Here is a 42,059-nt window from a genome sequence, read left to right on the forward strand (position 1 = left end):
GCCAGATCAAACGAGTTGTCGGTGTTCACCATCCCACCCTGCGAATAGAGCTTTTGGGTGTTAACCGCGCGCACACCGGTCCCGATTGCCAGTGCAGACGTCAGCTGCGTGCCTTCTGACGTCTGATCTCCGCCGGAGCGATGAACCTGATACAGTAGGCTTTCAAAATTAACGCGGTCACTTTTGAAACCGACAGTGTTCAGGTTTGAAAGGTTGTTGGCAATGACCTGCATCCGCGTTTGCTGCGCGTTCAGGCCCGTCTTTGCGACGTGCATGGCGTTGGACGACATTTGCCACTCCGTTGTTTATTTGTTCAGTCTAGGTTTGCAACTGATGTGCCAAACTGAACCGGAGGGGCGAAACTAATCCGTCAACCGTTGGGCAGACGCATCAATTGGCTGGTGCCTTCGTCGAGTTCCTGCGCAACCGAGATGAATTTAACGCTCATCTCAAATTGTCTCTGGTTTTCAATGTTTTCCACCAGTGCGGTGATTGTATTGACGTTGCTGTTTTCCAAGAAACCTTGGGATAGCCGTGCGCGTTGATCTGGTTCTGGCAGGATGTCGGGGGCTGCGGGACGGATGTGTCCATCCACGGATTTGATCAGTTGGGTGTTCTCCGCAACTGTCGTGGCAATGATCGGGCCGGGCACAAATGTGCCTTCGGGCAGGCCCTGAAGCTCTAGCTGAATTTGGCCTGTTTCCTCAATCACGACGCGGCGCGCATCGGGCATTTGGATGGGCTCTAGCTCTGTGTCCAATAGGCGATTGCCCGCGCCATCAATCACAAAGCGCTCCGCATCCAACCCAAAATCACCGCGCCGCGAAAGGGCTGCATCCCCGCCAGCGGTGGGGGCAATATAGAAATACCCGTCACCACGGATCGCGACATCCATCGTTTCACCGGTGCTTTGCAGTTCACCTTGCTCTGAGGAAAACAATGCGCCGTCGCTTTGCTGGCTAAACACCCGCGACCGGAACTGATCAAAGGCTTCGAGGAACTTTGCCTCACGTGTGACGGACAGATCAGCCCTGTAGCCCGGCACGTTCAAGTTCGCCATGTTCTGGGCATTAACGCTCAGTTCAGTCGAGACGTTGCGCATGTTGTTCAGCGCGATGTGGATATTACGGTCCATGTCTGCTCTTCCCTGAAAAAAGGCCCGCGCGGTGCGCGAGCCCTATGATTTACGTCCGGATATTAATGATCGTCTGGGTCAGCTGAGTGGAGGTCTCAATCGCCTTGGAGGACGCTTGGAAGTTCCGCTGTGCCGTGATCAGGTTGACCAGCTCTTCGGTGATATCCACGTTGGACCGTTCCAACGCGCCGGACTGGATGGAACCAAAGCCTTCGGTCCCGGCCTCACCGATCAGCGGCTCACCAGAGGACGCGGTTTCAACGAATGTTGCGTTCCCAACCTGCTTCAAGCCGTTTTGGTTGTTGAAGTTTGCCAGCACCAGCTTGCCCAAGGGTTTGTTTTGACCGTTGGTATAGTTGGCGCGCAAAAGGCCGGTGGCATCAATGCTAAGCCCGTCCAGACGACCGGAGGTGAAACCGTTTTGCTCAAGGTTGTTTACAGCAAACGGCGTCGCGAGCTGTGAGGACGCGCTGTAGTCGATATCCAGCGAAATCGAGAACGTGTCGCTTTGGGATTCGTAGCGCGTTAGGCCCTGTGGGCTGATTAATTTACCGGTTTTGTCGAACGTCAGCTCACCCTCATCAAGGTAAAGCGGATAGTAATCTTCGACCAAGTTATCGGGCTCTGAATCTACGATCTCACCACGTTCGTTGACGAACAGCGGGATGCCATTTTCGTTGGTTGCCTGTACCAAATTAGCAATGGTCGGGACGCTGCCGACACCCAATGGCACGTCATCCAGCCCTAGTTTGACTGGCCCCTTGATCCGAATGGTCGAGGTGTCGCCTGTTGTGCCGGTGGTGAACACAAAGTTGTTCTCGGTCGGTTGGTATTTGACCGTAACACCGCCGATGGTTTGCCCTGTTTCGGGGTCCCGCATTTGGTTGATCCGCTGTTCCAGCAGTTCGGCCAATGTCGTCCCAATGTAATTGCCGCCGGGAATTTCGATGATCGCGTTCACCCCGTTGACCGACACGTTGAATGTTGTCTCGCGGTTTGCGGCGTTTAAGAAAATCGGCTGGCTGTTCAGCGGATCTTTGGCGGGGCCACCAACTGCCATTGCGGGTTCAGACTTGAGGCCTGTTCCTTCGCGGAAGCTGACGTTGCGACCAAAACCAACGCCCATGACATGGCTGTTGCCGTCAGCCAGCACGCGTGAAGTGATATCGACGGTGTTGTCGCCCACAATCGCAAGACCGGTCGCAGAGTCGATTTCATAGCGTCCGACCTGAATGTTGGATGCCTGCTGGTCTGTCTCAACACCCATGGCTTTGTTGGCACGCACTTCTTTGCCGGTCGTACCGCTTTCGAAGGTAAAGGCGCCGGTGTCACGGTCGTAACGCACCTTGGCGCCAAACCGATCCGGACCGCTGCCCACAACGCCGCCGTCAAAGACAAACGGCTCGCCGACGACATTGGTTGCGGCAGTGATGGTTACCTTGCTTGCGTTGGTCGTTCCGGCAAGCCCGACGCCATTGATGCTATCGGCATAGCCTGAGGAAATCTGCAGGGCAGAGACATCGCTGATCGCCCCACCAGGTCCAAGGGCGGTATGGTCCACTTTGAACACAATGCTTTGGGTTGCAGCATCGTACTGCACTTTGACGGGGGGATTACGCTCATCCACCCACTCCATTTCGATGGCCGAGTTGCTAAGCCCGAAGTCAGCGGTGCTAGGATTGTCGGTGCCCGTCAACTGAGCAGAGAATGTGCCAAACACGCTTTTGCCGGAGCCGTCTACATTAACGTCCGTATAGGCGTGGCGGGCGGCATCGGTTTCACGCAGTACGATCCGCTGGTTGTTAAAGCTCAGCGGTGAGCCATCCACCATGAGGTCTTCGCCCTCAAAGAACGCTTCGACGTCTTTTGCTGGATCGGACAACACGATGAACGGGGTGTTTGCATCAACATTCACAGAGATGTTTTCATCTGGAAGGCCCAGATCGCCGGTGGCGACCTGCAACACGTTGCCGACCACGGATGTGATCCGGTAGGTGCGGCCGTTCAGATCAGCGGCCTCAGGATCAGCGCCGAGCAGCATGATCGTATCGCCGGCACTAAAACCCGCAACAGATTCCATCGTGATCGACAGTCGGTCCGCTTCGGCGTCATATTCGATCGATGGGATGTTGTTGTCTTCAGCAACACTGCTTTGACGCCCAAATGTGCTGACGGATGGACGATTGTCGAGGTTGCTGTAGGCAAGGTAGCGTTGCTCACTGACGGCGAACGAAAGGTTCGTACCGCTAATTTCGCTGTTCACCGTTTTGGGGCCTGAAATCATCAGCTTGGTGGCATCGTTAGGATCAGTCCTAACTGAGAGGCCCAGAACACCTGCATCTTGCAGTGCCGTCTTGATCTTGGCCGCAACGTCGGCGTCTGTCTCATTGGCGTCGGCTTCGACCGACAGGGACACGCCGAAGGCATCCAGCGTCAGTGTTTGGGCTTGGGTGGTGTCGGCGCGTGCTACAACAAGCGACCCGTCACTGCTAAACGTCATATCCGCTGAACCAGGCTGCACCGAAATCAGCTTGTTCACTTCAGTCTCGATTAGGGCAAGAACGTCTGCCGATGTGTTCATGCCCGTTGCGGGGATTGTCACGACAACATCGCGGTCATCGATGGCAAAGGTGAGGGTTTTGTCACCAGTCTGCGTCGCATCAGCCACGGCAGTCGCAGTGAACTTCCCTTCGGAGTAGTCAAACTCCCACAATTCAGATGTGTTCGTCAGCCCGGTCACGCCCAAGTCGCGTGTCGTGTATTCAAATTCAAAGGACTGTGGCAGCTCGGGTGGATTGGTCAGCTTGGTCGTGGTGGTGATCTTTGCAAACTGATTGTTGGCGATCCCGGGCACCGCAGGAGAGTTTTCGCCCAACTCTGCATTGAGGGTATCGTTGATACGCGCCTGGGCGTGGGCCAAAAATGTGTCCAACTCAAAGTTGGGCGCAGTCAGGTTTGCAACATCAATTCCAGCTTGGGTCGAAACAAAGCTGGGTTCCAAAAGGTCGATAGACACGCTGGCCGGAACAATCGCGTCGCCTTCATCTGTTGCAGTGAACATCTGAATGTTGATCTGATCCTCCGCGCCTTTGCGGATTTCGACCTTCTTCTCATCGTCGTAGGCTTCGTTGATCGCACGCTCAACTTCGGCGGCGAGCTCTTCTGCGTTGTAGCTGCCGGCACGGATGTCGACGCTGACGGGGCGGGTGCCATCATCGATGTTCACGAGTAGGAAATCATTGCCCCAGTAGACACCCTGATTGGCGGGGTCAGCTTCGTGGGTGGCCCCAAACAGCATCGGGTTCGTGACGATTTCGATCTCACGGGTGCCTTCGTCGCCAAAATCAAAACCGCTGGTTTCACCGGATAAGGCCGCAGGTTGCGACGGCACACGGGTGCGCAGTTCATCCAGTTTATACAGCGGGGCGCTGCGCCCAGTGTCAAAATAGCTAGGGTCGGGCACTGATGTCGTCTGGTTGCCGAACTGGTCGATATAGATTTGGCTGCCCTTGTCGTTCACCGCAGGCACAAGGTCGGGGGCTACGACCTCATCATTGATGACCAGCCGCGTTTCATACTTGTTAGTGGGGTCTTCGGTCGAGGACCCTTGTGTTTTGATGAAGTACACGGTCGCAATGGTTGGGTTGCCGAGATCATCAAAGATTGTGAAGGAAGTCGAGTTTGTGAAGCTTTCGGAATCGTTTGGGTCAAACGTATATCCGTCTGCGAACTTGTCTTTGGTGGTGACGACTTCTGCATTGGCAGGCAGGTTGACAGCCAGATCAACCATCGTCGTCGCCTGTGGATCACCTGATGTGACCGGCAAGCGCAAGGGCACGGCGCTGTCGATGTCTTTGGCGGTGACAGATCCATCTTCGTTCACGGGATAGGTCAGCAAGAATTGGCCCGAGCTGTCCACCACGTTTCGGTTATTGTCCACGTTGAACGAGCCGTTGCGTGTGTAAACCACTTGGGTCGACGTCAGGCTTGGCTTGAGAGCAAAGAAGCCTTGCCCCGAGATCGCCATGTCCAGCGCGTTGAGCGAGGATGCGATGTTCCCTTGGGTGAACTGTTGCTTAACCCCCTTGAGGATTGCACCAGAGCCGATGGACGACGTGCTGTTTTGCAAAGGCGAGGTGGCGAAGATGTCACCGAATTCCGCCCGTGAACGTTTGAAGCCTGTAGTGCCGACGTTTGCAATGTTGTTTGAGGTCGCGGAAATATCGGATTGCGCACCATTCAGGCCGGTCAAAGCGGTATAGAAAGACATGTTTCTCTCCCAAAACTATTTTTTAAAGCAGCGCGGTCGTTACAGACGGAAGCGCAGGATGTCAGCGGTGCTGAGGTTGCCGTAATCCTCGACTTCGAGGGTGCCCGCACCTGTTGCCGAAGCCCCAATGACGTCAGCAAAGACATTCGGCGTCAGGCTTTCAGGCCCGTCGCCGTAGTTAATCGAAACATCCATGCGCACACTGCGCGCGCCGTTGCGATAGGCCTCTGGCAGGTCTTTCCACGCAAAGCCGGACATGCCGCTTGCCTGACTGCCCAGATCAATTGAGTGCAGCATTTCGCCGGTTTCGGCGTCTGCAAAATTGATCTGTGTTGCGAGAGAGGTGCGCTCTAGGTCGATGACGCCATGGATTTCGCCGTTGTCATCAGCGCGGGCAATGTTACCCGGCACCAGTACAGAATGGCCCAGCATATTCACGGATGAAGCTACGCGAAACTGATCCATTTGTTCCGAGATACTGGTCATGGTTTGGTTCATGTCGCTGATCCCGGCGACAGATGAAAACTGCGCCATCTGAGCGATAAAATCACCGTTATCCATGGGGGCGAAGGGGTCTTGGTTCTGGAGCTGCGCCGTCATCAGCTTCAGGAAATCCGCCTGACCCAGCTCATCTTTGGGCTCGGCATTTTTCGCTTCGGTCGTGCTGATCCCCAGCTTGGAAAGCAGTGCGTTCTGCGCGCTTAGGCTGTTGTTGTTCACGTCCATCACTTAATCTCCTACGACTTGCCCATGTTCACGGTGCGCACCATAAGCGTGCGAAGCGTCGTGACCACTTCGAGGTTATTTTGGTACTGGCGGCTGGCCTCCAGCATATCGACCAACTCTTCATTCACATCGACCGGGGCGACGTAGACAAAGCCTTCTTCGTCGGCCAGCGGGTGTCCGGGTTCATGCACGCGTTGTGGGTCGCGGTTGAGGGCGACGACATCGCGAACCTCAACCGAGGCGCGCTGCGCGTTGCGCATGCCATCTTGGAAAACGGTCTGGAACACAGGGCGCAGGGGGCGATACGCACCTTCTGATGATCCTGCGCGGGCGTCGGCGTTCGCGATGTTGGATGCGACTGTATTCAGTCGCACCATCTGAGCGGCCATGGATCGTCCCGCGATGTCGAAAACGTTCTTAAGCTCGGCCATCATTCCCCCTTAATCGCGGTCATGAGACCGGAAATGCGTCTGTTGAGAAACGTGAGCGTGGTCATGTAGCGCAGAGAGTTTTCCGAAAACTCCATCTGCTCAACAGAGATTTCCACCGTGTTACCATCGAGCGATGGGTTCAGCGGCTCACGATATTGGACCATATCGGCGCCAACCCCGACCAAGTTATCGACGTGGCGCGTGTTGGTCTTGCGCACGGGACTTTGGCCCATTTCGCGTGCGATTTCCTGATCGAAATCCAGATCGCGAGCTTTGTAGCCGGGAGTTGCGGCATTCGCGATGTTCGACGCCAGCATCGTGTTGCGCTTGTCGCGCAACGCCAAGGCAGAGGCTTGGAACGAGATATGTTCTTTAAGTGCATTCATGATTTTTCGACCACGGGCATCCTTTTCTGGTCCAAGATTTGCAAGATGAGTGCCAAACCTCCGGTGGAGATGAAAATGTCGAAAAAAACATTGGCGCCCTATCAAGCGCGGCCTCAACCCAGCCCAAAGACGCTTGCGCGACAGGCGGATGCATTGTGCGCTCGGGTGCATACGTTCCTTGCGGATACGCCCGCACTTAAGGCAGCCGGGGTCCTGTCGGGGCTATTAGCAGAAACGACGGATCCAGCGACGCGACTTGCGATTTTGACGACACGGATACAGGTTTTGCGGGCGCGGACGATTGCCTGCCAATCGGGCCGTGCGGTTGATGAAGGGCTGACGCTGGGCGCGATGCTAGAAGAGCAAAACGCTGAGCCAGAGCCACCTGCACCGCCGGAATCAGAGCCGGAGCCAGAGGCCCCTGAGCCCCCAGCCGAGCCAATGGAAGAGCAAGATCAGCCCACCGCGCCCGGTGAGCAATTGGCACAAATCAAGCTGCTGCAAAGCTACGAGCACGAAGGCATTACCCTACCTGAAGGTGCGGTTTTTGCCGTCGCTGGGGAAAAGGCCGATGAGTTGGTTTCCAAAGGGATCAGTGTTCGGATGCCTTCTGTTGGCGAGGAAGGTGTCGAGCAGAAATCGGATGATCTGGGCGATGCGGCGGACGACATCCCCCTTGGCGATACGCGCGAAGCTGATGACGCGACGCCGGCGGACTAGACGCAGAGAGGTATCTGGATGCACTACACCCTTGTTGCCCTGTCGCTTGCGAGTGTCCTGTTGGTAGGGCCGCTACGAGACTGCGCAAGCCTGACCCGGTTCGAGCAGGAATCCTACGATTGTTCAGCCACACAGGCGCCTTTCAACAAGCTGACGTTCCAAGATATCGCGATTGGGGAAGGCGGCGTCGTGGATGGTGCTGATCCGGCAGGCGCAACGATTTCTCAGTATGCGGGGGATCGTTTGATCGTGGACTGGGGGCGCGATCGACTGGTTATTAATCGCAAAACCGGCGGTGTGATGGTGACTCGAAACGGTGTGCTACGCAGCTATGCGTGTAAGCGCGCGCAGTTTCAAATGTAGCAAGAAAACGCGGCCCGTGACTAAACTCTGAACGGTTTGGGACGTTAACATTCGTAGTAAAAAGGTGCGTTATGGCTGAAATTAAACCCGACATTCTGTCCGCACTCAGCCAAAATGGCAGTGGGCTGCAATTGCAAAGCCTCGCCTCTAGCCTTGTTGAAGCGGAAACCAGCGGGGAGCGCGTGCTGACGGAGCGTCGCGTTGAGGATGCAAATACCTCAATCTCTGCTATGGGTCAGCTGTCTTCGCAGATCGGATTGTTTAAGGCCGGGATGACTCGCGCCGCTGAGACCGCTTCGCGCTCGGCCTCTTCGACCACCAGTGCTGTGTCTATCGAAGTCACCCAAGAGGCGATTGCGGCAGATGTGTCCGCTGTGGTTGAGGTCACGACACTGGCGTTGCCACAGGTCACAACATTCCGTTTTGCGCAAGGTACAAACAGCAGTTCTACAATTGAGGTAGGATCGTTTTCGGTATCTGCGCCCGGCTGGGATGATCCTGCCTCTGTCTCGGTCCCGAACGACAATGCGACGTTGAATGGCTTGGCGCGTGAATTGAACGAAGTCGACGGGCTGACTGTATCTTTGATTGATACAGGCGACGGCATGGCGTTGATCGTCAAATCGCAGGACGGGACCCAAAACGCATTGGATACCGCGTCCATTTCAGCCATTGAAACCGCCCTTGGGCTGACCGCAGATGGCACCCAAGGCGTGAGCGATGGGGATGAAAACCCGCTGGGCGTATCAACCGCAACGAGTGTTGCGACGGATGCTAGTTTTACGGTGGACGGGGTGGCTGTCACGCGCGGCTCGAACGTCATGGACGATCTGTTCGTCGGGCACCGTGTGACGATTAATTCATTGGGAACCGCGACGCTGACCTCAAGCGAAAGCAGCAGTTCAGTGCGTGAACGGATCACTTCGTTCCTCGATGAAGTGAATGCGTTGAAGTCCTATCTAAATATGGCCACGCAGCGTGGCTTAAACGGTGCAGAGGCGGGCCCATTGGCGGGGGATATCGCCGCACAGTCAGTGCTTGGCAAAATCCGTGGAATCACGACGCAGCCCATTCCCGGTTTTGGGGCTGAACCGGTGTACCTTGCTGAGCTGGGGATTATGACGGAACGGGACGGCACCCTGAGTTTGGATGAGGACCGGTTTGAGCAGGTGATGGAGCAGAACCCGGATATTGCGCATGCCCTTTTTGCGACGCAGTTCGGGGCGGATCAATCTGGATTGAGCATCACGGGGCTGTCTTTTGCTCCGCCGCAGCCGGGTAATTACGCGCTGGAATATGATCCGTCGACATCCCCTGCGACTGCTACGTTGGACGGTACATCTATGAATGTGAGTGTTGATGCGCAGGGGCGGCCAGTCTTGAGTTCGAGTGAAGGCGATACTTATGGGATACGCATAACACTTGAAAGCACCGCCGCGATATCGACCACGGTCCGGTATGGTATCAGCCTAGCGGATATGATGGCTGAATATAGTGATCAACTGGTTGGTGCCGGCGGTATGCTTGCCCGCCGAGAAACCGAGCTAGCGCAGGACTTAGAGGACTTTGAGGATCAGCTGACGGAGATTGAGGATAAAGCTGCTGCGTTGACAGAGCGGTATAATATTCAGTTTGGCCGCATGGAGGCAGCTATCGCCAGCCTCAATAAGACTGGCGAGTACATGGAGTCGTTGATGGAGGCGTGGAACGCCGACAGATAAAGCCAGTGTTCAGTCGGACATGGTAATTGCCAGCTTTGTGATAAGCTTAAAGCAATGACCGTTCGCGACTGATGATCGCTGCATGCGCCCGGTTGCGTGCGCCAAGCTTTTTGCAAATGGCGCGCATGTGCATTTTCACGATTACTTCAGTCGCGCCCATTGCACGAGCGATTTCCTTGTTGGTCATGCCGTCGGCAGCAAGCCGCAATACGTAGATCTCTTTGTCGTTGAGCCCGTGGTTATCTGCGTCTGAGGTGGAGGACCCCGGAAAATCGGTTCCAACGGGCACAAAAATCTGGCCGGAGTTGATAAGCTCAATGATGCTGCCAAGTGACCGCAGTGGCATTGTCTTGGCGATTAGGCCGCGTACGCCAAGCGCGAGGGCCTTGTCCAATACATGACGATCAATTTGCCCGGTGAATAGAACGACGTTCCCATCTCGGGCGGCTTTGACAACTTGGCCTACGCTATCAAGCCCTGTCATGCCGGGCATGCGTAAGTCCAGCAATACTACGTCAAAATTGTCTTGTGCTAGCAATTTCAAAAGGCTGTCGAGGTCATAGCATGAACTGACATCAAAAGTCCCTTCGCCACGCAACATTGAGGCGACGGCGTCCGCGAGCAGCTTGTGATCATCTGCGATGGCCAACTTCAAAGTTGAGCCTGTATCGTTCGGTTCCGAAGCTCGTTCTTGCAAAATCGTCATCCCGTTCATTTTTCATATTCGGACACGCCGCAGTACCTTTCACCACCATGAACGGTATGCGACGTTTCACGCACTGTGCTGTCTAACGGTGTCAATATTTCGCCGCTACTTTCGCGCTACAATAGTGACATCCTGCCATTGTGACAGTCCATCTGATCAAAAATATCTGATGATCAGTTAATATATCGTTAGATACTGTGAGATTGCTGCAAGAAGTATCTATTAGTTTGTATATCGATTTTTTCAAACGAATGGTTATCCCATGAAACACTTCCGATTTGCCTCCTTTTTCCTTGCCCCTCTTATGGTTGCTGGCATCACCACGGCAGCGTCTGCCGATGCGGTCCTGACCGTTATCAATGGTGAAAAAGTCTTGGAGATGGACGCCGCGACGCTGAATGCGCTGCCTCAGGTGTCTTTTGAAACCTCGACTATTTGGACCGAAGGCACGATCTCATTCTCAGGACCCTCGCTGCGCTCTTTGATTGATCAGGCGGAGATCACTGACGGGCAACTGTCGCTGACGGCGATAAATGACTACGCCATTTAGATTTCGGTCGATGAAATTGAGGACCAGGCACCGATTGTTGCCACACTGATGAACGGTGAACCAATTAGCCGACGCGAAAAAGGCCCTTATTGGCTTGTCTATCCCTATGATGTTGATGCTAAGTATCAGTCTGAGGTAGTTTACTCTAAAAGCATTTGGCAGCTTGTTTCGATTGAGCGCGACGCCGAGAATTAAGGACTGAAATGAGTTTTAAACTTCGCATGCGGCGGACATTCATGCGTCAAGGGGTGGCATTGCTGCTCCTGACGTTTCTTATCGCCGCATTCGCAATTCTTTTTGTTGGTGCGCGGTCGATAAAAACTGAACTCGATGCTCTCGTGTTTGCGGATTCCGACAATTTGGGATGGAATATCTCTCAGCTTGATGTCGATTATCGCGGTTTGCACGCTGCCTTACTCGAGCCGTTGATTGAGGCATCAGAGGCCGGAACAGAAATAACTCAAAGCGAGCTAGCGCAGGTCAAGCTTGCCTTTGATATCTTTTACAGTCGCGTATCAGTCGTAACCGCCACGTTTACACGTGTTGGTAAGCCTGAGGAAATTACTGATCAGCTAAACCGGGTAACCGCCTTTAGGAATGAAGTCGCCGACCAAATTGATGCCATCGAAGTGCCAACGTCGGCCGAAATTGAGGCCTTGCTTCAGGCGACTATTGATTTGAGCCCAGATGTACGTGGATTGACGACGGCGGGTATCCAAGCGTTGGGCGCAGTGGCATCCGAGGCGCGCGAGATTGAGCATCAAATCTTTCAACGCTTTTATGTTAAGCTCTTCAGTATACTTGGCTTTGTCTTGCTGTCCTGTCTGCTCGCCGTTCGTTTGTGGCGCGATCTGGAGCACCGCAATCGCAAAATTGAAATGGCGGCAACCAACGTCAACAATGCGATTGAATCTGCTCTTTCGGCTGTCATCTTCCTCGATACCAATGGCATGATTGTGCAGTGCAATCATGCAGCCGAAACCCATTTTGGTAGCGACCGAAAAGAGTTGATTGGTGTGGATTTTATCCATGCTTTTATCGACCGCGATAGTCTTCCTAAATTCTTTGCATATCGAGATGCCAAAGACGCCAATCCCATCCGCTTGACGGCCCGTACGGCTGAGTATCGTGCCTTTCCTGTTGAAATGTCGGGCTCGTGGCAAAAAGATGTTGAGGGTAATGATATTTATATCATTTACCTGCTCGATATCTCTGAAAAGCTTGAAGCAGAGGAAAAGCTGAAGGCTTCGCGGGATGAGGCTAAAGAAGCTTCTCACGCAAAAAGTCGTTTTCTTGCCACTATGAGCCATGAGATGCGGACGCCGCTACATGGTTTGATTGCCTCGATGGATATGATCCAGACGTCGTCTTTAAGCGATGCTGATCAGCAGCTATTCAAAACAGCGCGTGAATGTACCACGCGTGCGTTGGAGCAAGTGAATGGTATTCTGGATCATACCCGGACGACCCAAATGGAAGAGCGGGAACATCCGTTCCGCCCCTGCCGTGTTATACGGGATATCCGAGAGTCCTTGACGCCGCTTGCAACCGCCAACGGGACTTCAATTGAGTTTTCGTTTTCAGGTGATGGGGCAGAAGCACGTTATATTGGGCTGCCGGATTCGTTTTCTCGGGTCATGTACAATCTGATTGGCAACGCGATTAAATTCACGAAAAACGGCGCTATCTTGATTGAGCTGATTGCCACGCAGGGCGACACGCCCGGAGCTCGGCGGCTCAACATTGTGGTCAAAGACACCGGCTCGGGCATCGCGGTAGAAGATCAAATTCGCATCTTTGAACAGTTTGAAACTGCGACGTCTTTTGCAGATGAAAATGCAAAGGGTACCGGCCTCGGCTTGGCCATTGTGAAGCACTCTTTGGCGCAGATGAACTCTACGATCGAGCTGCGCAGCGCCCTTGGTCAGGGCAGCCGATTTAGCTTTTCGCTCCATCTTGAGATAGACACTGCAAAAGAAGAAGTCGCGGGTGCACAGACGCAGGCTGACCCAATTACCGAGAAGGCGGTGACTGGCAAGAAACACGTTCTTATCGTGGATGACAACGCGGTGAATCGTACGGTTTTACGAGAGATGGTTTCGCGACTTGGGCTTAGTCCCGAGTGTGTTACCTCGGGCTTCGAAGCCGTAGATGCTGCTGAAAAAGTGGCCTACGATCTTATTTTGATGGACGTAAACATGCCGGGGATGAGTGGTCATGACGCGACCCGAATTATCCGCGCCTCTAGTGGTCGTTCAGCGGAAACAGTGATTTTGGGGGTCACTGCTTTGATTCCAACGGACCACGACAAGCAGACAGACTCGGGTATGAACGCCATGCTCGCAAAGCCTCTCACGTCCGAGAGATTACTTGCCGCGACGCGTAGACATTTGCAGGCGGAAGAGGACGCGGATGAAGAAGAAAGCATTATTGATCTTCTGGACCCTGACACCGCTCGTGAGCTTAAAACCCAAAGCCTAGCGGATGCTAAAACTGCGCTACAAGTCATGACAGATCCGGCCAGCAGTTGGGATGCGCGCGTCGATAAAATCCACTACGCGGTTGGTTCGACCGCGGTTGTTGGGTTCAACTCTCTCAGCCAGTTTCTTGCACAAGCTGAGAGTGCGGCCAAAGCTAAAGATCAAGCTTCGCTCGATGCCTGTGCAGAGCAAATTCGAAATACGATTTCGGCTTAAAACTCATCTGTATCCTTTGGTGCCTTTTAGGCGCGTCGGGATTGGCTCAATCCGGAGCCGATATTGACACGTGACCCTGGGGTTAGAGACAAAGTTTTATATAGACATGTATCCAAAGAGACAGATTGAGTCCGAATGGGCGCTGCGCTGATGTCGTGTGGATGGGCTATAATAGTGTGACAGAAATAGTCGCAATTTCGCTGTGTGTTGGAGAACTCAAATGCAAGTCGATACCGTTAAAGGTGAATTTGTCACTGTTATGATCACTCCCTACCAGACAGCGCGCGGTCGTCTTGTTTCCTTTGTGCCGCAGTCGAACAGTGCAATTATTGACGTGAATGGCCAGCAGGTCCGTGGTGAGTGTCTATCTCCACGTCATGATGCTGCTGAAGTGGCTGAGCAATTGGCTTGCGCTTAGTGAGCAATCGGTAGCAGGCACTAGGGCGCTAAGAGAGAACTTTGATCAGTTTTCGTTGCCGTACAAGGGGCCATTTCTTAGAGCTCTATATTAGTTAAATTCGAGAATTCTGGTCTAAATCGCGTCTGAAAAACCGACTTCTACATTTAGCACACTATTAAGCCACTTGAGCTCTGGCACTTTGTCTAGAGACCAGCCAAAGGGTTCAGCAAGACTTGAGTCATTGCGTAGGCGAAACACGAAGGCGCGAAAAGCAAGTAGCACGGCTTTGCTACTCGTTCCTTGTTTCACAGGGGCGAGGGGATCAAAAAACAGCCCCTTCATTTTTCGCGGTTTTCCGGTCCGATCCAGCATTATCGAATTGTAGATAAACGCGTTGCAGTAGGTGATCGTGTTTTCTTCTTCGATCTCTGCTAGAAAAAATAGCATGGCCTCTGCTGCGCTGTGCAGTTTCTCGGGTGAGCAGTCGCTGTATGTCTCACTGAATGGTTTTGCCATTTTATTGGCGTAAGCTTGGATTGGAAGATTTCCTTCAACGTAGCGTAGCGCGATTGTTGCGCAAGCTGCATTCAGGATCCAATCGGGGGCGTGGGACATACCTACAAGGCCTAACTAGCCGCACCCAAGGCGACATGGTATTGAATTGCTGACATGCGCTGCTCTCGATACGCTCATAAACGCGTATCTTGAGGTTCTACACCTCCAAGTACGCTATTTGATTTGAGTTGACGCACGTACCGAGCGCTAAGAAACGCTATTTATATGACAGTGCAAAATATGCGCCTAAGTGCCCAGACTGTCTTTCGCTGATGGGCGTTATCAAAAGTTTAGGTCGGGTGCTTGCAATGATTTCTACTTGGGGTCAGAAGCCTGCTGTCTGCAAAATTTGTTAGAGTATGAGCCTCCGTTGAACATCATTTCATTCGATAACCTGATATCGCCTTTTGCCGTTTCCGCCCAATTGCTTGAAACCGGTTTAAGGCAGCGGTGACCTGTTCTGTCATTCTGTGATGGGTTTTGGTCAGTGCCGTGAGATTTTCAATTTCAGCCGGACTTCCCTGAATTGGAAGGGATGTCGCAAGGCGATACATCGCCTCGCTCTTTACGATAGCCTCTGCATAATTTTCAGCACGCAGTAGACTGTCAACTTCGCTTTGGGCGGCTCTAAGCTCGTTCAAGATAGAGTTGGCGGTTGAACCCATCAAATCCTCAGGCGATCTGCTGCCAAGCATCAAGGATTTCGCGCATCGCAAAGTGGGCTTGCTCTAGGTTTGCGGTTTCATCTTTGCGCATGTCCTTAAGGACCTGTTGTCGGCAATATTCGTAAAGTTGGAATAGGTTAGTCGCCACCGCGCCGCCTGTGTCAAAGTCTAGGCTGCTTTGTAAGATGTAGATCGCTGTAAGCGAGCGGGCCGTGTGGATCTTGTAAAGCTCTGGCTCTGCTTTGGGTGTCGCCGACAGAATGGCGAGGCTTTTGGCCAAATATTCCAGCGTCGCCTTGATGAGTTGGTGATTATTATCAACGTCGAAGTCAGGTTTGCTCTGCTGTCGTTTGTAAATAGCGGCTGGGCTTTGCATCGTCATTTTGTGGCCTCAAATTTTTGCTCAATCACAATAAGTAACGGCCTGTGTGCCCTCGCCTTTAGAGCAAGAACCGGACATTACACCTCTGATTCGCGATTGTTGAAGGCAGCATGCATGTGCGCGGTTAGCGATTGCGCATTTGCGATTGATATACCGTCGGAAATCGACGCGCTGTTCATGGTTGAGATGACGTTCACTTGGTTTGCACTCAGGGCACTTAGCCCCTGAATGCTGATCCCACCCATTTGCATGTTTGTAATAATAGCTCCTAGCCCTGGCTGGCCCATGTCTCGCGTGAATCTGTTGATCGCACTGGCAGACCATGTGCCCGGTATGATCATGATCGACTGAATTTGGACGCCCGGAAACTTGTCCTGAACCGTCGCCATCGCCGCCTGAATTTGCAGCGGATCAGTATGATCGCAATCTATGATGAGCGGCAATTCGGCGCTCGCAAGGGTATCGGCATAAGGAGTATTCAGAAAACCGGCGTGGCGGCGCAGCTTGTCATCAGCGAACAGCCCACTCTTGCTCAGCGACAACAGTGTTGGACGGCTTTGACTATTCTGTATCCTGTTGAACGCGACCTTAGCAGCTGTGGTGGTTTTGCCAGAGCCGGGCGGGCCAAAGATGAATACAATGTCACGTTCCAGTGGCGATGGTGCACTGGATGCCAGCGCGAGGCGCTCTGCCAACAAGTTCGAAGCATGCCGAAATTGAGCGTCCAGATCGCCTGTGTTCGTCTGGGCCATGCTGGCAGTGACGATATCAACAGGAAATCCACTTTGTGCCAGTACATGGCCTTCGGCCCTTTGGATTGGTTGGTTTAGCCTCACATTCCTGTCTGATGGCGACACATAGGGGCGTAACACGGGCTTGGCTGTTTTGATTGGTTCCGCTTTCGTATCGCGGTTCGGAACACCTCCGTCGGGGCTAAACGGTTTAAGAACCAGCCCCTTTTTACCTGTCGCGGGCGATGTTTCTACCAAGGGCGCGGGAACTGTCGCCACCACCGGCCTGGCTGATCTAGGCGCTAGGCGTGATGGCGGTAAAATCTTTGCTCTAACCTTTGCGGCGGGTTCGGGCGTTGGTGCTGCCACCCCGTCTGGTTTTGGCTCGCTGGGCGCCTGGGCCGTTGGTTCAGTCACAATGAGCTCAGGTTCGGCTGGCGCATCGCCCCCCAGCTGATCGGGCGCATCGTCACTCTCATCCAGAAAAATATTAATCGGTGCGGGTTCAATCGGTTCTGCCCGGCGGGAGCGGGCTTGGCGCATGGCTGTCGCCAAATCGATTTGCTGAGCTCCTGCGCTCTCTATGACGGTGGTTGGCTTGCGGATACGGCGCGGGGCGGCGGTGTCCTTCATGGCGCGTACCTCGGTCGTGTCGCCCACACGTTTGACCGACAGGATCATTGCATCGTCGCCCAACTCTCGGATGGCCTTTTCCATCGCGGTGTCTGAGTCTGCTGCTCTGAAGACATGTTCGGTCATTTGTTTCGGGCCTTGAGGTGCGGGGTTCTAAGGGGGCAGCGATCAGTTGGCGGGCTCGGTCTGTTCCTCACCCGAGACACTGGCAACGACATCGACTTTTCGGCCATCTGGCAGCTCGGTAAAGGATAGCACGGCGAAGTCGGCCACGTGCTGAAGCAGGAAATTCGCCAGCTTCCGCCGAATTTGCGGTGAGACCACGAGGAACGGCTTTTTGCCCAGCTCCGTCTGCTCTTCGTTTACTTTGACCAATGCAAGGACGAGCCGTTCCGCCAGTCCGCCGTCCAACAGCAATTGGTCACCATCCGACTGCTTGGCAGAGTTGATCAACAGGTGCTCAAAGCTGCTTTCCAATGTCACCACTGGCAAAGGTTCATTGAGCGGCGCGCTTTGTTGGATCAGCAAACCGACGAGATGGGGGCGCAAGGTTTCGGCTGTTTCTGCAATCGACAGGTTGCGTCCCGCCATCTCAGACAAAAGTTCAAGGATACGACGAAGGTCGGATATCGGAATGCGTTCCCGTAAAAGGTGCCGAAGGACGGCGGTCAAGGTGTGCAAGGGCATCAGCTTGGGGATGACCGATTGCACCAATTGCGGCACAACACCGGATAAGTTGTCGAGCAGTTCCTGCACATCATCCTGCCCGATCAGTTCCGAGGCGTGTTTATACAAGATCTGATTTAGGTGCGTAGCCAAGACCGTTTCCGGCTCAATGATGACATAGTCATTGGCCTCGGCTTCAATCTCACGCTCGGGCAAAATCCACGTCGCGTCGATGCCAAATGACGGGTCCTTAACGTCGATCCCTTTGACCTTGATCCGGGAGGTGCCGCTGGGCAGCGCCAGTTTGTGATCGGGATACACTTTGTCCTCAGCCACCACTGTTTGCCCAATCTTAATCCGGTAGTCATTGGCGCTGAGCCCAAGGTCATCACGCACGCGCACACCGGGCAGTACAAACCCTAGCGCCTGAGAAACCTCTTTTCGGACGGTCGTGATCCGCCGCGCAAGCGGGCCACCATCATCGGCGTCAACCATCGTCAAAAGCGGATAGCTCAGCAGCAGGGTCACTGCGGATAAGTCCGCCACATCGGTGACCTTCAACGTGTTTGGGTCGCTGGTCTCTTCTGGCTCATCGGTTTCATCGGGGGCTTCGTCATCGCCGCGCAATTCCGCCTGCCGAAATGCATATCCCGCCGCACCTGCCGCACCTGCCATGCCAACGAACAGTAACGTTGGCATGCCCGGCACCAACCCGATCAGTCCCAGCACACCCGCCACTGGGAACCATGCGCGGGACATGCTGATCTCTCCCTTGATGTGTTGGGCCATGTCTTGGCGGGACGACACGCGGGTCACGATAATCGCTGTGGCAATGGACAACAGCAGCGACGGAATTTGCGCGACCAGACCATCACCGATGGACAGCAGAATATACAACTCAGACGCTTCGCCGACCGATAGGTCGTGTTGCAGCATCCCGATAGCCAGCCCACCAATCACGTTCACCGCAAGGATCAGGATGCCCGCTACCGCGTCGCCTTTGACGAACTTGGATGCACCATCCATTGCGCCATGAAAATCGGCTTCACGGGCCACGTCTTCGCGGCGCAGGGTGGCTTCCTCTGCGGTCAGGACGCCTGCGTTGAGGTCAGCATCGATAGCCATTTGCTTGCCCGGCATCGCATCTAGCGTAAAACGCGCCGACACTTCGGACACGCGGCCCGCACCTTTGGTAATCACCACAAGGTTAATGATCACGAGGATCGCAAACACAAAGATCCCGACCACATAATTGCCCGCGATGACAAATGCACCAAAGGCTTCGATCACTTTGCCTGCGGCTTCGGTGCCTGTGTGGCCTTCGCTCAGCACGATGCGTGTTGAGGCCACGTTGAGGCCCAACCGAAGGACCGTCGCCACCAGTAGCAAACTGGGAAACGAGGAAAAATCTAACGGACGATAAGTATGTAGCGCCACCATCAAGATGAGCAGAGACATGAGGATGTTAATCGTAAACAGAAAATCCAAGATGAACGCAGGCAGCGGCAATACCATCATCGCCACAAGCATCAGAATACCCAAAGGCAGCACAAGGCCGGTCAGCGAACGTCGAATGCTCGCGCCGTTCATCATGGGTTCTGACAGGCTCATACATAGGTCCTTTGCGGCTGGGGTGCCGTACGCTTGGACACAGGCAAATATCATGCCATCTTGTTCAAATTCTGGGATGTTTTGAGCGTAGGCCGTGGCTGGCACGCCATGTGCATAACGCTGTCCAACAAGACCATCTCAGGAGACCACCGTGTGCAAACCTATCAGACAAAGCGTTATCACCATGCTTGCGCTGACCGGAGCCCTGTTTGGGCTGAGCGGGTGCAATACCTTTAACGGCCATGCGGCGATGTTGGGCAAGGTTGACCCTGCCGTGCGTGACGTAGTGGCGGTTGAGGCTGCGCTTGACGCGTCAGACGTGGCTGTAATCAAACAAGTCGTTCCGGCGATTACGGGCGTGGGCTACGCGACAATTTCGGTCCAGCCTGCGCGCAACGCCAACCAAAAGCGTTTGATGGCAATCCGAGCGGCGCGTTTGGATGCGATGCGGGATTTGACCGAGCAAGTGCATGGCCTGCAAATGTCTTCTCGGACGACGGTCATCGATACGATCGTGCAAAACGACACCACCCGGGCCTCGGTCGCCGGGACCATTCGGGGGGCGCGAACCGTGCGGATCAACCCTGTTGGCAGTGACACCTATGAGGTCGTGTTGGAACTGGACCGCGATATGATCGCGCGCATAATGAAGGCACTGCGGTAGCCCGTGTTTAGACGACGTTCCATGTTAGTGCGCTTGTTGCTTGTGATGGGGGCGGTCTTTCTGCTCGCGTCACAGCCGGCGCTGCCTGACATGGTCCGGGTCACAGGGCGTGCATTCGTTGAGACGGGAAAACACGATCTGGCCCGTCGTGGTGCGCTTGAAGACGCCCTGTATCAGGCGGCATTGGCAGGCGGCGCGCAGGTGGATGGCTTTTCGGTGGTGGATCAGGGCGTCCTTACGGGGGATAGCATTGTGTTGCGTCCCTCCAGCCGCATCTTGGATTTTGCCATCGTTGAAGAATATGCGGCGGGGTCTCAATACGAAGTCGTTATTGATGCCTATGTTGGCACCCAACCTGATTTGGGCTGTGCAGTCCGCCCGGATGTTGAGCTGATGGCCGTGCGCCCGCACATCCACGCCAGTATGCGCACGCCCTTGTGGATGAAGGGTGCGCTTGAGATGGCTCATGATCAGACGTTGGATGCGCTGGGCCGAACCGCCAAGATCAAGATTACCCGCAGTAACATTGATATTACCCCACGTGGCCAACCGACGTCGGCGGTTCAGGATAATTTTGACTATCAAACACTTTTGACGGGGCGGGCTACGCGGGCGGCAGCGCCTGTGTCACGATTGCCCAAGGATGCGCGGGGGCTGCAACTGCGATGGTCGTCGGATGCCGCGCGTGTGAACGCGACCCGCGTTACCGTAACGGTTGAGGCGCGGATCATTGATCCCGCAGCCCCTTCGAGGGCTCGGGATCAGCGATTGCGGCATACCATTCGCCTGGCACCTGATACCCCGTGGCGGGCGCTAAACGTCGTCGCCCGCAAGGACCAAAACGCTGTGGCAGACGCTTTGGCTGAACACATCAGTGCGGGGTTAATGCCTTTGCTAGCGCAGCTCCCTTGCGCACCTTTGGTGGCCACGTTGGAACCCGCAGGGCAGGATCGCTTTCGCGTACCTCTGGGCGCGCGCGATGGGTTGACGAAACAAAGCCTCGCGTTTGCGGAAGGGCGGGGGCAGGCTTGGACAGTGTTTCGTGTGACCGAACTGGCGCAGAGCAGTGCAATCATTTCGCCCATGAATGCGGCCCGCGCCCCGGATGGGTTGGCGGGCGTTTCCGTGCGGTTTTCAGGGGGGATGCAGTAATATGAAGCTTTTCGTAACCTGTGTTTTGACGTGCATGATGTCCGTCTCCGCCACTTTCGCGCAGGAGCCATTCGTTGTGTTGCAATACGGCGCGGGCGATAGCTCTGCGGTACAAAATGCCGAAGGGCATACTATCCGCAAAGGCGAGACCCTAAACGGTATTCTGCGCGGCTATTTTGGCGCCCACGTCAGCCTAAACGAGTTGATCCGCGAAACGGTACAGAGCAATCCGCACGCCTTTAGAGGTGGAAACCCAGACCGGATGCTGATGGGGCAAACGCTGCGGTTACCGCCTGGACACGGCGGCACGGGTAAAGTCGATGATATCTACTTTTTCTAACCTTATACGCCGGATGGGCCTGATCGCCTTGGCGGCGTTTATGCCCGGCCTTGTGGGGTTGGCGGCACAAGAACGCATTGTTGACGGCGGTGAAATCCGCGAAGCGATTGGCGCGCGCCTGGCCCAAGCGGGCGAAATAGCGGCCCCCAGCTTAATGCCTCAAAAAAAATTCTTTCTTTGTGATAGCCCTCTGCGCGTGGAGCCCGCGTTTGGTGGCTGGCGCAGTGTGAATGTCATCTGCCCATCGCCTGCGGAATGGCGCATTTCGGTGCGCGCTCAGGTGAAAGGGGCCGTACCTTTGGCGGCGACTCCGGCCGAAGCGGCAACGACCCAAGCAGTTTTTTTGACCCGCCCGTTGCGGCGCGGAGACCGCATTCAGGCCATGGATGTAGAGCTACGCCCCGTAGATCCCTTGTCCTCGGCAAGTGTGTTTGGCCGCGTGTCAGATGTAATTGGCCGCGCGCTTAATCAGTCAATGAGTCCGCATATGCCTGTCATGGCCCGTCACCTTGCGCGGGAATGGAGCGTTGAAGAAGACGATCCTTTGGAGCTGATCGTGGTGCGGGGTGGAATCGAAATCCTGTCGAACGGGATCGCACTAGATGCGGGCCAGTTGGGCGACACCATCCGGGTTGCAAACATGCGTAGCGGAACCCCGCTGCTTGGGCGGATCGTCGGCGAAAAAAAAGTTGAAGTAATTGCTAAAGGTCGCAACTAGGGGGCCGTTACCTCCATTAGCAGGAGATAGAACATGGTTGATGTTACACAAAATCTGACGGGTACCGTTACCTCGGTCAAAGTGCCTGACGCGACTGCTGCGCCCAAAGTGAGCGTTTCACAGGGCGACGCGTCTCAGGTTGCAAACTTAGGTACGGGCGCGCCGGTTAATCCGGTGCCGTCTGCTGGTAAGGCATCCGTTGAGGTAAACTCAGCGGCGGCAGACGTGCTTGCGTCTATGCAAAACCAGCCAGCACCGATCGACATTGATGCGGTCACACGGATCCGAGAAGCTATCAGCGCAAATGAATATCCGCTGAACTACTCCAAGATCGCGGATGGCCTCGCAGAAGCGTTTGAGTCGCTGACCTGACGATGAACGAGGCTGCTGAAACTGCCCTAAATGAGCTGGAGCAGTTGTTAATGCAGTTGAACACGTCTCGACGTGATCCCGATAGGTTTGCGCAGATTTCAGAAGCTGTCTTGGCAAAGCTAGAACATGCGACTGGTTTGGTGGACCTCGACCACCCAGAACTGACAAAGCTGAATAAGCTTTTGGTCAGTGAATTTTTGTTTGCAGCCAGATCGGCTGAGCTTCGCTCGCCCCTGTCGGCGGCAAATTTGTCAAAATATGACCAACCTAAAACAACATCGTCAAAATACTGACATGACGTATGCTGTGACTGGCCACTAAGAATCCGCAGGCGGAACCGCAAATCGCTCTACCAGCTTTTCCTCAACAAACATTTCGCGTGCCGCATCTTGGACCTTAGAGATTGTCTTGATCTCTAACTCTCCCGCAATATCGTCGCGCTCCGCGGCAGCGTCTGGCAACCCGAGGGCCGAGCCGAGCAGCGTCCATAGATAGGCTTCTTCTAGGTCGGGCTTTTGCAACACTTCCCGTGTGAGTTGCACGTATGGCATCACCGCGTTGCGGTCACCTCGGGCAAGCCGGTCTTGCATCCGCTCTTGAATACGGCCCTCAATCTCACGCAGGGCTGCGGGCTGAACGATGTCGATCAAATCCGCACTCAGGGTTGAGGCGCGTGTCACCCCGCCCAGCTGCGCAAGTAAGGCCCATTCAAGCGCTTGGGCAAAATGCTGCGGGCGACCTTTTCCAGATTTTAGCAACACAGCAAAGTTGAATTGCGCGTCATGATCCCCGGCCTGCGCAAGGACCTCAAACAAATCGGCGGCCTGCGCAAAGTCCTGTGCTTTGGCCGCCTGAACCGCGGCATTGAATGGGTCAGGTGTTTCCTCAGCACATAGGGAAAGGGGGTGCAAAGCCAATGTGCAGGCAGTCAGCATGCAGAGCGCGCTGCGCTGAAGGGGCAAAATCTTCATGGGGTCACGTCTCCCGAAATCAATTGCGACAAAGCCTAAAAGCAAAGCGCCCGCGCGACAATTGCCTTTGTTTACAAAGTTTTTTGCCTTGGCGCTAAAATGCGCCGCCGCGGGCCGTTACCTTATGAGGCTAGAGAGCGGTACCAATTTGCTCGCTGGTCTCAGAGGCGGTGTGACCCAATGCAGCGCCGCTTTTAATTTTGAAACAGGAGAAGTGTGATGGTACTCGCAATTGCAACGAATTCTAGCGCCTTATTGGCCAGCGCTGCCGCCTCGAGCGTTAATAAAGACATGGAAACGTCCATGGAGCGCCTTGCAACCGGCAAGCGCATCAACTCTGCCGCCGATGACGCCGCTGGCGTCGCGATTGCCTCACGCATGACGTCCGAGATCAACGGTTTGAACCAAGCGATCCGCAACGCGAGCGACGGTCAGTCGATGGCTGCGACAGCCGAAGGCGCGATGGTTGAAATCTCTGACATGCTCCAGCGTATGCGCGAACTGGCCGTTCAGTCGTCGAACGACACGCTCAATACAAATGACCGTCAGAACTTGAATGACGAAGTGACCCAGCTGAAAGCGGAAATTGACCGCATCGCGACCACGACGCGTTTCAATGACGTCAATATGCTGGACGGCACCGCTGATATTACCCTGCAAATCGGCGCCAAAGCCGGTGAGAGCCTCAACTTCAAAGTTGGTAATCTTGGTACGACGGCATTGGGCACATCGCTGACGGCCCTGACCTCAAGTGCTGCCACCTCGAACTCCGCTGAGGGCGTTGCTGCTACGAAATCAGTCTCGCAGATGGCGTTTAACGGCAACGACACCTATGGCTTTACGCTGACCGTTGGTGAAGGCGACGGGTCAACAACAGAAGCCCTGACAATCGCCAGTGCATCGGTGACTGGCAATTCGGCTTCTGACGTTGCAAGCAAAATCAACACGGCGATTTCGGCCGCTGTGACAGCAGGCACCTTGGCCGCTGATACGGTTTCCGCAACTGCCAACGGCAACGTTGTGACGATCGAAAACAAACTTGGTGACAGCATCGCAGTGTCCAACTTTTCGTCGGCCGGCAATGGCACAGCATCTTATGCGTCCATCTCTGGTGCTGGTGAAAGCAAACTGCTGACAGATACTGGTGCGACCACAGGTGTCACTAACAACGGTGGTGGCAGTGCAACCACTGCTAGCTCTATCCTCGCGCTACAGGCTGGCAAAGACTACAGCTTCAACGTGAATGGCACAGACATCACGGTTTCGAACCTCGGGACGACGACGACAGAAGCCGATCTGTTGGCCACGCTGAAACTTGCGATTGGTGATGGCGCTGCGGGTTCGACAGTCACAGGCCAGAACTTCTCGCTGCAGGATACAACTGGCAAAGAAATCGAGATCAAAAACTTCGTGGCGACATCTTCGCCTGTCGGTTCGGCAGGTTCGATGGTGCTGTCTACTCGTGTTGATGCTGACGCTAGTACGCCTGGCAATACTTACGCAGTTGGTGGCTCCGATACGACAGATATCGACAAAGGTGACATTGCGCAGCTTTCCTTCACTGAGGCAGAGGCTGACTATGGGTTTAAACTCGGCGGCCAAGCTTTCACTGTTGCGACGGCTTCTGCCGATAAAACGCTGCAAGAAGCGCTGGCAGTCACACGTGATGCGATCAACGCTAACACAACAATTAACAGTGATGTCACAGCTCGCTTGGTCGACGGTAAACTGGAAATCGAAGTCGCTAGTGGTGCATCTGCGGCTGCTACGCTGGATACTTTTTCCTCTACCGGGAAGCCCGCGGTCGTCGCTGGTACGGCAACCTTTGCTAACGTCAACCTGACGACGCAGGGCAGCGCTTCGACCACCAACGGTGTGGAAGCAACGCCATCCGAGATGACTATGAGCTTCTCCGAAGACGATACATATTCGTTCAAGATCGGCGGCACACAGGTCACTGCAGAAGTGTCCGGTGGCAACCTTGACGGCATGGTTTCGGCGATCAACTCGCAGTCGGCAACAACAGGCGTTAGCGCGGCTCTGTCGAACGGTGATGTATTACTGTCGAATGCCGCTGGTAGTGCAATCACCATCACCGATTTTGCCTCAACAGGAACAGGCATCGTCAATGCAGCTAACGCAGCGGGCCAGGGTTCGTCTGCCACGTTGACTAACTCTGCGGCGGTAACTGGTGCATCAACAGCTGCTGCTGGCACAGCCACCGCGACAACTATGGCGCTGAGCATGGATGCGACCGACGACGTCACATTCCAAGTGTCTGACGGTCAGACAACGGCAACCGTACGTTTGACCAGCTTTGACACGACTGACAACTCGGCAATGCTAGCTGAAATCACCTCTGCATTGTCTAACGCGGGTTCGAACATCACCGCTGCCGCTGCCAACGGCACGGCACCGATCATTTTGACCAATGCCACAGGCGGTGAGATCGATCTGACCAACTTCACCTCTGATGGTTCGGGCGTCATGACAGCGTCGCCCGGTGCACAGCAAGGTGTTGGCAAAATGCTGGACGATACCGGTGTATCGGCTTCCCAAAACGCAGTGTCGGCGATCGACATTTCAACGGATGCTGGTAGCCAAGACGCGATTTCTACAATTGATCGCGCGCTGGAATCGCTGGGTGGTGAACGTGCTAATCTGGGTGCAGTTGTTAACCGTCTCGACCACACGGTTAACAACCTGACCAACATTGTCGTCAACACGGAGGCCTCCAGAGGGCGCATCGAGGATGCTGATTTCGCAACGGAAAGCACAGCGTTGTCCAAGGCTCAGATCCTGCAACAGGCATCCACTGCGATGCTGGCGCAGGCAAATGCCTCCAAGCAAGGTGTGTTGAGCCTCTTGCAAGGTTAATCGACCTAAAAAGTAAAAAGCAGGCTCGGGTTTTTCCGGGCCTGTTTTCTTTTGGGCGATCACTTTTCCCGAAAGTTAAAGCTGGTATACCACGTGCTAACGAACAGGGAGCGATGACATGACAACTGCCTTTGGGAAACCTGTAGCGGGTGATGATGCGCTCGCTATGCGTCGGGTGACGACGATTGGGGAATGCATGGTTGAACTGGCGCCCGAACAGCAGGCGGGCTTGTTCCGGCAAGGGTTTGCGGGCGATACATTCAACACGCTTTGGTATCTCAAATCGTTACGGCCAGAATGGACCACCCGCTATTTTACGCGTGTGGGGGATGATGCGGTTTCATCTGAAATGGTCGCGATGATGGCGAACGCTGGGATCGATACAGACCATATCGCAAAAGACGCGGCGCGGTCGGTTGGGTTGTATCTTATCTCGCTAAACCAAGGTGAACGGAGCTTTACCTATTGGCGCAACCAGTCCGCAGCGCGGCAGTTGGGCGCGGATCGGGCTGCGCTGGAACGTGCGGTCGAGGGCATGGATCTCATTTACTTGTCGGGCATCACGCTGGGCATCTTGGATGATGCGGGCCGTGCCACATTACTGGATGTATTGCGGCAGGCACGGGCTGCAGGGGCGACGGTCGCGTTTGACAGCAACCTGAGGGTGCGTTTGTGGCCGTCCGTAGAGGCGATGTGCGCGGCAATTATGGAGGCGGCGGCCGTCAGCGATATCGTTTTGCCGTCCTATGATGATGAGGCGGACTTCTTCGGTGACGCAGACCCACAAGCGACCATTGACCGTTATCTAAGGGCGGGGGCCGGGTCGGTCATCGTCAAGAACGGCGCTGGTTCTGTGCACTACAATCACTCTGGTGCGACAGGTGTTGTCATCCCCAAAGTACAGTCCGTAATTGTTGATACGACCAGCGCGGGCGACAGCTTTAACGCAGGCTTTTTTGCGGAGCTGGGGCGTTCGGGCGACGTTGAAGCAGCGATCCGGTTGGCCTGCGAAGTGGCGCATCAGGTTATCGCACGGCGTGGCGCGCTTGTTCCGTTGGATTTGGACAAGTTAAGTCCAGTTGAGTCCATTTAGGATGCATCAAGCCTCTGGCGTATAAAACTCGCGGTAAAAGCGGTGCCCATGCGGTTGACACTTTCCATGGTCAGGCCCACCATCAAAAATGGTATACCATTTTCCAAGGCTGCGCATGAAGGGTGAAGCATGACACATACATTGGCGATTGGGCCATACAACGATGATGAAAAACAGGGTCTAACGCGGGATCTTGCGCCGATTTACCTTGATGGCCCAGCCGGTCTGGCGGACCTAGATACCGCGCAGCGCGAGGCGATCAAGGCTGTTGCCTACAAGGGTCATCATGCCTTTGGGGCGGCCGAGATGGACCTTTTGCCAAACGTTGGCGTGGTCGCGAATTATGGCGTGGGTTATGATGCAATCGACGTCAAAGAGGCCTCCGCACGGGGGATCAAAGTATCCAACACGCCCGGTGTTTTGAATGATGACGTGGCCGACCTTGCTGTGGCAATGCTGATCATGCAGGGCCGTGAGATGGAGCATGCAAGTGCATGGGCGCGGTCTGGCAAGTGGGCTGAACAGGGCGAATATCGGCTAAACCGAAAAGTGAGCGGTGGGCGTGTCGGTATCGTCGGTCTTGGTCGGATCGGGCGCGAAATTGCCGATCGTTTGGCTGCGTTCAAGATGGATATTCATTATTGGTCACGTTCTGAAAAGGACACACCGGGTTGGACGCATCATGCTGATCCGGTCTCGTTAGCTCATGCCGTGGACTACTTGATCGTTGCTTTGGTCGGCGGTCCGGACACAGAGCAGTTTGTTTCAAAAGAGGTGATCGCGGCACTCGGATCGCGGGGCGTGTTGGTTAACATTTCGCGTGGATCAACCGTGGATGAGGCTGCTTTGTTAGATGCTCTTGAAAGCGGTGCAATCGCTGGTGCGGCGTTGGATGTGTTTCTAAATGAGCCGAAAATTGATGCGCGGTTTTATGCGTTGGACAACGTCGTGATCCAGCCTCACCAAGGGTCCGGCACCGTTGAGACACGTGCCGCTATGGCCAAATTGCAGCGTGACAACGTGCTGGCGTTCTTGGCTGCTAAGGATTTGCTTACATCTGTAAACTAGCCAGACCTAGGGTCGTCCTCGCCTGAGCAATGCTTGTTCGTTCAGGCGGGGATTTTGATCTGTTATAAAGTACGTTAAAGGCGCAGGGGTTTTATGTGCCCTGCTTGTCGTCTTCTAGATAGTAGCGGATATTGTCCTCGAAGCTATCGTCGGCCGTTAACCCTAATTTAATGGACTTTTCGGGCGCCTGATCAAATCGCCAGCCCTTGACGATGTACTGGATGGCCGCGTCCGCTTCCCAACGGATAAGCTTGGCGGGTTCCGGGCCGACGACTCCGGTCATGGCGTCGATTAACTGGCGTACGGACCAGATTTTTCCCGGCATCATCATGTTGCGGTTTTGGCCAAGGTCTTCTTCTGCGAGTTCGGCGCCCTTGATAAGGTTCTCGACGCATTTTCGTGGACTAAGATAGTAGTGAAGGAAGTCTTCCTCAACCGGGCATACGGCCTCCTGGCCGTTCAGCGGTTCTCGCAGTATTGAGGACATGAATGACGAAGCTGCACGGTTTGGCTTGCCTGGCCGGACCGAAATCGTAGGCAAGCGGAAGCCGCGCCCATCGATGAAGCCTTTACGGCTATAATCGTTTAGCAATAGCTCCCCGATAGCCTTTTGTGTGCCATACGAGCTTTGCGGATTTAGAAGAGTGTGATCCACAATCGGGTCGGGCACTTCGCCACCAAAAACAGCCAGAGAAGATGTGAAAACAACAACCGGTTTTGTGCCTAATTCCCGAGCGCGCTCTAGCACATTGATCGTGCCGGTCATGTTGATTTTATACCCTAAATCAAAGTCTTCTTCGGCATGCGACGATACAATTGCAGCGAGCACATAGATCACGTCTGTGTCGGCATCGATGCAGCTGGAAACTGATGCGGGATTGGCGATGTCGCAAGTGGTAGTTTCAACCGCAAACGGGGCATCGATGGGTGCCGGATTGGTGATATCCGCTAGGACAATTTTGGTTAATTCCTTGCCGCGCAATTCGCCGCGCAATGCAAGGCTTTGTGCCAATTTCTGGCCTATGACACCACCGCCACCGAGGATTAAGACTTTCATGGGGCTCTCCGTTTCTTTTGATTTACAGCAAGTCGCGGGATGCGAGGTTTCGCATCAGCGCTGCGGTGCCAAAGGTCCATTCGGGACATTCTGTCGACAAGCGCACCGTGTTGCGCAGCGTACCTAGGTTTGGCTCTGTAATTTCGACGACATCGCCAACATGATGTGTGAAGCCTTGGCCCGGTGCATCGCGATCTTTGGTTGGTGCAAACATGGTCCCGCAAAACAGGACAAAACCATCAGGATACTGATGATGGCGCCCAATTGTTTGCGCCGCAAGGTCGGTCGGATCGCGGCTGATCTGTGTCATCGACGACTGGCCGTCGAGAGTGAAACCATCATCGCCAGTGACTTTCATGGTTAATTCAGCATGACGGATATCGTTAATGGTGTAGCTGTCGTCGAAGAACCGGATAAAGGGACCAAGGGCGCAAGATGCGTTGTTATCCTTAGCCTTTCCCAACAAAAGGGCAGAGCGTCCTTCAACATCACGAAGGTTAACGTCGTTACCAAGGGTGGCGCCGATAATCGTGCCTTCCGAGGTCACGCACAGCACGACTTCGGGTTCAGGATTGTTCCAATTGCTGACCGGATGCAGGCCTACATCTGCGCCGTAGCCAACAGCTGACATCGGTTGCGATTTGGTGAACACCTCAGCAAAGGGACCAATTCCGACTTCGAGATATTGTGACCACAAGCCTTCGGCTTGAAGGACTTCCTTAATCTTTTCCGCTGCATCAGATCCGGGTTTCACGCCTGAGAGGCTTTCGCCGATGATCTTGCTGACACGGGCTCGAATCGCGTTTGCACGCTCGGGATCACCGGCGGCTTGCTCCTCGATTACGCGCTCCACCATGCTATCAGCAAAGGTCACGCCGCAGGCCTTGATTGCTTGCAGATCCACTGGCGCCAGCAATTGGTTCGTTAATTTACTTAAGCTACCAATATCTTCCCCATCCGCGTCACGTACTAACGCAACTGGATCGTCTGCCTCACACAAATCGCGCATCGTCGGGATCGTTTTCGAGGTGATATCAATCACTCGCTCCGCTCGGATTGCAACAACGCAGGGTCCCAGACCAGGGCGCCAGAGGCGTCCTGCAAGAGCCGCATTCGGGACAGGATTGGACAATGGCAGCATGATCTATTTCTCATTCGTCGGCGGCAACATTTTGCCGGGGTTGAGGATGTTTTTGGGGTCTAACGCGGCCTTGATCGCACGCATTGGGGTCAGGGCGTCGCCATGTTCGGCCTGCATGTAGCGTTGTTTCCCAAGGCCAATCCCGTGCTCACCCGATACGGTCCCACCTAATCGCAACGCTGTTTTGCACAGGTCGCCGGTGAACTGTTCGGCGCGCTTCATCTCATCCGGATCATTGGGGTCGACCGAAAGGCCGGCGTGGAAATTGCCGTCCCCGACATGACCCACAATCGTTGCGGTAAGTCCTAATTTCTCTGCATCCCGCTGGGCTTGACCGACGGCTTCAGCCAGTTTTGAAATTGGAACGCAAACGTCCGTTGGCCAAACGTGTTTGCCGTTACCCAAGGCGGCGGAAGCGTAATGCGCGTCGTGGCGCATTGCCCAAAGGGCTGTTCGATCCTCGGTGGTGTCTGCGGTCTTCCAGCCAGATGCGCCGTATTCATGTGCGATTTCAGAGAAAGCTGCGCGCTGGTCTTCGACTGCAGCGGGGGAGCCGTGAAATTCGAGAAACAGGTGGGGTACTTCGGGCAAGCCAGCATCGGAGTATTTGTTAAAACCCCGCACCATCATGTGGTCGAGAAGTTCGATCCGGGCCATGGGGATGCCGCATTGGATTGTTGCGATAACGCAGTTAACTGCGTCATCCACGGTGTCGAACCGGCAGGTGGCTGCGGTGGTCGCCTCCGGTAACCCATGTAACTTTAGCGTTAATTTGGTGATGATACCGAGCGTGCCTTCGGACCCGATAAGCAAGTGCGTTAGGTCATAGCCATTCGACGCCTTGCGCGCAGCCGATCCTGTTCGGATCACGGTGCCATCCGCCAATACCGCCTCAAGTGCGAGTATATTTTCGCGCATTGTGCCATACCGGACCGCGGTTGTCCCGCTCGCTCGGGTTGCGGCCATGCCGCCCATGCTCGCGTCTGCACCCGGGTCCACCGGGAAAAATAGGCCCGTGCTGCGGAGGTGCTGGTTCAACTCTTTCCGGGTGACACCAGCTTGGACCACACAGTTTAGATCGTCTGAATTAACTTCAAGCACTTGCTTCATATCGCGAAAATCAAGACTAACGCCGCCTGCCGTTGCGAGGTGCTGACCCTCCAGCGACGATGCCGCGCCGACGGGCGTAATGGGGCAGCTATGATCCGCGCAGATTTTGACAATTATGCAAACATCCTCGGTTGAGGTTGGATAAGCGACAGCATCGGGCGGGGTGTTTGGGAAATAAGTCTCGTTCTGACCGTGTAAAGTTAGGTCCGCCTGGGACGTATTAATTTTGTCGCCGAGCTGCGCTATAAGTGCGTCAATTGCGGATTTGATACTCATGAGGTGGCGGTCCATGTGGCTAGGGCGACAACGGTTAGCATCGCAAGGGCCATGCCGCTGTTAATCGCGCGTTCGGTGCGTTGATTTAGGTTAAGCTCGTGCAGAGCCGTGCCAGCCCAAAGCCAGGCCAAGTGGATAGGGATCCAAATAGTGTTCATAATCAGTACTTTGATCAATATTTCAAAGGGCAGACTATCCGGCGCAAAGCTGAATCCGGAAATAAGAGACGTGTTAACCACATATGCCTTTGGGTTAATTGCCTGTAGGGCTAAGCCACTGCCAATTCCGGGCGGGTTTTTAGCTGCAATGAAAGCAATTTTGGACCCTGCAAACGCGATCCGCGCAGCGAGATAGAGCAAATATGCGATTGAAGCTGTCATCAGAAGCGTGCGCAGCCAGGGGACTGATAACACGATTGCGGCCATCCCAGTTACGACGGCCAACAATACAAGGTTTGTGCCAATGAAAAGGCCCAGCACATACCTGAGCGAGGGGCGAAAGCCGTACGCCGCGCCAAAACCCGCAGTGGTTAACACCCCCGGGCCGGGCGTGATGATCAGCAGGATAACAGCAAGTGCAAATGTACCCATCAGGAAAATTCCAGCTGCACTTTCATAGCCTTAGTTCGGTCATTTGCGGTATCAAATGCATCTTGAAACTTCGCCAGTGGAAAGCTGTGGGTGACCAACGGAGCTACATCAATCAGGCCTTTTTGCATAAATGCGACGGCCTGTGCGAACTCTGAATGAAAGCGGAAAGAGCCTTTGATCGAGAGTTCTTTGGCTGTGATTTGCATCATTGGGAGTGTCATGTCGCCCGATAGGCCGAGCTGCACAAGCGTCGCGCAAGGACACAACGCACTGATCATCGCGCGAAGTGCAGGCTCCGCCCCCGAGCATTCGATCCCAACGTCGATCGTCCCCTTGTCGGTGGTGTATGGGCTTAACGCATCTGGTGTTAACAGAGTGTTTAGCGTTACATCCGCGCCGGCGGCTTTTGCGCGCGCAAGTGCCGTATCGGTGATATCAGTCGCAATAATTTCCGCGGCTCCGGCGCGACGCGCGGCAAGAATAATTAGGATGCCAATTGGGCCGCACCCAGTTACCAAAACGCGTTTGCCCAAAATGGTTCCGGCTTGTTTTACCGCATGCAAACAAACTGCTAATGGTTCAGTCATCGCGGCCTCTGCTGGGCTTAGGCAATCGGCTTTGACGCATTGCGAAGCGTCCGCGATCAGGCTTTCCCGGAAGGCGCCTTGGATGTGGGGATACGGCATAGCGGAGCCATAAAACCGCATATTCAGACACTGATTGGGCAGACCGCGCAGGCATTCGCTGCAATCAGCGCACGGGCGAGAAGGCGAAACCGCGACTAGGTCACCGGTTTTTAGCCCGCTGACGTTAGCTCCCACTTCAGCAATATAACCGGACACTTCGTGCCCAAGGATCATGGGTTCACGAAGCTTAACGCTGCCGAAACCTCCATGATTAAAGTAATGCATGTCGCTGCCGCAGATGCCGCCACGGGCCATTCTGATGCGGACCTGATCGCGATCTAACGCTTCATCCGGCGCTTCGCTCAGGCGCAAATCCTTGGGCCCGTGCGCATAGAGTGCTTGCATCAGATGACCCTCCCCTGCCTATGAAAACGCGGCTTGCGCTGCGCCGTAAATGGTATACCATTTTTGCTAAGTAAGAGCGTCGGCAGGGATTTGTCAAATACCCAAAGGCCGCGCAGCACCGGAGGGAACATGCCAAATTTCGATCTAACTGGCCGCGTGGCATTGGTCACGGGGTCGTCTAAGGGCATTGGGTTTGCCCTGTCCAAAGGGCTTGCCGAAGCGGGTGCGAAGCTGGTTATGAATGGTCGCAATATCGCCGATCTTGAAGCCGCGGCAGACAGGTTGCGCGCAACAGGGGCGCAGGTAGATACGCTTTGCTTCGACGTGACGGACCCCGCTGCAGCGCGTGAGGCGATTAATGAATATGAACGCATTGGGCAAATCGACATCTTGATTAACAACGCGGGCATGCAACACCGCGGTCCGCTAGAGGATTTTGAGACGGACGCCTTTGATCATCTCATGCGGACAAACGTCAATTCTGCCTTCTATGTTGGGCAGGCTGTAGCCAAGCATATGATCCCGCGCGGTCAGGGGAAAATCATCAATATTGCGTCGGTTCAGACGGCACTCGCGCGTCCCGGCATTGCGCCATATACCGCCTCAAAAGGCGCGATCGCTAATCTTACCAAGGGGATGGCAACCGATTGGGCACGGCTAGGTTTGAACTGTAACGCAATCGCGCCCGGCTATTTCGATACGCCTCTGAACGCAGCTTTGGTGGCGGATCCAAACTTCTCGGCGTGGTTGGAAAAGCGGACGCCGCAAGGGCGTTGGGGCAATGTCGAAGAGCTTCAGGGCGCGGCGGTATTCCTCGCCTCTGATGCGGCGAGCTTCGTTAACGGACACACGTTGTATGTCGACGGCGGCATCACTGCGAGCCTTTAGAGGAAATATTGATGACTGAAAAACTAACGGTTGGGTTTATCGGCGTTGGCTTGATGGGCCACGGGATGGCGAAAAACATCCTTCAGGGCGGATATCCTTTGGTTATTAAGGGGAACCGCAATAGGGCACCTGTGGATAGCCTAGTTGGTATGGGCGCGACCGAAGTCCAGACCGCGCGGGAGATGGCTGAGCAGTGTGATGTGATCCACCTTTGTCTGTCTAACTCTCCGCAGGTTGAGGCGATTATTCGTGGCCCTGACGGTATCTTGGCTGGTGCGCGCAACGGCCTGATCGTGGTCGATACAACGACCGCGGATCCAACATCTACAATGGCGCTGGCCGATGAGATGGCAGCACAGGGTGTGCACATGGTTGACGCGCCATTGGGCCGAACCCCCAAAGAAGCCGAGGCCGGGTCGCTTGATGCGATGGTTGGCGCATCTAGCGAAGCGTTTACCAAGGTTAAGCCGATTATCGAATGCTGGTCGGGCTCCATTAACCATATCGGCGGGGTTGGAGCGGGCCATAAGATGAAGTTAATCATGAATTTCATGGCGATGTCCTATGCATCGGTTTATTCCGAGGCGCTGAGCATCGCGGTTAAATCTGGCCTGACACCGCAATCGGTGCGGGATGTTATGGCGCCCTCGCGCATGGGGTGCGGTTTCTTCGATACGTTCTTTTCTGGCGCTGTCGGCGGTGACCCTGATGCGCACAAATTTGCTATCGCTAATGCGGCCAAAGATGTGCGGTATGTGGCGTCCATGGCAACCGCCGCGGGTGTGATGAACCCGATGGGGGCAGCCGTCCGGAACTACTTTGATCAAGCCGAAGCGGTTGGCAAAGGGCAGGATTATGTGCCGACGATTGCCAGTCATATCGCAGAATTGAACGGTTGCGATCTGTCTGAAGCTGTTAAGAAAGGCGAAAGCTAGGGTTAACCTTGCGATCACCGAACCCAAGTGAGGATCATTCATTGTCATCCCCTAAGCCAAATGTCGGCGCACCTATCGGGCCTATGGACTTCACAGCACTGGATGGTGGCCCAATCACCGTTGGTGGCCCCACGGATCGCTGGACGCTATTGGTGGTTTACCGGGGGCGGCATTGCCCGCGCTGCAAGCGTTATCTGAACAAGTTCAACGCTATGCTTTCCGATTGGACAGCATTGATGGATATCGTTGTTGTTTCTGCGGACAGCTTGGAAAAAGCGCAGCTGGACAAGGCTGAATTCGGCTGGAATTTCAATCTGTGCTATGGCCTGACGGAGGCGCAGATGCGATCCCTTGGGCTGTATGTATCCGACCCTTTGTCCGAGGCCGAAACCACGACGCGGTTTGCCGAACCGGGCACTTTTGCGATCCGACCTGATGGAACGCTGATGCTGGTCGATATCTCAAACGGGCCGGCGTCGCGGCCTGATTTGGACGAATTGCTTGATGGAATGCGATTCAATATCGAAAATGACCGGCCGGTGCGCGGGACAGCATAGTTGGTTAATGAGGCGGGCCGTTGGTTAAAACGGCCTCTCGCTTAGCTCACCAATTTTGCGGTGCCGTCTTCTAGCATTGCTTGCACTTTCGCCATCTCACAGAAGCCATTTTGGACCTTTGCATCGAGGGTATCTTCCAGTTCCTGTATGGCTGCCAGTTGGGCGATAACAGCATCAATCATCGCAAAGGGCACGACGACAACACCATCTCGGTCGGCGACAATCATGTCGCCGGTTTCGACATGCCGGCCGCCAACAACAGCACCAAACCCAACCTTGCCAGGTCCGTTCGAGTAAGGAGAGTTTGGGCTAAGCCCGGCACACCACGCAGGCAGGCCCGCAGCCACAATCCCGGGGTAGTCGCGCATTTGACCGTCGGTGATAAACCCAGCTACGCCCTTGTTTTTCATCATCCCGCAGAATCTGTCGCCAGCTGCTGGGCAATTCGTGTGGCCGTGTACCGCCGCCACAATAACATCGCCCGGCTGCGCAATGTGGATCGCGCCCATCGTCGCCAAAATCTCTGCTGGACCGTTGTCAGCCACGAGTGCGGGGCCATGGGTGTGTAAGGGCAGGCCACCATCTATGCAGACCGGCTGGATTGACGTGCACAGCGCGCCTTGCCCGTCCATTGCGTCGCACAAGAACCCGGTTGGGATGTTCTTGAATGCGTCGATCTGCGCCTGCGTCGGCCTGTTAATCGTGGCGCGAATTGTCAGCTTGGCGGGTTCTTCGATCATTTTAATCTCCCTTGATGTTGTATTGGGGCGCGGCTCATAGAATAATCGTTAACGCATAAAAGGTGCCCATTCCGGCGATGATTGCCCCGATGACTGACCCACGAAGCCCGACCAAAAATGCGGCAATGGCGGCGATGATGCGGACCGGGTCCATGTCCCCGCTTGTGGCGTCGGGCCACAGGACCAAAGGCGTGAACAGCGCGGGAAAGACCGCCACCCCAACATAGCGCAGATGCAATAGCGCCCATTCCGGCAGTTCCCGCCCACCCAGCAGGCCAAGGAATGAAAACCGGATAGCAAAGGTGCCAAGCCCAAGTGCGATGGTCAGCAGCCAAAATGTTGTATCGTCGATCATGGTGCGCATACCTTGCGGCGTCGGATAAACAGCTCTGTTTGGGCTCCGACGATCATCGCAATGATTGCCGCAATAAAGAGGCCAAGTGACCAAGGCACCCACGCGAATGCAATTGCCATTGCGCAGGAAGTTAGTGCAGCGACCACGTGTGACAGCGACCGTAGCAGGGGTGCGGTTAGTGCGATGAAACAAACCGGAACGGCGAAATCCAATGACCAGCTTTCGGGTATGGCCTGCCCCAAGATTGCGCCCAAAAGTGTGCAGGCATACCATATCGGGCAGATCAGCATCATAGCCCCAAAGTAGTACGCAACCTTGGTGTCCGGGGTCATTTCGGGGCGATCTTCGTATGTTTTGACCGCTACAGCAAAGGCTTGGTCGACCATCAAATAGGCCATCAAGGCCCGTGTTCCTAGCCGGGCGTGGCCCAAGTGCGGAACCAAAGCGGCGGAATACATCGCCATGCGCAGGTTGACGGCCAGGGCGGCGAATAGGGCAATGAACACCGGCGCTTGGTCTTGTAGCAGCGCAAGCGCCGTGAATTGAGACGCTCCGGCAATCACTAGAACCGACATGGACATGGTCTGTAAAATGTCCAAACCCGCATCCCGCGCCACGACGCCGAACAACATCGAATAGGGCACAACGATCAGGATGAATGGCGCGCAATCGAGGTAGCCGCGCCAAAAGGCTTGGCGCGTCGTCATTGCAGGCTGCTTGATCGCAATTTCACGCGCAAATAGACCAACCCAGCCGCTGACGCCTCGCACTGCGCACGCTGCCGTGCGATTTGATCGCCTGTGGCTTCGGATGCAGCCTTGGCCAGTTCCTCCATGCGGTCACATTGCATCAAGTTCCCCAGCAGATCGTACTTTAACTCAACCGCGGCAATTGTCGCGAGCCGCTCATCAGCGGTTTCTTTGATCCGCTCCATGTTGGCTGCGATACCGATATTCCAGGCCTCTCGGGCTTGGCCGAAACACAGCACCGCTGAGGCGGTCATTTCGCTAGGCGTCGTAAGGCAACGTTGGTGTGCCTGATCCACACACACGGTTGGGTTTTCGCCTTGGGCGAGCCGCTCATTCAGGCAGGCATCGGTTGTGATCAGATCGACATCCGCTGACGCTACTGAGCCAAAACTCAAAGCCACAAACACGCATGCCGCGTGCAAGATACCGTTTCGCATTGGCTGCTCTCCCTCTCCCTTGAGTGGGCTCATCTTTGCCCTTGCATTTGGTATACCATTTCGGAATGGTATGCCAAGCGCCCCTTTCTAAGCGGGCAAATTCACATCATGGGAGGGCACGATGTCTGATACCCGCGCCAACAAGCGGTTCCGCTCGCAGGAGTGGTTTGACAACCCAAACAACCCGGGCATGACAGCGCTGTATACCGAACGGTATCAAAACAGCACCTTTACCCGCGAAGAGCTGCAAAGCGCGCGTCCGGTGATTGGGATTGCACAGACCGGCTCGGACCTTGTGCCCTGCAATAAAATCCATGTGTTCCTGATGGATCGCATCAAGGCGGGCATACGTGAGGCTGGTGGCATTCCGATGGAATTCCCAGTGCATCCTGTTCAGGAAACTGGCAAACGCCCGACGGCGGCGCTGGATCGTAACCTTCAATATCTTAGCCTTGTTGAGGTGCTGCATGGCTATCCGCTGGATGGTGTCGTGCTGACCACCGGCTGTGATAAAACTACGCCCGCGATGTTGATGGGCGCGGCCACCATGGATATTCCCGCCATCGCCTTGAATGGTGGGCCGATGCTGGACGGTTGGTGGAAAGGAAAGCGTGCTGGATCCGGCGCAATCGTCTGGGAAAGCCGCCGCCTTTTGGCTGAAGGCAAGATCGACTATGAGGAGTTTATGAAGCGCGTGTGCTCCTCTGCGCCGAGCCAAGGGCATTGTAACACGATGGGTACGGCGAGCACGATGAACGCGATGGCTGAGGCGCTGGGCATGACCCTGACGGGCAACAGCGCGATCCCTGCGCCGTTTCGTGAGCGGATGGCCATGGCCTATGAGACCGGCAAGCGGATCGTTGGAATGGTCTATGAGGACCTCAAGCCCTCGGACATCCTGACGCGTGAAGCTTTTGAAAACGCGATTGTGGTGAATTCCGCGATCGGCGGATCGACGAATGCGCCGCCACACTTGCAGGCCGTCGCGCGGCATATTGGCGTTGAATTGCACGTGACTGATTGGGAGAAAATCGGCTTTGACGTGCCCTTGATGGTCAACATGCAGCCCGCTGGCGAATACCTTGGCGAAAGCTTTTTCCGTGCAGGTGGTGTGCCCGCAGTAATGGGTGAGTTGATCAAGGCTGAGCGCTTGCATCTGGACGTCATGACCGCCACAGGCAAAACGATGGGAGAAAACCTGTCAGGTTGGGAGAGCGAAGATACCGACGTGATCACCACCTACGCGGAACCGATGCGCTTGCATGCCGGGTTCAAGGTTTTGTCCGGAAATCTCTTTGACAGTGCGCTGATGAAAACCAGCGTGATTTCATCAGATTTCCGCCAAAGGTTTTTATCAGAGCCGGGCAACGAGGGGGTGTTTGAAGCGCGTGCCGTCGTGTTCGAAGGCCCAGAGGATTATCATGACCGGATCAACGATGCCTCGCTTGAGATTGATGATCACACGATTCTGTTTATCCGTGGGGTTGGCTGTGTGGGGTATCCCGGCTCAGCTGAAGTGGTGAATATGTTGCCGCCTGACGCGATTGTCCGGCAAGGGGTGAACCATTTGCCAACGGTTGGTGATGGGCGCCAGTCCGGCACGTCCGAGAGCCCGTCGATTCTGAACGCTTCACCGGAGTCGGTGGTTGGTGGTGGGCTTGCCTATCTAAACACAGGTGACCGTGTCCGATTGGATCTCAACGCGAGCCGGATGGATGCTTTGGTGCCAGACGACGAGTGGCAGGCGCGTATTGATGCGTGGGAAGCACCTGAGTTAAAGCATCAGACCCCTTGGCAGGAGATTTACCGCAAGCATGTTGGGCAGTTGTCCGATGGCGGCTGTCTGGAGTTGGCGACGGCGTACCAGAAAATTCGTCACGATTTGCCGCGTGATAATCACTAGTTGGGGGCTCTGCCCCCGCTTCGCTCCCCCGGGATATTTACGAACCAAACAAGGTAGGGACACGGGTCCATGACAAAGAGTATCATCATCACCGGCGGTGGGCGCGGGATTGGTAAGGCAACGGCTGAGGCGTTTCTTGAGGCGGGCTGGAAAGTTGGTCTTGTGGGGCGTAACGCAGATGCTTTGGAGGCTGTTGCTGCCACGCATGGAAATGCGTTGGCCATGCCTTGTGACGTGAGTGACGAAGCATCGGTGGTGGATGCCTTTGGAAAAGCTGCGGCACAGTGGGGCCACCTGGATGTGCTGTTTAACAATGCAGGTGTATCGCTGGCTTCGACCACAGTGGATGAGATCGACGTTGCTGCGTGGCGGAACCTTATTGATATCAACATCACCGGCAGTTTTATTTGTGCCAAAGTGGCTTTTGGTTTGATGCGGGCGCAGGACCCGCAGGGTGGGCGGATCATTAATAATGGTTCGGTTTCAGCCTATGTGCCGCGGTATGGTTCAGCCGCTTATACGACATCCAAGCATGCGATCACTGGATTGACGCGCTCGGTTTCCTTGGATGGGCGTGCGTATAATATTGCGTGTGGTCAGATCGATATTGGCAACGCCTTGACCGATATGGCCGTGGCGATGACCAAGGGTGTGCCGCAGGCTGATGGGTCAATGGCAGTAGAGCCGGTGATGGACGTGTCGAACGTTGCCTCATCGGTACTGCACATGGCGTCATTGCCGTTGGATGCGAACGTTCAGTTCATGACCGTGATGGCGTCAGCGATGCCCTATATCGGGCGCGGTTAGACGTAACGCTGGGAAGTGGTGGGTGAATTGTCACCCACCTTTTACTTTTCGTTCTCTGGCCCAGATGTACAAACCCGACCCGATGATAATCGCGCCGCCGCCCAGAGTGTAAACTGTGGGCCATGTGCCGAATACAAAGATACCCGCGAATGCGGCAAACACAATCTGCGTGTAAAACATCGGGGAAAGCAGTGAGGCATCTGCCCAGCGGTGCGCCGTAGTGGCCGCGATATGACCTGTGGCGCCGAAAAAGCCGATGGCCATAAAGACCATCCACGCCTGCATATCCGGTGGCCAGACCCACCCCTTGATCACAAAGGGCAAAAGGATTGTGGTAGAAACGGCCGACGACCAAAGTTGTTGTGTTGCGTTGCTTTCGATACCCGCCAACATGCGTGTCATCACGAAATAGAGCGATGCTACAAGCACCGACGCGACCGACAATAGCATAGCGGGGTGCCATGCCGCCGACCATGGTTGGGTCACGACCAACACCCCTGAAAAGCCCACGCAGACTGCAATGACACGGCGAAGGCCTACGGTTTCGCCCAGCATTGGGATTGCCAATAGAGTGACCATGATTGGCATCGTGAATTGTATGGTCGTGGTGATTGTGATGGGCAAATAGCTGAGTGCGATGAAGTTTAGGATCGTACTGCCCAGCAAAAAGACTGAGCGCAGGAACTGCTTGCCCGGGCTTTGGGATCGGAGCGCATCCAGCCCTTCTTGGGGGAGGTATACGATCAGTGACACGAGTAGGTGCCCGGCGTATCGGGCAAACACCACCTGCAACGCAGGCAGCCCCGCGATCAGCAACCATTTGGCTGACGTGTCGATACAGGTGAACAAGGCCACCGCGAGCACCATGATACCGATGCCCG

Annotated in this window: 43 protein-coding genes; 20 read left to right on the forward strand and 23 right to left on the reverse strand. The window is 55.0% G+C overall.

Features of this window, described 5'->3' with window-relative positions; all coding sequences use genetic code 11:
* From AC4GMC_RS03720 to flgB, 6 genes are all read right to left on the reverse strand, one after another.
* On the reverse strand, positions 1-290 hold a 290-nt coding region (locus tag AC4GMC_RS03720), incomplete at its 3' end, for a flagellar hook-basal body complex protein (RefSeq protein WP_487880324.1).
* 80 nt (positions 291-370) lie between these two features.
* Positions 371-1,135, reverse strand: coding sequence for a flagellar hook-basal body complex protein (locus AC4GMC_RS03725; protein ID WP_487875644.1), 765 nt, complete (start codon positions 1,133-1,135; stop codon positions 371-373).
* Between the two features lie 49 nt (positions 1,136-1,184).
* The gene (locus AC4GMC_RS03730) at positions 1,185-5,405 is read right to left on the reverse strand and encodes a flagellar hook-basal body complex protein (RefSeq protein ID WP_487875643.1); all 4,221 of its coding nucleotides are present in this window, start codon (positions 5,403-5,405) and stop codon (positions 1,185-1,187) included.
* Between the two features lie 39 nt (positions 5,406-5,444).
* The gene (locus tag AC4GMC_RS03735; protein WP_058122996.1) at positions 5,445-6,131 is read right to left on the reverse strand and encodes a flagellar hook assembly protein FlgD; all 687 of its coding nucleotides are present in this window, start codon (positions 6,129-6,131) and stop codon (positions 5,445-5,447) included.
* Positions 6,132-6,142: 11 nt separating this feature from the next.
* Complete coding sequence (flgC, locus tag AC4GMC_RS03740) at positions 6,143-6,562, reverse strand: flagellar basal body rod protein FlgC (protein WP_487875668.1); 420 nt, start codon at positions 6,560-6,562, stop codon at positions 6,143-6,145.
* Positions 6,562-6,948, reverse strand: coding sequence for a flagellar basal body rod protein FlgB (flgB, locus tag AC4GMC_RS03745; RefSeq protein WP_487875642.1), 387 nt, complete (start codon positions 6,946-6,948; stop codon positions 6,562-6,564). Before flgB ends, flgC begins: the two co-directional genes overlap by 1 nt.
* Before the next feature lie 75 nt (positions 6,949-7,023).
* Here flgB and AC4GMC_RS03750 point away from each other — a divergent pair, with 75 nt between their 5' ends.
* From AC4GMC_RS03750 to fliD, 3 genes are all read left to right on the forward strand, one after another.
* Positions 7,024-7,668, forward strand: coding sequence for a hypothetical protein (locus AC4GMC_RS03750; RefSeq protein ID WP_487875641.1), 645 nt, complete (start codon positions 7,024-7,026; stop codon positions 7,666-7,668).
* An 18-nt stretch (positions 7,669-7,686) separates the two neighbouring features.
* Positions 7,687-8,031, forward strand: coding sequence for a hypothetical protein (locus AC4GMC_RS03755; RefSeq protein ID WP_487875640.1), 345 nt, complete (start codon positions 7,687-7,689; stop codon positions 8,029-8,031).
* 71 nt (positions 8,032-8,102) lie between these two features.
* Positions 8,103-9,752: a flagellar filament capping protein FliD gene (gene fliD, locus AC4GMC_RS03760; RefSeq protein WP_487875639.1), complete on the forward strand. Its 1,650-nt coding sequence runs from the start codon at positions 8,103-8,105 to the stop codon at positions 9,750-9,752.
* A gap of 46 nt (positions 9,753-9,798) precedes the next feature.
* Here fliD and AC4GMC_RS03765 read toward each other — a convergent pair whose 3' ends face one another.
* Positions 9,799-10,458: a response regulator transcription factor gene (locus tag AC4GMC_RS03765; protein ID WP_487875638.1), complete on the reverse strand. Its 660-nt coding sequence runs from the start codon at positions 10,456-10,458 to the stop codon at positions 9,799-9,801.
* A 262-nt stretch (positions 10,459-10,720) separates the two neighbouring features.
* Here AC4GMC_RS03765 and AC4GMC_RS03770 point away from each other — a divergent pair, with 262 nt between their 5' ends.
* From AC4GMC_RS03770 to AC4GMC_RS03780, 3 genes are all read left to right on the forward strand, one after another.
* Positions 10,721-11,008, forward strand: a complete 288-nt coding sequence (locus AC4GMC_RS03770; protein ID WP_487878956.1) for a hypothetical protein — start codon at positions 10,721-10,723, stop codon at positions 11,006-11,008.
* 203 nt (positions 11,009-11,211) lie between these two features.
* Positions 11,212-13,704: an ATP-binding protein gene (locus tag AC4GMC_RS03775; RefSeq protein ID WP_487875636.1), complete on the forward strand. Its 2,493-nt coding sequence runs from the start codon at positions 11,212-11,214 to the stop codon at positions 13,702-13,704.
* A 220-nt stretch (positions 13,705-13,924) separates the two neighbouring features.
* Entirely contained in the window at positions 13,925-14,122 is a 198-nt protein-coding gene (locus tag AC4GMC_RS03780) for a hypothetical protein (RefSeq protein ID WP_487875635.1), read from the forward strand.
* A gap of 114 nt (positions 14,123-14,236) precedes the next feature.
* On the opposite strand, the gene AC4GMC_RS03785 is transcribed toward AC4GMC_RS03780, so the two are convergent.
* The 5 genes from AC4GMC_RS03785 to flhA form a co-directional block, all read right to left on the reverse strand.
* A complete protein-coding gene (locus AC4GMC_RS03785; protein WP_487875634.1) occupies positions 14,237-14,719 on the reverse strand; it encodes a hypothetical protein in 483 nt (160 codons plus the stop codon).
* Between the two features lie 317 nt (positions 14,720-15,036).
* Entirely contained in the window at positions 15,037-15,324 is a 288-nt protein-coding gene (locus AC4GMC_RS03790; RefSeq protein WP_487875633.1) for a hypothetical protein, read from the reverse strand.
* 7 nt (positions 15,325-15,331) lie between these two features.
* On the reverse strand, positions 15,332-15,706 hold the full coding sequence (locus AC4GMC_RS03795) for a flagellar export chaperone FliS (RefSeq protein ID WP_487875632.1): 375 nt from the start codon (positions 15,704-15,706) through the stop codon (positions 15,332-15,334).
* Between the two features lie 77 nt (positions 15,707-15,783).
* A complete protein-coding gene (locus AC4GMC_RS03800) occupies positions 15,784-17,196 on the reverse strand; it encodes a hypothetical protein (protein ID WP_487875631.1) in 1,413 nt (470 codons plus the stop codon).
* Positions 17,197-17,238: 42 nt separating this feature from the next.
* On the reverse strand, positions 17,239-19,347 hold the full coding sequence (gene flhA / locus AC4GMC_RS03805; protein WP_487875630.1) for a flagellar biosynthesis protein FlhA: 2,109 nt from the start codon (positions 19,345-19,347) through the stop codon (positions 17,239-17,241).
* Between the two features lie 151 nt (positions 19,348-19,498).
* On the opposite strand from flhA, the gene AC4GMC_RS03810 reads away from it, so the two are divergent.
* From AC4GMC_RS03810 to AC4GMC_RS03835, 6 genes are read left to right on the forward strand one after another with little or no spacing between them, the layout of a single operon-like run.
* Complete coding sequence (locus AC4GMC_RS03810) at positions 19,499-20,011, forward strand: LPP20 family lipoprotein (RefSeq protein WP_487875629.1); 513 nt, start codon at positions 19,499-19,501, stop codon at positions 20,009-20,011.
* A 21-nt stretch (positions 20,012-20,032) separates the two neighbouring features.
* On the forward strand, positions 20,033-21,163 hold the full coding sequence (locus AC4GMC_RS03815; protein ID WP_487875628.1) for a flagellar assembly protein T N-terminal domain-containing protein: 1,131 nt from the start codon (positions 20,033-20,035) through the stop codon (positions 21,161-21,163).
* A gap of 1 nt (position 21,164) precedes the next feature.
* A complete protein-coding gene (locus tag AC4GMC_RS03820; protein ID WP_487875627.1) occupies positions 21,165-21,503 on the forward strand; it encodes a type IV pilus assembly protein FimV in 339 nt (112 codons plus the stop codon).
* A complete protein-coding gene (gene flgA / locus AC4GMC_RS03825) occupies positions 21,484-22,221 on the forward strand; it encodes a flagellar basal body P-ring formation chaperone FlgA (RefSeq protein WP_487875626.1) in 738 nt (245 codons plus the stop codon). Before AC4GMC_RS03820 ends, flgA begins: the two co-directional genes overlap by 20 nt.
* Positions 22,222-22,254: 33 nt before the next feature.
* Positions 22,255-22,593, forward strand: coding sequence for a flagellar biosynthesis anti-sigma factor FlgM (locus AC4GMC_RS03830; RefSeq protein WP_038005499.1), 339 nt, complete (start codon positions 22,255-22,257; stop codon positions 22,591-22,593).
* Positions 22,594-22,595: 2 nt separating this feature from the next.
* A complete protein-coding gene (locus tag AC4GMC_RS03835) occupies positions 22,596-22,886 on the forward strand; it encodes a hypothetical protein (protein WP_487875625.1) in 291 nt (96 codons plus the stop codon).
* 24 nt (positions 22,887-22,910) lie between these two features.
* Here AC4GMC_RS03835 and AC4GMC_RS03840 read toward each other — a convergent pair whose 3' ends face one another.
* Complete coding sequence (locus AC4GMC_RS03840) at positions 22,911-23,564, reverse strand: hypothetical protein (protein ID WP_487875624.1); 654 nt, start codon at positions 23,562-23,564, stop codon at positions 22,911-22,913.
* A gap of 219 nt (positions 23,565-23,783) precedes the next feature.
* Between AC4GMC_RS03840 and AC4GMC_RS03845 the strand changes: the two genes are divergently transcribed.
* The 3 genes from AC4GMC_RS03845 (at position 23,784) to AC4GMC_RS03855 (ending at position 28,602) form a co-directional block, all read left to right on the forward strand.
* The gene (locus tag AC4GMC_RS03845; RefSeq protein ID WP_487875623.1) at positions 23,784-26,441 is read left to right on the forward strand and encodes a flagellin N-terminal helical domain-containing protein; all 2,658 of its coding nucleotides are present in this window, start codon (positions 23,784-23,786) and stop codon (positions 26,439-26,441) included.
* 118 nt (positions 26,442-26,559) lie between these two features.
* Positions 26,560-27,534, forward strand: coding sequence for a sugar kinase (locus tag AC4GMC_RS03850; RefSeq protein WP_487875622.1), 975 nt, complete (start codon positions 26,560-26,562; stop codon positions 27,532-27,534).
* A gap of 129 nt (positions 27,535-27,663) precedes the next feature.
* Positions 27,664-28,602, forward strand: a complete 939-nt coding sequence (locus AC4GMC_RS03855) for a 2-hydroxyacid dehydrogenase (RefSeq protein ID WP_487875621.1) — start codon at positions 27,664-27,666, stop codon at positions 28,600-28,602.
* 91 nt (positions 28,603-28,693) lie between these two features.
* On the opposite strand, the gene denD is transcribed toward AC4GMC_RS03855, so the two are convergent.
* The 5 genes from denD to AC4GMC_RS03880 are packed head-to-tail and all read right to left on the reverse strand — an operon-like array spanning position 28,694 to position 33,807.
* On the reverse strand, positions 28,694-29,659 hold the full coding sequence (denD, locus tag AC4GMC_RS03860) for a D-erythronate dehydrogenase (RefSeq protein ID WP_487875620.1): 966 nt from the start codon (positions 29,657-29,659) through the stop codon (positions 28,694-28,696).
* A 22-nt stretch (positions 29,660-29,681) separates the two neighbouring features.
* Positions 29,682-30,800 (reverse strand): fumarylacetoacetate hydrolase family protein, encoded by a 1,119-nt coding sequence (locus AC4GMC_RS03865; RefSeq protein WP_487875619.1) that lies wholly within the window; start codon positions 30,798-30,800, stop codon positions 29,682-29,684.
* 3 nt (positions 30,801-30,803) lie between these two features.
* Positions 30,804-32,186, reverse strand: a complete 1,383-nt coding sequence (locus tag AC4GMC_RS03870) for an FAD-binding oxidoreductase (protein ID WP_487875618.1) — start codon at positions 32,184-32,186, stop codon at positions 30,804-30,806.
* Complete coding sequence (locus tag AC4GMC_RS03875; RefSeq protein WP_487875617.1) at positions 32,183-32,776, reverse strand: LysE family translocator; 594 nt, start codon at positions 32,774-32,776, stop codon at positions 32,183-32,185. Before AC4GMC_RS03875 ends, AC4GMC_RS03870 begins: the two co-directional genes overlap by 4 nt.
* Positions 32,776-33,807, reverse strand: coding sequence for an L-idonate 5-dehydrogenase (locus AC4GMC_RS03880; RefSeq protein WP_487875616.1), 1,032 nt, complete (start codon positions 33,805-33,807; stop codon positions 32,776-32,778). The genes AC4GMC_RS03875 and AC4GMC_RS03880 overlap by 1 nt, the downstream gene beginning before the upstream one ends.
* Positions 33,808-33,936: 129 nt before the next feature.
* On the opposite strand from AC4GMC_RS03880, the gene AC4GMC_RS03885 reads away from it, so the two are divergent.
* The 3 genes from AC4GMC_RS03885 to AC4GMC_RS03895 all read left to right on the forward strand — a co-directional run bounded on the left by AC4GMC_RS03885 (position 33,937) and on the right by AC4GMC_RS03895 (position 36,187).
* On the forward strand, positions 33,937-34,695 hold the full coding sequence (locus tag AC4GMC_RS03885) for an SDR family oxidoreductase (RefSeq protein ID WP_487875615.1): 759 nt from the start codon (positions 33,937-33,939) through the stop codon (positions 34,693-34,695).
* Positions 34,696-34,706: 11 nt separating this feature from the next.
* Positions 34,707-35,630 (forward strand): NAD(P)-dependent oxidoreductase, encoded by a 924-nt coding sequence (locus tag AC4GMC_RS03890; RefSeq protein ID WP_487875614.1) that lies wholly within the window; start codon positions 34,707-34,709, stop codon positions 35,628-35,630.
* 83 nt (positions 35,631-35,713) lie between these two features.
* On the forward strand, positions 35,714-36,187 hold the full coding sequence (locus AC4GMC_RS03895) for a peroxiredoxin family protein (protein WP_487878922.1): 474 nt from the start codon (positions 35,714-35,716) through the stop codon (positions 36,185-36,187).
* Between the two features lie 41 nt (positions 36,188-36,228).
* On the opposite strand, the gene AC4GMC_RS03900 is transcribed toward AC4GMC_RS03895, so the two are convergent.
* The 4 genes from AC4GMC_RS03900 to AC4GMC_RS03915 are packed head-to-tail and all read right to left on the reverse strand — an operon-like array spanning position 36,229 to position 38,468.
* A complete protein-coding gene (locus tag AC4GMC_RS03900; RefSeq protein ID WP_487875612.1) occupies positions 36,229-36,927 on the reverse strand; it encodes an RraA family protein in 699 nt (232 codons plus the stop codon).
* A gap of 34 nt (positions 36,928-36,961) precedes the next feature.
* Positions 36,962-37,282, reverse strand: coding sequence for an AzlD domain-containing protein (locus AC4GMC_RS03905; RefSeq protein ID WP_487875611.1), 321 nt, complete (start codon positions 37,280-37,282; stop codon positions 36,962-36,964).
* A complete protein-coding gene (locus AC4GMC_RS03910) occupies positions 37,279-37,989 on the reverse strand; it encodes an AzlC family ABC transporter permease (RefSeq protein WP_487875610.1) in 711 nt (236 codons plus the stop codon). The genes AC4GMC_RS03905 and AC4GMC_RS03910 overlap by 4 nt, the downstream gene beginning before the upstream one ends.
* Complete coding sequence (locus tag AC4GMC_RS03915; RefSeq protein WP_487875609.1) at positions 37,986-38,468, reverse strand: hypothetical protein; 483 nt, start codon at positions 38,466-38,468, stop codon at positions 37,986-37,988. The genes AC4GMC_RS03910 and AC4GMC_RS03915 overlap by 4 nt, the downstream gene beginning before the upstream one ends.
* 121 nt (positions 38,469-38,589) lie before the next feature.
* On the opposite strand from AC4GMC_RS03915, the gene AC4GMC_RS03920 reads away from it, so the two are divergent.
* On the forward strand, positions 38,590-40,371 hold the full coding sequence (locus AC4GMC_RS03920; protein WP_487875608.1) for an IlvD/Edd family dehydratase: 1,782 nt from the start codon (positions 38,590-38,592) through the stop codon (positions 40,369-40,371).
* A gap of 69 nt (positions 40,372-40,440) precedes the next feature.
* A complete protein-coding gene (locus AC4GMC_RS03925) occupies positions 40,441-41,178 on the forward strand; it encodes an SDR family oxidoreductase (protein ID WP_487875607.1) in 738 nt (245 codons plus the stop codon).
* A 30-nt stretch (positions 41,179-41,208) separates the two neighbouring features.
* Here the strand turns inward: AC4GMC_RS03925 and AC4GMC_RS03930 are convergent.
* A partial coding sequence (locus AC4GMC_RS03930) for a DMT family transporter (protein ID WP_488082224.1) occupies positions 41,209-42,059 on the reverse strand: 851 nt, incomplete at its 5' end.

Source organism: Thalassobacter sp. (assembly GCF_982993085.1).

What these genes read in the sequence shown, in the direction of transcription:
- AC4GMC_RS03900 (WP_487875612.1), bottom strand. Translation starts at nt 36,927, where the DNA reads ATGATCGAAGAACCCGCCAAGCTGACAATTCGCGCCACGATTAACAGG.
- AC4GMC_RS03750 (WP_487875641.1), top strand. Translation starts at nt 7,024, where the DNA reads ATGTCGAAAAAAACATTGGCGCCCTATCAAGCGCGGCCTCAACCCAGC.
- AC4GMC_RS03775 (WP_487875636.1), top strand. Translation starts at nt 11,212, where the DNA reads ATGAGTTTTAAACTTCGCATGCGGCGGACATTCATGCGTCAAGGGGTG.
- AC4GMC_RS03790 (WP_487875633.1), bottom strand. Translation starts at nt 15,324, where the DNA reads ATGGGTTCAACCGCCAACTCTATCTTGAACGAGCTTAGAGCCGCCCAA.
- AC4GMC_RS03835 (WP_487875625.1), top strand. Translation starts at nt 22,596, where the DNA reads ATGAACGAGGCTGCTGAAACTGCCCTAAATGAGCTGGAGCAGTTGTTA.
- AC4GMC_RS03910 (WP_487875610.1), bottom strand. Translation starts at nt 37,989, where the DNA reads ATGACGACGCGCCAAGCCTTTTGGCGCGGCTACCTCGATTGCGCGCCA.
- fliD (WP_487875639.1), top strand. Translation starts at nt 8,103, where the DNA reads ATGGCTGAAATTAAACCCGACATTCTGTCCGCACTCAGCCAAAATGGC.
- denD (WP_487875620.1), bottom strand. Translation starts at nt 29,659, where the DNA reads ATGAAAGTCTTAATCCTCGGTGGCGGTGGTGTCATAGGCCAGAAATTG.
- AC4GMC_RS03770 (WP_487878956.1), top strand. Translation starts at nt 10,721, where the DNA reads ATGAAACACTTCCGATTTGCCTCCTTTTTCCTTGCCCCTCTTATGGTT.
- AC4GMC_RS03815 (WP_487875628.1), top strand. Translation starts at nt 20,033, where the DNA reads ATGTTAGTGCGCTTGTTGCTTGTGATGGGGGCGGTCTTTCTGCTCGCG.
- flhA (WP_487875630.1), bottom strand. Translation starts at nt 19,347, where the DNA reads ATGAGCCTGTCAGAACCCATGATGAACGGCGCGAGCATTCGACGTTCG.
- AC4GMC_RS03855 (WP_487875621.1), top strand. Translation starts at nt 27,664, where the DNA reads ATGACACATACATTGGCGATTGGGCCATACAACGATGATGAAAAACAG.
- AC4GMC_RS03800 (WP_487875631.1), bottom strand. Translation starts at nt 17,196, where the DNA reads ATGACCGAACATGTCTTCAGAGCAGCAGACTCAGACACCGCGATGGAA.
- AC4GMC_RS03865 (WP_487875619.1), bottom strand. Translation starts at nt 30,800, where the DNA reads ATGCTGCCATTGTCCAATCCTGTCCCGAATGCGGCTCTTGCAGGACGC.
- AC4GMC_RS03905 (WP_487875611.1), bottom strand. Translation starts at nt 37,282, where the DNA reads ATGATCGACGATACAACATTTTGGCTGCTGACCATCGCACTTGGGCTT.
- AC4GMC_RS03780 (WP_487875635.1), top strand. Translation starts at nt 13,925, where the DNA reads ATGCAAGTCGATACCGTTAAAGGTGAATTTGTCACTGTTATGATCACT.
- AC4GMC_RS03880 (WP_487875616.1), bottom strand. Translation starts at nt 33,807, where the DNA reads ATGCAAGCACTCTATGCGCACGGGCCCAAGGATTTGCGCCTGAGCGAA.
- AC4GMC_RS03755 (WP_487875640.1), top strand. Translation starts at nt 7,687, where the DNA reads ATGCACTACACCCTTGTTGCCCTGTCGCTTGCGAGTGTCCTGTTGGTA.
- AC4GMC_RS03895 (WP_487878922.1), top strand. Translation starts at nt 35,714, where the DNA reads ATGGACTTCACAGCACTGGATGGTGGCCCAATCACCGTTGGTGGCCCC.
- AC4GMC_RS03840 (WP_487875624.1), bottom strand. Translation starts at nt 23,564, where the DNA reads ATGAAGATTTTGCCCCTTCAGCGCAGCGCGCTCTGCATGCTGACTGCC.
- AC4GMC_RS03920 (WP_487875608.1), top strand. Translation starts at nt 38,590, where the DNA reads ATGTCTGATACCCGCGCCAACAAGCGGTTCCGCTCGCAGGAGTGGTTT.
- AC4GMC_RS03820 (WP_487875627.1), top strand. Translation starts at nt 21,165, where the DNA reads ATGAAGCTTTTCGTAACCTGTGTTTTGACGTGCATGATGTCCGTCTCC.
- AC4GMC_RS03765 (WP_487875638.1), bottom strand. Translation starts at nt 10,458, where the DNA reads ATGACGATTTTGCAAGAACGAGCTTCGGAACCGAACGATACAGGCTCA.
- AC4GMC_RS03725 (WP_487875644.1), bottom strand. Translation starts at nt 1,135, where the DNA reads ATGGACCGTAATATCCACATCGCGCTGAACAACATGCGCAACGTCTCG.
- AC4GMC_RS03785 (WP_487875634.1), bottom strand. Translation starts at nt 14,719, where the DNA reads ATGTCCCACGCCCCCGATTGGATCCTGAATGCAGCTTGCGCAACAATC.
- flgB (WP_487875642.1), bottom strand. Translation starts at nt 6,948, where the DNA reads ATGAATGCACTTAAAGAACATATCTCGTTCCAAGCCTCTGCCTTGGCG.
- AC4GMC_RS03735 (WP_058122996.1), bottom strand. Translation starts at nt 6,131, where the DNA reads ATGGACGTGAACAACAACAGCCTAAGCGCGCAGAACGCACTGCTTTCC.
- AC4GMC_RS03925 (WP_487875607.1), top strand. Translation starts at nt 40,441, where the DNA reads ATGACAAAGAGTATCATCATCACCGGCGGTGGGCGCGGGATTGGTAAG.
- AC4GMC_RS03875 (WP_487875617.1), bottom strand. Translation starts at nt 32,776, where the DNA reads ATGGGTACATTTGCACTTGCTGTTATCCTGCTGATCATCACGCCCGGC.
- AC4GMC_RS03850 (WP_487875622.1), top strand. Translation starts at nt 26,560, where the DNA reads ATGACAACTGCCTTTGGGAAACCTGTAGCGGGTGATGATGCGCTCGCT.
- AC4GMC_RS03830 (WP_038005499.1), top strand. Translation starts at nt 22,255, where the DNA reads ATGGTTGATGTTACACAAAATCTGACGGGTACCGTTACCTCGGTCAAA.
- AC4GMC_RS03890 (WP_487875614.1), top strand. Translation starts at nt 34,707, where the DNA reads ATGACTGAAAAACTAACGGTTGGGTTTATCGGCGTTGGCTTGATGGGC.
- flgA (WP_487875626.1), top strand. Translation starts at nt 21,484, where the DNA reads ATGATATCTACTTTTTCTAACCTTATACGCCGGATGGGCCTGATCGCC.
- AC4GMC_RS03730 (WP_487875643.1), bottom strand. Translation starts at nt 5,405, where the DNA reads ATGTCTTTCTATACCGCTTTGACCGGCCTGAATGGTGCGCAATCCGAT.
- flgC (WP_487875668.1), bottom strand. Translation starts at nt 6,562, where the DNA reads ATGGCCGAGCTTAAGAACGTTTTCGACATCGCGGGACGATCCATGGCC.
- AC4GMC_RS03795 (WP_487875632.1), bottom strand. Translation starts at nt 15,706, where the DNA reads ATGACGATGCAAAGCCCAGCCGCTATTTACAAACGACAGCAGAGCAAA.
- AC4GMC_RS03845 (WP_487875623.1), top strand. Translation starts at nt 23,784, where the DNA reads ATGGTACTCGCAATTGCAACGAATTCTAGCGCCTTATTGGCCAGCGCT.
- AC4GMC_RS03870 (WP_487875618.1), bottom strand. Translation starts at nt 32,186, where the DNA reads ATGAGTATCAAATCCGCAATTGACGCACTTATAGCGCAGCTCGGCGAC.
- AC4GMC_RS03915 (WP_487875609.1), bottom strand. Translation starts at nt 38,468, where the DNA reads ATGCGAAACGGTATCTTGCACGCGGCATGCGTGTTTGTGGCTTTGAGT.
- AC4GMC_RS03885 (WP_487875615.1), top strand. Translation starts at nt 33,937, where the DNA reads ATGCCAAATTTCGATCTAACTGGCCGCGTGGCATTGGTCACGGGGTCG.